We start from the raw sequence: 57,176 nt of genomic DNA, 5'->3' as shown, positions 1-57,176 counted from the left end.
AATACGCGATCAAGCACCGGATCATCGGAATAGTAGCTGGGGCAAACCGTCAATGTATCCGCACGGCTTCTGTCAGCCACCCAGTGAAGAATGTCTGCCTGGCGCGCCGCCAAATCGGGCGTGTCGCTGGTCATATCGTCAAACAGAATGGCCAGGTTGGACACACCCAGCTCGTCAAACGCTGCCAGCTTGCTCGCCAGCGCCGTTTTCGCCGAGTCATCGAAGTTGTTGAAGACTTCGAAGGGGCTCAGGCCAATCCCGAAACTGACCCCATGTTCTGCGCAGAAGCGCGCAAAACCTGCCAGTTCATCCGCCAATTCCGCCGGATGGGGTTCGCTCCATTTACGACGCAGGAAAGCGTCACCTTTGGGCGCGTACCAGTAATTCCGATACCCACTAGGGGCCAGTGATTGGACGACTTGTCGGCGCTCTTCCCAGCTCCAGAGCGGGCCGTAGAAACCTTCGATAATTCCCAGCGGGGGTTGATCTGACATAAGAAAATTCACTCTGCCTATGACGCTTGCTACTGGCTCGATTCAGACCGAGGTTATCCCATCCAATGCTTCGGGTCACCGGACAAACCACCGAATGCCCGGGTTACGGATGTCTGTTGTCTTTCACAGTAACGCTGAAACGGCTCTGGCAATCTGGCGGCATCCAAGATACTGTATGCATAAACAGTATTTCGGACACCCGTATGAAAACTCGCGCGACGCCGCTTAACCCTCACAATCGTTTCCAGACCATCGTCAGTGACCGACAGTGCGACGATGGTTGGTATCAGGACCCAGCGGATCAAGTCTGCCCGGATTCAGTGGCAACGGAAGTGACGGACGAACGGGTCAAGACGATTATCAGCCGGAACCAGTCGCCGGATGTACCGTTTGATCAGTCCATCAATCCCTATCGCGGCTGCGAGCACGCGTGTGTGTACTGTTTCGCCAGGCCGACACACGCCTACTGGGATATGTCGCCGGGGCTGGACTTCGAGACCCGGCTGATCGCCAAACCAAACGCCGCCCAGAAGCTTCGCGAGGAACTGGACAAACCCGGCTACCAGCCCAAACCCATCGCACTGGGCGTCAATACCGATGCCTATCAGCCGGTGGAAAAGCAGCGCCGCATTACCCGGGAGATTCTAGAGGTACTGGCCGAGTACCGGCATCCGGTGTCTATCATCACCAAAGGCGCACTGATTCTGCGGGACCTGGATCTGCTGAAAGACCTCGCGCAACAGGGGCTGTGCTCGGTGCGGGTCAGCCTCACGACGCTGGACAACACCCTGAAAGGCCAGATGGAACCCCGCACGGCCGCCCCGGCCACACGGCTGAAAATCATCCGCGAGTTATCCTCCGCGGGCGTTCCTACGGGCATCATCCTGGGGCCAGTGATCCCTTTCATTAACGACCACGAGCTGGAACGCATTCTGGAAGCCGCCACAGAGGCCGGCGCCACCCGCGCCAGCTGGATCATGCTGCGGTTGCCTCTGGAACTGGACGAACTGTTTAACGACTGGCTGAAACGCCATTACCCGGATCGCGCGGACAGGGTCATGAGCCGTATTCGTGATTTGCGGGGCGGCAAGAGTTACGATGCCGCCTTCGGGCGCAGAATGACCGGCACCGGCCCTTATTCAGACCTGATCCGCCAGCGATTCACCCGACGAGCCAAACAGCTCGGCCTGGGACTGCATGAAGCCGAACCACTGCGCACCGACCAGTTCCGTCGACCGGGCGGCGAGCAGATCAGCCTGTTTTAAACACCGATTCCGGCGGAAGAAATGGTCGCCAGAAAACAGGGACTTCCACGGAGGGCGTTTCTATCAGCACAGCCATAGCAATCAATGACCAGCAGCTGACACTGCAGGATGGACGAACGCTGGCTTTCACGGATCACGGAGCCCCGGACGGATACCCACTGATCTTCGGTCATGGAATGCCCGGCAGCCGTCTTGAGGGACGGTTCCTCCACGAGCAGGCGGCGCATCACGGTTTCCGACTGATCACGCCGGATCGACCGGGAATCGGGAATTCTGACTATCAGCCGGGGCGCACACTTCTGGACTATCCCGAGGACATCCGCCAGCTGCTGGATAGGCTCGAGTTAAACCGGTTTACGCACATTGGCTGGTCCAGTGGCGCTTCCCGCACCCTGGCCTGTGGCTATCGGCTGAGCGATCGCATGGACCTGGGGGTATGCCTGTCTGGTTATACCCACTTTGCCGAATATCAGGGCACCCACTACCTGATCGAAGGCACCCGTTGGCCAGGTCCCAGACTGGCCTGGTACAGCCCCGCCCTTGTTCGGCTGGTTGTGCATCTGGTGACCTGGCTGTCCCAGAGGTATCCGGGGCTTTACCTGCGAGAAGCCCGTCACCTGGTCCATGAAGGCGACCGGCAACTGCTGCTCGAGCTCAACAAACAGAACGCATTCCGAAACGATCAGGTCGCCTGCCTGAACAGCGGCGGCAAGGCCATTGCGACCGACCTGCTGACAGAACTGGGGCATTGGCAGTTTCAGCTAGCCGATGTGCAGGTGCCAATCTGGATCTATCAGGGTGAAGAAGACGCGTTTATCCCCATCGACTACGCGCAGCACCTGGCGGACAAGCTGCCGTCTCCTACTCTGACGCTGATGCCCGATTACGGGCATCTCTACCCCCTGTCTCCTGATTTCCAGGCCCAATTGTTCCGGCGGCTCCAGCGGCATCTGGCGTAAGACCTAGGTCTTAAAGACACCGGTTTTTCATTTCGTCCGCTACCGGATATTGGTACCTTGGCCTAGAGTAAGTAAAACGAACAACACAACAACGACAAAGAGGCTAGAAGAGCAATGAAGATTCGTTCTGTTCTGTCCGCGGCGGTACTGACGGTTGCAACCACCTTCGCAACCACCTCAGCCCTCGCGCAAGAAACCTTCACCCTGCGTCTGGCGGAAACCTGGGGCCCCAACTTCCCAATTTTCGGTGACGCCACCAAAGACATGGCCCGCATGGCCGAAGAAATGTCCGACGGCCGCCTGAGAATCCGCATCGACTCCTCCAATAAGCACAAAGCTCCGTTTGGCGTCTTTGATATGGTCAAGGCCGGCCAATACGATATGGGCCACTCCGCCTCCTACTACTGGAAAGGCAAGGTTCCCAACACGCTGTTCTTCACCAGCATGCCCTTTGGTATGACCGCTCAGGAACAATACGCCTGGTTCTACTATGGCGAAGGCATGGACCTGATGCAGGAAGTGTATGAGCCACACAACATGCTCTCCTTCCCCGGCGGTAACACCGGTATTCAGATGGGCGGCTGGTTCCGCAAGGAAATCAAATCCCTGGAAGATCTGCAGGGTCTGAAAATGCGCATCCCCGGTTTTGCCGGTGAAGTCTTTGCTGAAGTGGGCGTAAACCCCACCAACATCCCGCCCGGCGAGTTGTACACCGCGCTGGAACGCAACACCATCGACGCGGTCGAGTGGGTTGGCCCGGCACTGGACCTGCGCCTTGGCTTCCAGCAAATCGCCGATTACTACTACACCGGTTGGCATGAGCCGGCGACCGAACTGCAGTTCCTGGTGAATCAGGAAACCTGGGACGAACTGCCAGAAGATCTGCAGGAAATCCTGCGTGTGGCAATGCGCACAGCCGCCTACGACATGCTGATTCACTCCATGCATGCGAACGCAGAAGCCTGGGACACCATTCGGGACAAGCACCCGAACATCGAAATCAAGAACTTCCCCGAGGACGTTCTGCAGGCGATGTACGACGCCAACAAGAAGCTTCTCAAGGAAGCGGCTCAGCGGGATGACCTCGCCAAGAAGATTGTCGACTCCCAGGCCGAGTACCTCAGAAAGGCGCGTGCCTACACAGACATTGCTGACCGCGCTTATCTGAACACCATGGGCGAAATCGAGTAATCGATTGAACCCATGAACCGGGGTCGTTCACTGGGCGGCCCCGGTTTTGTCGTTTATAACTATTGAAAAAGCTGTTTCAAAGCCGACCGGGGAAACATAATGCGCTGGCTAATAAAACTGGACAACGGCCTGGCCAAACTGTCCTACTTCTGCGGGTGGATCGCCTGCCTGGCACTCATTCTCATGCTGTTCAACGTGTTCTACGACGTGGTTGCCCGCTACGCGTTCAATAACGTCTCCATCGGCATGCAGGAATTGGAATGGCATCTGTATTCGGCCGTTTTTCTGTTAGGCATTCCCTTCGCATTGCGCACAGACGGCCACGTTCGGGTTGACGTCATCTACGCGGCACTGAGCAAGAAGAAACAAGCCTGGATCAATCTGGTTGGCGCGATCATCTTCGTCATCCCCTTTTCCTACCTGATCTGGCATTACGGCCACGACTATGCCGTCGAGGCCTACAGCATGGGCGAAGGCAGCGGCGACCCGGGCGGTCTTCCCCACCGCTGGATCGTAAAATCGCTCATCCCCTTCTCGGCTATTTTCACCGCCACCAGCGGCTTGGGCATGGCAACGTTTGCCATCCGGGTACTCAAAGGTGAAAGCACCTACGAAGAAACCAACAGCAAGGAGGGTCTCGCATGATTGGTATGATCATGTTCGGAGTGGCCCTGCTGATGCTGATGTGGGGCTTTCCGGTAGCCTTTACCTTCGGCGGTGTGGCGCTGTTTTTTGGTATTTATGCCGAGGGCATGGATCTGTTTGCCTTTATGCCGTTCCGCATCATGAGCGTGATGCAGAACACCGTGTTGATGGCCATTCCGTTGTTTATCTTCATGGGCGTGGTGCTTCAGCGTACTCGACTGGCTGAGCAACTGTTGACGTCCATGGGTCGGCTGTTTGGTGGTCTGCCGGGCGGCATCGCGATCTCTACCATTCTGGTCGGCGCGCTATTGGCGGCCTCCACCGGCGTGGTCGGCGCCAGCGTGGTAGCCATGGGCTTGATTTCCCTGCCGGTCATGCTGGCACACAAATACGACAAGCGCCTGAGCTGCGGCACCATTTGCGCCTCCGGCACCCTGGGACAGATCGTACCGCCCTCCATCATTCTGATCATTCTGGGGGATGTGATTGGCATCCCCGTGGGTGACCTGTTCAAGGCCGCCGTGATACCGGGCGTTGTCCTGGTCGGCCTGTACATCGCCTACATTCTGATTCTCACCAAATTGAAGCCGGAAACAGCACCGGCCATGCCGTCGGAAGAAGGCGTCAGCCGCAAGAAAGAAATCCTGAATGCGCTGTTGGCCATCATCCCGCCGCTGGCGTTGATCGTGATCGTGCTGGGCTCCATTTTTGCCGGTATCGCCACCCCCACCGAATCCTCGGCACTGGGCGGCATGGGCGCACTGATACTGGCCATCATCTACCGTCAGTTTTCCTTCAAGATGATGTGGGAGGCCTCGCGAGACACCGTGAAGGTCACCGCGATGGTCTTCGCGATTCTGATCGGCGCGACGGCCTTCTCTATGGTGTTCAGCTACACCGGCGGCGATTACCTGCTCGAAGACTGGATGATGCAGCTACCGGGCGAGAAATGGGGCTTCCTGATTCTGTCCATGCTGGTGATTCTGGTGCTGGGCTTCTTCATCGACTTCGTCGAGATTTCGTTCATCATCGTGCCGATTCTGGCGCCGGTGGCGCAGGCTATGGGCATTGATATGCTCTGGTTCGCGATCCTGATTGCGATGAACCTGCAAACCAGCTTCCTGACGCCCCCGTTCGGGTTCAGTCTGTTCTACTTGAAAGGCGTGTCGCCCCCGGAAATAAAAACCACCGACATTTATCGGGGCGTCATGCCATTTATAGCACTTCAGGTACTTGTTTTGATTATGATCTTTATCGTGCCTGAATGGTTTGGAATGAGCTCCGGTTTCTGATCGCCAAAATCCCCCCTCTGTTCGGCCTGACAAATGCCGAACGTTCTCTATACTAAAGTCTAGAGGGATACAGCCAGAGGGGGACACGGCTCTATGAGTGACAGCACGGCGCGCGAGACAATCCAATACCAAGACCAGGACGGCAAACAGCAGTCTCACCTGCTCACGCTACCCATGGAGGCAGCCCAGGCAGACCGGGAGCCCCACAGCTACGAACGCTGGCTGATCAGTAAACTGCTGCGAATGGCCGGCTCGCCGCCAGTTCGCTTTCAACTCTGGAACGGCGAGTTTGTGGAGCCTGAACGGGTCCAGGCGGAATTCACGATTCGCCTGAACGATCATAAGGCCCTGCTCAGCCTGGTCACCAACCCCAATCTCGCCTTTGGCGACCTGTTCAGTTCGGGTCGGTTGCAGGTGGACGGTGACCTGGCAGAACTGATGGCAACCCTCTATCGGCATGTCCATAACGCCCGCCAGCGATGGCCCAGATGGCTGGAGGCCCTGTGGCGCAACCACGCGCCACGCTCCACCGGGGAGTCCGAGGCTAAAGAAAACATCCATCACCACTACGACCTGGGCAACGAGTTTTACCAGCTCTGGCTGGATAACGCCGAAATGCAGTATACCTGCGCCTACTACGAATCGCCCGACATCACCCTGGAGCAGGCCCAACTGGCCAAACTGGAGCACGTCTGCCGCAAGCTGCGTCTGAAACCCGGCATGACCGTGGCCGAGGCTGGCTGCGGTTGGGGCGGCCTGGGCCGCTACATGGCGCGCGAATACGGCGTCAAAGTCCACGCCTACAACATCTCCAAAGAACAACTAGCTTATGCGCGGGCGGAAGCCAAGCGGCAGAACCTCGACCACCTCGTCGAATACATAGAGGACGATTACCGCAACATCGCCGGCCGGTACGACGCGTTCGTATCCATCGGTATGCTGGAACATGTGGGCAAGGAAAACTTCCCGGCGATGTCTGAGCTGATTCGCAGGGTCCTCAAACCCAACGGCCTGGCCCTGCTACACAGCATCGGCAGGAACCGCCCCATGCTGATGAACGCCTGGATCGAGAAGCGCATTTTCCCCGGCGCCTATCCACCGAGCATTTCCGAGTTCATGAGTATTTGTGAAAACGGCGAATTCTCTGTGCTGGATGTGGAAAATCTGCGCCTGCACTATGCGCAGACCCTCACCCACTGGATGGAACGTTTCCAGGATCACCGCCAGCAGGTCATCGACATGTACGATGAGCACTTTGCCCGCGCCTGGGAAATGTATCTGGCCGGCTCCACGGCGGCCTTCCGGGCCGGATCTCTTCAGTTGTTCCAGGTGGTGTTCACTCACGGCGCCAATAACGATTTGCCACAGAATCGCCGGGATCTTTATGAAAGCCCGGCAGCGCCGGAGGCCCGTTAATGGAATACTACGACGTCATCATCGTTGGCGCCGGCCCTTCCGGATCAACACTGGCCAATGCCCTGCGCAACAGTGGCAAACGCATTCTGGTACTGGACAAGCAAACCTTTCCACGAGATAAAACCTGCGCTGGCTGGGTCACACCCGCCGTGATGGACAGCCTGGGCATCGATCTCGAAGAGTACGGCAGCAGCCACACCCTTCAACCCATCAGCCAGTTCCGCATCGGCATGATGGGGCAAAAAGCCGTCGAGAACGACCACGGCGAGGTGGTCAGCTACGGCATCCGGCGTTGCGAATTTGATAATTACCTTCTGGATCGGGTGACCTCACCCAAGGAATTGGGTACGCCGGTTAAAAGCCTGACGCAGGAGGGAGGCAACTGGGTGGTCAACAACACCTGGCAGGCGCCGCTGGTTGTGGGCGCCGGGGGTCACTTCTGCCCAGTAGCCAAACTGCTCGGGAACGGCCCCGGCAGCCATGAAACCGTGGTTGCCGCCAAGGAAATCGAATTTGAAATGACACCGGAGCAGGCGGAACGCTGCCAAGCCAGGGGCGATACTCCCGAGCTCTGGTTCTGCAAAGACCTGAAAGGCTACGCCTGGGTGTTCCGCAAAGGTAACTACCTGAACATTGGGCTCGGCCGCGAGGATAACCACAAGCTTACCGAACACCTGAACGCGTTTGTGGACGACATGAAAGCCACCGGCCGAATTCCAGAAGACGTACCGGGGCGTTTTAAAGGCCATGCCTACCTGCTGTACGACCACGCCGAACGCCCGCTGGTAGACGACGGTCTGATTCTGATTGGAGATGCCGCCGGCCTGGCTTACACGCAGAGCGGCGAAGGCATTCGTCCGGCCATCGAATCCGCACTGATGGCCGCTGACTTGATCTGGGACCTGGAAGACTTCTCGGCACAGGCGCTGCAACCCTACGGTGAAGCCATTGCCAAGCGTTTTGGCAACCGCAGCGAGAACCAGCAGTCCGGGCTACAGATACCAGACTGGGTGAAAGCCCCATTGGCGAGCACCTTGATGAAATCCCACTGGTTCACCCGCAAAGTGGTCACCGAAAAGTGGTTCCTGCATCAGGAAGTGCCACCGCTGGAGATGGCCCAGATATAACCTTTGGGCCGTACTGATTCGAAGTACTTAGCGTCTATACCTTCTCTGACGCGTAGTCGTACACCCGGAAAGCAAATATCGTGTAGGCCACCATCACCACGGATTCTGCAACCCGCAGCAGCGACCCAACCAGGCTTGGATAGAAGCCACTTTCACTGACCAGATGGTTGATAGACCATATTGGCAGATAGATGATGCCGGTGATCACCAGACCACCTGTCAGCAACATCCAGAAATACTCGGTTGTGTCCTGCCAACTGGCTTGCAAGCTGTCGAGCGGGTTTTTGCGTTGCAACAGCAACTCGAATTCCGAGAATGCCAGCTTTGCCATCAGCAGAATGCCGGGCAGAATCAAAAACGCAAACCCAATACCCACAACAACGACCAGAATCAGTGTCAGCATCAGGTAGGACCCCCAATTCTGCACACCCAGATTCCACGCCTCGTTCACTGACAATCGCTGCCCCTTGAGAACAGAGGCCATGTAAAACACCACTGCCGCGCCAAAGACCGGGTAGATCGCGATGTACAGAAACTCCGGCAATGCCGCCAGTAGAAAGGAGTCGCCGTAATCAAAAGTCTGGTGATAAACCGTCGACAAAATCTCAAGTGGAATGGAAAACGGCAGGATGATCCACGCGAAGACTAAAATATGAGTGCGGAAAAACTTCCAGGTATCCAGCAGAAACTCGATGGTCAAGTAATACTCCTTAGTGAAAAACGCACACTGCTTTCAACCTTAACCCACGTGAGTGGTCATCGGCTATGGACATCCCTGAAAGCCAGCATGCCCAGAACCTGCTCTTCCCTGTCTTTCGTAAAACCGCACTGCTCGCATGGTGTCTTTGGGTTCTCGTACGTGCCAAACAACATGTCCCACCAGACAATATCGCTGTAGTTGGTATCGTGCTTACCAAATTTATGATGTCGCCGGTGCATTTGAGGGGTCTGAATCACGTACCCGATCCAGTGGGGGACGCGAATATTGGCGTGGATAAAATAACTCATGCAGCTCAGGTAAAGGCTGTACCAGGCGACACCCTCAACCCCCAGGCCGAGCAACGCACTACAGATAAAAGAGCCCAAAATCAGCCCGCTGGCAGTGTCCAGCGGGTGAAGGTAGTTAGCGGCCAACACTTCTATTCTGCGAGGACTGTGGTGGAGCTGGTGGAAGAGTCGCCACAACAGGTTGCTGCTGTGTTTCCAGCGATGCCACCAATAGAATAGGAAGGTGAAAACGAAGTAGGCCAGAAAACCGCCTATCCAGGCCGGAACAGAGTCTTTCAGCGCAAATATCGAGGCGCTTTCAAACCAGCGATTCCAGGTGAACACACCAACAACCAGAACCGCCAACTGAAGCAGATTGATCAGGAGCGCACGAACGTACCATCCAACGCTGCTCTCAACCTGGCTGCCCGGCTTGAGCCGCTCGAACACAAACAGCACTGCGGCCAGAGCCAACGAATACTCAATCAAGTCTTTGAGCCTCCTCTGCTCTACTCCAATTACCGTGATTCCTTCAGATGTAAAAAGATGCTACCCCACCAAAAAGTCGAATCAAGCACCGTTTCCTCGTAAAGTGACGGTGTTAAAAAGTTAAAAGAGTTAAAAGAGTTAAAAGAGTTACGCTTTCAGGAAGCAACCTCGATAAAGGGAATCTGGATATGAAGGTGCTCGTCACCGGCGCTAACGGCCATATTGGCGCCCACGTTTGTCGTCAACTGTTGGAACAGGGCCACACTGTGAATGCCATGGTGCGCCCCAACGCCGATCTGCAAGGCCTGGAAGGTGTGGGCGTCACGCTCTGCCGCGGCGACGTAATGAATCCGCAGGACGTGATGGCAGCGGCCAAAGGCAACGAAGCCATCATTCACCTGGCGGCAGTGTATAAGACCATCGCCAAGACCGCCGAAGAGATCGTAGAGCCAGCCGTACAAGGCGCCAAAAACGTCTTCGCAGCGGCGGCAGCCAATGGCATCAAACGGGTGGTGTATACCAGTTCCGTCGCCTCGGTCGGGTTCTCATACGACCCCAACGAGTTACGCACCGGGGACGACTGGAACAACGACGCCCACAACCCCTATTACGTGGCAAAGACTCAGAGCGAAAAAACGGCACAGGCACTGGCCAAAGAACATGGCATTCACCTGGTGGTAATCTGCCCGGCCATCGTACTGGGGCCACTGGACTACCGCATAACGCCGTCCAATCAGTTGGTGAAAGACTGGCTGAACGGCATAGGCCAGACCTACAAAGGCGGACTGAATCTTGTCGACGTCAGGGACGTGGCCGCCGCCCATGTTGCCGCACTGACCCACGGCGAGAACGGGCGCCGATACATCATCGGTGGTGAAAACATCGAAGTGGGCGAGATCGGTCGCCGCCTGAAGGCCATGACCGGCATAAAGCCGATGCACCTGCCAACCGGCCGTGGCCTGACCCTTTGGACCGCCAAATGGGTTGAACGCCTTTGCAAGCTGATTGGCGTAAAGCCGCCGTTCACCTATGACCTGGTATACGAGGTTGCCGAGCGTTATGCCTACTTCAATACCGACGAAACCAACACGACCTTTGGTCTTCAGCCACGCAAGGCAGATGAGGCCTTGAAGGGTGCGATCGACTGGTTGGCCGAGCGAAATGAGTTGAAGCCAAAGGTCGCTTCGCGGGTAAAAGGTTAACTGGCAGCTGATTCGTCCTTACTGAATCGGCTGACACCCCCGAACGGCCAGAGTCAGGTTGGTCGCGCCTTTTACCTGCGGATAGTAATCTGCGGCCGTTTTCACGCCCATATTGGCGTATTCCGCGGCGGCGGGACTGAGCACCTCGCTCAGTTGCGCCCACGCCTGGGCGGACTGACGATCCTGGCTGAAGGCATTAAACGCCTGATAGACCTCATTGCAGGTAATGCCATCGCCATCGGTCGCAGCGGAGGACATGAAAGAGGACGTCTGGCAACCGGTCAGAACGGAAGCCGCCAGCATCAATAACAGCGTGTGTAATTTCAAAATCGGTAACTCCTGAATGAAACGATGATACTGGACAAACTACCCTACTATCTTTGTTTCAACCACTACCTTTGCTTCAACCAGTGCTTCATGTCCTCACCCAGAAATACCTGCGGATAGGAATAGGCCTCTTCGTCCATACCAATCTCTTCTTCCCAGGCACGGATCTGGCTTTTAACCGCCTCAAAGGTCTCATTCGGGTTATCAAACGCCAGCCCCACTTCTTGATAGAGCGCTTTGGTAAACCAGGTCATTTCTGAATCATCGCCACAGCCGAAAGACGTTCGATCTTTGCGGGCAGACGTCAGAATCCAGCTGCCGCTGTCTTTCAGCGCATCGATCCACTGCCCCGAAAAACAGGCCGAGACCACCAGCAATTTGCGCCTTGCCTTCAGGGGCTCCAGCATCTGTGCAAAATCCGACGGCGATAAATCAGGCAGTTCCATGCCCGGTTGTTGCAGCAGAAGATTTCCGTTTCTGTGGCCATGGCTGACCAGATGTACGACCAGCAGATCCTCCGTCGGATTCATCCTCTGGTCCAGTGCTTTCAGCGCGGTGTTGATTGAAGGTCGGGTTGCCAGTGGAAACGAGTCATAATCCCGGTGGTTCAGCAGCGTAATGGCGCGATTCTGAATATCAAATGCTTGCTGAAGCCCCCGGCGGGCCACCTGGATGTCCCGTTTAAACACCGACTCAGTGCCGTCACCACCGACGGCGAGGAAGTACACATCAACTTGACCGGCCCTTTCAGCCACCAGGTCGGAAATCTGGGCGTCCAGACGGTTGCGGTCCTCCGCCAGGATTCGTTCAGTGAGAGGCTCTGGTTCGGTCGGTTCTTGCCGTCCGGTATCGTCCCCTTCAACCAGCTCACCTTGTTCCCAGATCCCAGACATCCGGCCTATGCCTTCGTATTCATTGATGTAAGCAAAGGTGCCTTCACCGTGGTACAGCCAGTTCTTAAATTCGCCCTGGTAAGTGCCGTAATCGGTTATGTGGCGGCCCTCCAACGGTTTACCCTTTTCAAACGTGCCGATGTATACGTCTGAATCCGTCTCGAAGCGGCCTTCACCGTGAAATGCCCCCTTTTGGAAATCGCCCTCGTAACGCCAGCTGTCTGGCAACACCAATACACCTTCACCGTGCCAGTAGCCTTCGCTAAAACGACCTCGATAAACCATTCCGTCAACAAATTCCTGGACGCCCTCCCCGTGGAAGTAACCCTCTTTGGTTTCGCCGGAGTAGGTGCTGCCATCAGGAAGGCGGGCATCAGGAGGCAGCAGCGTGGCCGCGTCGCAACCCACCAACCCCAAAAAGCTGATCAGCAGAAGCGTCAGGGTTCGTATTCTCGGGGCATTCGATGCAACAACCATGAAATCAACGTCCAAACCGTATGGAAAGGCGTATTGTATAGCACTCACATCGATTGAAAGGCCAACACATGTCACAGCCGAAACCGACGACTACCGCCGATTCCTCTCATCGCCTTCCCTGCCGGGGCTGCATGAAGGATTGTCCCAATTTTGCAACGTGCAATGGAACACCCTGGAGGGGTATTCCTCGGCCTGCTCCCCACTGAAAAAGTGGTCGAGCATCAAAATAATTCAAATGAAATACACTTTTTTGATTAGTTTCCCTAATAGGGAAACCCTTCATGGCTGCTATAGTTAGGGAGTGCGCATCGAAAAAGGAGTTTTTCATGTCTAAGAAACAAGCTTCCGTAATTATCGCCTGTGACGGTTCAGGGCATTCAGAAAACGTTGCCAAAACAGCGGCCACTCTGGCCAAGGCTCTGGATTTACCACTCAAGTTGTTGACTGTCTTTCCCGGCTCAAGAGCAGAAAGGCTGATCATCAGTGGCGTTTGGCCAAGCGACCTGGAGGAAGAAAAGAAGGAATTTGGCGAAAGTGCCTTTGAAGCCGCCAGTAAAGCTCTGAAGGGGCAGACACAACCTGACGAGAAAATTCTGCTGCAGGGTGAACCTGCCCACGAAATCATTGAATACCTCGATGAGCACCCGGCCGCTCACCTGGTCATGGGACGACGTGGTCACTCACTGGTCAAAAGCCTGACTCTGGGCAGTATTTGCGAGAAAGTTGTTCGGCACGCCAGCAATCCGGTGACCGTTGTCAGCGAATAGCTTTATTGCACAGCGAGAGCGGTAACGCTTCCTTGCATTCAAACGCGGGTCCGGCGGGACCCGCGTGTCGTTAGGCCGCCTACTGAGGCGGAATCAGCACAAAATTCCCTACGTGACCTTTCTTCAAGAATTCCGCCTGGGCGTGGGCAATGTCTTTCAGTTCAAACGTCCGGGCTACCAACGGCCGTATTTCGCCACGCTCAATGTATCGAATCAAATTCGGGAAGACCGGCTCATCCCAGGCTGTGCTGCCAAACAGGGTGAGATCCTTCAGGTATAAATCCCGCATATCGAGCCTGGTGATCGGGCCGGCAATGGCTCCCGAGGACGCATAGCGACCACCCGGCGCCAGCAACTTCAACAATTGCGGAAACTGCTCGCCCGCCACGTTATCAATGACCACGTTCACCGACTGCTCAGGGATGTCGTCCAACAGATTGTCACTACGCGGCAATACCACGTCTGCACCCAGATCCCGAACCGCCTCCATCTTTGCAGCACCACAAATCGCCGTCACATGAGCACCACGACGTTTGGCCAGCTGCACCACCGCAGAGCCCACGCCGCCAGAGGCTCCGGGTACCAGCACCCGATCACCGGCAACAACCCCTGCCCGATGTAGCATGTTTTCAGCCGTGCCGTAGGCGCAGGGAATGGTGGCCAGCTCTTCATTGGTCCAGTCACAGTCAACCTCGAAGACCTCACTGGCCGGGACCTTTACGTACTGTGCGAAGGCGCCGTCAAAATCCGAGGCCATCCAGATGTTGTCCATCGAACCAAAGCCCTCAACCCGCATGCAGGCCCGAACCAGCACACGCTTCCCGGTTTCGGGAAGCGATACACCCTCTCCTTTCTCAACCACTTCGCCGCAGCAATCCGTGCCCTGAATAAACGGAAACGGCGTTGCGCCATTCCAGCCACCATCTTCCCTGTCTCCACCATCGGAGGCGTCAGACGATTGCTCGGTACCATCCTCAACCGACGAGGAATACCAGCCAATACGGGTATTGATTTCCGTGTTGTTCACCCCGGCGGCCAACACTTTGAGCAACACCTCTCCTGGCCCCGGGGTGGGTACGGGAACCTCCGTATACTGAAGCTTGTCGTAGCCCCCATTACCAACCGTAAGTACCGCTTTCATGGTGGGCTTGTCATCAGAAAGCTGGAATCGATGTGGATGATTCTGTCGAAGGTAACCGAGGTCAGACATAACCGTTTCCTTTTCGCTTGGCGATTTCCTATTGAGGATACAGACATGCCAGAAATTGCCAAACATCGATCCGGCACCCTCTGCGCCCCCCCTTGTCACACAAACACACTGCGTTAGGCTGGTCATAATTCACCCATTGGAGGTTTGATATGGGACAGGCATTAGAGAAGTTTCGCGACACAACCCCCAACATTCCCTCGCTGGATCCGGAACGGGTCGCGCTGATCGAAAGCGAAGGCCTGGAAGTGAAGCAACTGGAACCGCTGGGCTTTGAGGTTTATGGAGCCGATGTTCGCAAAAAGCTCCCCGAACCCGTCATAGAGGCACTGTCGGTGGAAATGGCCAACCGGGGATTTCTGGTCTTCAAGCAGCAGACTGACCTGTCGTCATCAGAGCTGGTCAAGGCCAGTGAATGGTGGGGCGCGCGCGAAGTTCACTCGACCCACGGCGTGCATCCGGCAACGCCTGACATGAACCGGCACATCTTCCGCTGCTCGAACGACGGACAGCAAGGTATCCTGGGCGTCGGCCCTCAATGGCATAACGATGGCAGTTTTGAGGCCGCCACTTTCTCCCACAGCGCTTACTACATGGCGCGAGCACCGGAGGGCGGGGGCGGCACCCATTTCGCCCATCAGGGCGCTGCCTTTGATGTCCTACCCAAAGAGAAACAGGAATACTGGCAACGCCTTGTGTCAGTAAATGCCACTACGGGTGTCACCCATCCGCTGGTGCACACGCACCCGATCTCTGGCCGAAAAAGTGTCTGGCTTCATCTGGGTATGACGGGCGCGGTAATCGAACGGTTGCCGGAAGACGGCGTACCCATTGAAGAGCTGCAAAAACAGGATGCCACCCGAAACCAGCTTCGGTTGCTCACTCCTGATGAAATGAGGGAACTGTTCAACGATTACAACGATCTGCTCAATGGCTCTTTCGAGATGGGCTTTGGCATCCGGTACGAATACAACACCGGTGATCTGCTGTTCATCGATAACTGGGCTCTGGCCCATCGGGCATCGCCAGAGGCCCACAAGCCGCCACACCTGCAAGGGCTGAGGATCATGGACCGGGTGACCATTAAATCACCGCGGAACCTGGCGCCTCATTTCGGCATACCGCAGCATATGCAGATCTATAGCCCGAATCCATTCAACCAGGATGGTGTCTGGCAATTTGGGGGAATCGGTTTTCGCTGGAAGGAAGGCATTCCGATGCAGAACTGAAACCGGTTTGATGCGACGGGGAGGCGCTTTCCCTCCCCGTCGCATCAAGCGCCCGATCAGTGCCAATATCACAGTCGATTATTGGCGATACACCGTCGATCTGGCGCGCTCGATCGCTTCATTGATGTTAAGTGAAGCAGCTTCCTGCCTAGGCGGGAATTCCTTGAACGTCTCGACATGCTTGGTCAGCATCGCAATGATCGGCTGAACCACCCAGCTTTTGCGCATAATCTGGTGGAATCCAGTAACACCGTCATAGTGCTCGGTCGGGTCCTTACGCAGATTGAACAATTTGGGCATCGTGTGGAAAATCAGATCCTCGTAGTAACGCCCACCAGGCTTGGTTGCGAAATGCATCTTCCAGGGACCAACACGCACCGCGGTCAGGCTCGACTCGTAGTAGTAGAAGAAATGATTTCGGGCTGATTTCTCCGCTTTCCCGGTCCAGTAATCGAGGTTGTTTACGCCATCGATATAAACCTTGTCTGATTTCTTCAGTTCTTCGGCGATGTTTGGCCGGCCTACCGCTGCCGCGATGGTTGGCAAGACGTCTTCGTGAGCCGAAATACCATTCAACTTAAGCCCGGCAGGGATTTTTTCCGGCCAGCGAACAAGGAACGGTGACCTGACACCCCCTTCCCAGGTGGTCATCTTTTCGCCACGGAACCAGGTTGTCCCTGCATCTGGCCAAGAGCTGGATTCGGGTCCGTTGTCAGTGGTGTAAATCACGATAGTGTTATCTGCGATACCCAAGTCATCAAGAGTATCCAGCAGCTTGCCCACGTGCCCATCGTGCTCCATCAGACCCGAGCCGAAGACATCTTCCGCGGAACTGATTGGCGTAGCCAGGTTCCGGCTCTCTTCCTTCAGGTGCGTGTACACGTGCATACGGCTGGTTGCATGCCAGACAAAAAACGGCTTACCCGCTTCGTTTGCTCGTTTCATGAAATCAATACTGCGATCCAGGATCTCCTCATCGAAGGTTTTCATGCGCTCAATGGTGAGTTGGCCTGTATCTGTGATCTTCTGCTTTCCAGGGCCGGTGGCGTAGGACTCGATCACACCCCGTGGAAAGAATTTTTCGCGAAACTTCTCGCTCTTGGGATAATCCGCCTGCTCAGGCTCCTCGGAAACATTCAGGTGATACAGATTGCCGAGGAACTCGTCGAAGCCGTGAAGGGTCGGCAGATGCTGGTCGAGATCGCCCAGATGGTTCTTGCCAAACTGGGCCGTCATGTAGCCCTCTTCTTTCAGAATCTCGGCAAGGGTCGGGTCCTCTTCACGAATACCCAACGGATTGCCCGGCTGGCCGACCGTGGTTAATCCCGTACGGATCGGCAACTGCCCCATCAGGAAAGCGGCGCGCCCGGCGGTACAACTGGGCTGGGCGTAATGGTCGGTGAACAATGCCCCTTCGTGGGCAATTCGATCGATATTGGGCGTTGGATACTGCATTCCGTGGCTGTAGGCACCCAAGGAATTGGGGGCAACATCATCCACCATAATGGCAAGCACATTCGGTTTCGCCGAATGGGCTGACGAACTTCCTACTGCTGCAACAAGCAGCAAGACAAAGCTGCTCAGGGACAGCTTCCATCGAGAAGTTTTCATAGCAAATCTCCCTTTTCTGTTTTTTTTATGCCGTAACAACGCCAGCAATGCTGACGCTCTGAAACAACGGAAGGACTTGCTCTGTACAACCAGCTCAGAACATGGATCCGGACAGAAATCGTCCAGCCCTACAGGTCTCGATGAGTGGCGGCTGTTACTTGCTTGGAAGGCGTCCCCTTGAGGCCTACTCCCAACGCATGAACGACTCGTCGTCCATCTCCCCCTGCAATTCCCTCTGCATCAACAGTGTTTGTTCGCAATACTTGGCTCTAATGCTTGAGCGCAATTTTGCAACCCACTTGATCTACGATAGTCGATCAAAAACGGGTCACTCTTCTTTTTTTTGAAATTTCACCAATGCAGACAACATGTCGCGGTGCCCCGGAAATTGCTCCAGCCCGCGCTCCAGAACAGAGATGGCTTCCAAGGCATTACCATGGCTTTCAAGAGCAACAGCGTAGACATAAATGTAACGATCAGTCGCATCATCAGCCTCTGCAGCACTTTGCAGGTACGGTAAAGCCTCGCCAAGCCTGCCGTCACGGACCAGCAACAGCCCGAGTGAATGCTCAATGGGCCCGGGTTCCCTGACCACCTCAAGCCCTTCTTCGAGAACCAGGCGGCCCTCACTGTCCCTGCCAACGGCACGCAAAAAATCAGCAAGATTCACGTAGGCGGGCGTGTAATACGGCGCCTGCTCAATGGCTCTTCGATAGTAGGTTTCTGCTTTTTCAGGCTTGCCCGCACTACGCAAATGCTCCGCCAGGTTGAGCAGTGATTCTGGTCGGTCGGCGTTATTGAGCTGTGACTCCACATAATCCGCCTTTGCCCGCTTGTGCATCTCGCGTAGCTCTGGCGGCCGCTTCGGCAACTCTGCTTCCGACAAATGGCTGGCGGCAAGACTGCTGATCACGCGATGCTCATCATAAAGAGCCGGAATACCGAACATAGGGCGCAACTGGCCTGGCACCGAACTCAGTGCTCGCGCTGCTCCCAATGCAATCAAAGGGTCTTCTGAACGACTCGCCTGCTGAAGCACTGGCGCGGATTGCCGCGAAAAATATCTTGGCAACAAAGTGACGGCGGTGGCCCTGGCAATGGATGGTTGACTGGTATCCAGAATCAGCTTCGTCAGCAGCGACTCGGCCTGCGGGCTGCCGTAACGTCCCGCATAAAGAGCCGTCGCGAAATGATCTTCCTCCGGCGCACCATGCAGGGTTTTCAGTGCATCCGCCGCCCACTCTGAGGATTTGTCGGTATGACATTGCTGGCAGGCGTTTGGGGTACCCAGCGACGCGCTAAGGTCAGGCCGGGGTATCCGAAAACTGTGGTCCCGCCTTGCATCCACACCCATGTAGACCTTGTCCGGCATATGGCAGTTCACGCACTGGGCACCGGCACTGTCTTGCGGATGGCCGTGATGTTCCGTGACGTCGAATGTCGTTGGCAAATGACACTGTCCACACATAGCGTTGCCCGGCGCTTTCAGTTCAAGACTGTGGGGGTTGTGGCAATCGGAACAGGTCACGCCAGCGTGGTACATCGCGCTCTGCACGAATGACCCATAAACAAAGACTTCGCCGTCGATCTGACCGTCCACGTGGTACAGACCCTCATCAAGCAACGCCGGCATAAAATGATCAAACAGGCCGTCCTGTGGGCGGGCGCCGTGAAATTGCGTCACCCTGCGGGAATGGCATTGTGCACAGACTTCGAATTCAGGCTGGGACGCAAGGCCGGGCTTGCCCGGCGTCGGGCTTCCGGTTTCGGGATTGGCAAACCAGTCCTTCGGTTCAGCGCGCGCGAGACTCAGGGCAAAGCCCGCGAACGGCATGTCACGCTCGCCCTTCTTCATCGCCCTCACGTGGCGATCCCCCGGACCGTGGCAGGCCTCGCAGCCCACATCCAACTCGCTCCAGGTCGTGTTGTAACGGTTGCTCCGAAGATCGTAATCCTTGTGCAGGTTGGTGGAATGGCAATCGGCGCACATGAAATTCCAGTTCTGGTTCGGGCCCGTCCAGTGCAACTCATCTCCTGCGAGAATGGGTTCGTCCGGGTAAAGGTGATACCAGCGCTGCCCTCCCTCAGCTGCGGGACGGGTATCCCAGACAATGCTAAGCGCCTGAAGGCGGCCATCGGGCATCTCGATCAGATATTGCTGAAGTGGATAAACGCCAAAGGTGTAGGAAACGGGGTAATCAGCCAGTGTGCCGTCTGGCCCGTCGGTTCGAACGTAGTATTTGCCAGATTTGGTGTAAAATACTGTTTTAACGCCGAAATAGCTGAAGGTTGCGTTGTCAAAATAGCCTAGCACAGTCTCTGGGGTGGCAGGCTGCATGGCCTTGTCATGGTGGGAGTTTTGCCAAAGCGCATGCTCAGACTGGTGACAATCGGCGCAGACTGACGCCCCCAGATACCCGTCAGCGGCGGAGGACGCAAATTCGTCTTCCTCAGCGCCAGTTGCCATTCCAGCGGCAAACAGGAAACTGAGACACAGGACTCGGATCATAGGCAATCCCTTGCAATTTCCGTCAATAATGGCACAGAAAATCAGATCAGGACATTTTTGCTATCTCGACAAATCCTACTTTTCAGACCAGTATAAGTTCGAAAAGGACGCATCCCGGCTATCTCAAAGACGAGGAAAGAACATGAAATCCTGCCTGCCAACATTACTCTGCGGAGCTTTGGCCTTTACCCTCAGCGCGTGCGCCACCGATTCATCGCTGAGCCTCGGAGTTGAGGATACCTGTGGCAGCTTGAAATCAATCGTCGCCGATTACGACTCCGGATTCGAAGCCTATCGCGGTGCAGGCAGTAACTATCGCGCCATCGCTGTCTATCGCGCCAAAACCGAACTGGTGCGTGGCCACTGCGAAATCTGGGCCTGGGCGCAAGGCGACCATGCCTATGTCTGTTCGGCTAACGCACCCAGTGCCGAGGTCGCTCAGGTCCGGTACGACAAGAGCCTCTCATTCCTTCAGCAATGCCTGAGTGATGGTTGGGAGCAGACTGCGGTCGGCAAATCCAAAAACGGAGAACCAACGGGCGTGGCTACAAGGTTTACTTCAAACGCCAACCCGGGCCTCGTTGTTTCGGTGCAGAAGCTCATTGCGCCAAACGCCTACCGGACCATTCACAGCAATTATTTATTCATTGGCACCGCCGAGCGGGGAAATACGGCGAACTAACAATAAGCAAGTATTTAAGGACATCAGGGGAACACAATGACAAGGATTATTGCCGCGGTACTGATACTGGCCGCCAGTCTGGGATGCGTCTCACAAACCACGAACGTTGAACAGATATCTGCGGTGCCCGAGGCTCCGCGGGAATATCGATCTATCATGGTCTTCGCTGCCACCGACAATACCGACATTCGCGAGGCTTTAGAGGCCCAGCTGGTCAGCTCCCTGAATGATCAGGGATTTGTTGCCAGGCACTTCGACCGCCCCAATAAATCCCTGCCCTGGGGTGACCCGACCAGCCTGCATGCGATGATAGCCGATGCCGCCAGAGAAGGTCAGTTTGATGGGGTATTGGTAACCTCACTGATCAAGAAGCAGAGTGCATCGACCCATATTCCTGGCCAGGTCATGCAGCAGCCTGTCTCTGTCTCATTGGGCGCCACGGCTTCAGCCACCTACATGCAAACAACCTCAACTCCAGACTACTACCAAACCTCTATTAACTATGTCGTCAAAACCACGTTGTTTGACACAGAATCGAGCCAACCTGTCTGGCAGTTATATTCCAAAACGGTAAACCCGGACTCCCTGAGCGAAGCGGCCAAGGATTTTGGACAGGTGCTGTCTCAGGCATTGAAGAAGACAATTCCTCACCAAAAGCGTTAGCGACAATCACCCGTCGAAAAGGGAAAACAGCATGAACAGGAAATGCGCATCGAGAATCCAGATCGCCTGTCTGTTGTGTCTGTCCAACATCGCCATGAACGCCGATGCCCAGGAGGGCAGCGCCGACCTTGCCAAACAGCTCGCCAACCCCGTGGCCGCTCTGGTGAGCGTACCTTTGCAGCTCAATTACGACGAGAACATTGGCCCCGGTGATAAGGGCAAGCGCTGGACAATGAATGTGCAACCAGTGATTCCTGTCGATCTTTCGCCAGAGTGGAATCTCATCTCGCGGACCATCCTGCCGCTCACCGCACAAGATGACGTAATTCCCGGTGAGAGCCAGTCTGGTATCGGTGACATCGTACAAAGCTTCTTTTTCTCACCAAAGGACCCCACGGCATCCGGTTGGATCTGGGGCGTCGGGCCGGCCGCATTGCTGCCCACCGGCAGCGACAAGGCGCTAACAGCCGACAAATGGGGTGGCGGACCAACTGCGGTGGCCCTGAAACAGGACAGCGGATGGACCTACGGCGGCTTGATCAATCACATCTGGTCCGTAGCCGGAGACGACGACCGCGCCGACATCAGCACCAGTTTTGTTCAGCCTTTCATCTCCTTTACAACCCCCAGCGCCGTCACCTACTCGCTAAATACCGAGAGCACCTACGACTGGAAAGGCAATCAATGGAATGTTCCGCTGAATGCGAATGTCTCCGCCGTCACCCAGCTTGGAACTCAACTCATCAGTTTCGGTGGGGGCATCCGTTACTGGGCCAAAGCCAGTGATGGTGGTCCGGAAGACGTCGGACTCAGAGCTGTCGTTACTCTGCTCTTCCCAAAGTGAATACAAGTTTTGTTGGCCTGGTCCTGGAGGACCAGGCCTGTTGATTCGTCAATCGAAAAGTGTCTAGCCAGCGCTGCCAGACTTGCGCACCAGCTCTTTGTAGATATCGTCTTTCAGCTCAAGCCGCTCCTGCTTGAGCTGATGAAGGCTGTCGTCACCAATGGGCGAGTCCCGCAGTTCCAGCCCTTCAATTTCCTGGTCGAGCTTGGCGTAATGTGCAAACCGTTCCCGGAAGGCAGGGTCGTCCTTTCTCAGTTGATCAATCAGCTGGTTAAACTGCGGAAATTCCTCGTGCAGCTCGTGCTTGGAAATGCCCATAAACATGCCTCCTTTGATCTGTGACATACCCGGACAGCATGCCATCCATACCGGAAGTTCGTGAAGCGTTCTCCACGAAGAAAAATAAAAGTACGCAGACTCACCCGTCCAACAAACACGTGTGATCGCTATGAACGTTGCTGGTTCAGGCGAATAATAACCATAGCCGAAATGGCCAGAATCAGTATGGCGATGGCTTCGAACAGAATGTTTTCGGGCGCCATGTCCTTGCCCTGCAGAATGATCAAACGGGCCAGGGCGGTGATCGCAATGAAAATGGGGAAGACAAAGGCGGTTTGCTTGTCGGTATAGAACACCGCGACCATGCCGATCACTTCGAGGTAAAGGAACATCAGCAGGATGTCCGCCAAGCTGATCGATCGTGCAACGTAAAGCGAATGAAGCTCGAATACCACACCACCCAACGTCATCAGCACGACAATGATCAGCAACAACCGCTCAATAAAATTGAAGATTGCGAGGGCAACACTCTTCTCGGACGGGTCCATCTGATCTGCTCCAGGGCGAATTCATCCCTGACAGCTTAGCAGCTTGCGGTGAATCAGCCTCTTACTGTCGGAACAGAGCTTCTAACGGCGCGACTTCCAAAGTCCCCGAATGCCGACGCCAACCAGAACAAAGCTGCCAAGAATCGCAAACCACCAGAGATTGATACTCATAGACTGGTGTTCCAGCATCGCTGCCGATGCATCCTCAACAGGTACCGAAGCACCAATCAGCCCCAGAGCGCTGAAGCAGGCTGCCAGCAACCCGAAAATGATGAAGAAGATATTTTGTGTTCGCATACGGTACCAATTGTTCGAGTGTCAGTGGACGAGAGCAAGACCTGTGAAGGATTATCCCCCGACCGCCATGTGGCCCAGCATACCCAGCAGGAAACCAGCAACAGCACCGAGCGGCGGCGCCCAGTGATTCTTCAGGATTGCCTGCGGGGCAATGTCCTGAAATACGATATACAAGATACCGCCAGCGGCAAACAGCATGATGCCAGACACAACCTGCGGCGATTCAGCCAGAAAAAAATGGCCTATTGCCCCGGCTATCGGCCCCAGAAGCGCCATAAAAAGGAACGCACAAATGATTCGCTGGCGGCTGTATTCCCTGGTTAAACGAATTTCCCGATAAGAGTTAAAGCCTTCCGGCATATTCTGCAGTGCAATGATGCCTGCCAGAAGCAGCCCGGCCTCTTTTGACGCAGTGAACGTAGCCCCGAGCGCCAGCGCTTCCGGAACAAAGTCGGATAACATCGCGGTCAGCTGGCTGAACGGTGTGTTGTTGGCGGCCAAACGTATATCGAGCGCCATGAACATTACGCCACCGCCAGCGAAACAGGCAATCACCCAATACCAGGCTAAATTACTCACGCCCTCAGGAACGAGCACCAGAGCAACAGCTGATAACAGTGCGCCGCCGCCAAAAGCAATCACACTGTGACGCACCTCGGTTTCCAACCAGCGTGGACCGATATTCTCAATGGCGGCAAACGAGGCGCCGACCGGCATGGCCAGCCCGGCGATCAGGGTTAATCCGAGTAGTTGAACCAGTTCATGCATCAGAAATCAGTTTACCAGCCCAACAAGTCATTCACCGCCTTCAAACTGTTCTGATCCTTGGAAAGCTCTTTTGTCGCAAACGCTTCGATCGCCTTTTCATGGGCGTAAACGTAGGAAAAAAACGTCTTATCCGCTTCGCTCGCATTTTTCTTCAATCGCAAAAACTTTTCCTGGAACGGCTGGGTGGCATCGCGTACAAACTTCATCGCCATTCGCCAGGGCATTAAACCCAGCGCGGCACCCTCACCACGACCTTTCAGGGCCCAGCCTTTGGGATCTTTAACGGTTTGTCCCGATGCCTGCATGTAATCCAGGTAGCGATTCAGGGTCTGTTCTTCCAGCGCCTTTAACGCCAGCCATTTCTGCTTGCGCTCTTTATTGCGTGTCAGCTGGGCTGCGGTATCAAACACCGCATACCCGTAAACTTCCGATTCATGGATGTGCTGCAAATCGCTTTTGTATTCAGGATACGTCATGGGCTGCTCCCGGCTATGTCTTTCAACGCCTGCCTGAGTGCATCGAAACAGGCGTCGGAATCCTCTATGAACGGCATGTGCCCGACTTGCTGAAACTCCACCCATCGCGCTCCCGGAATTTCACTCGCCAACACACGTGATTGTTCCGTGGGAACCACCGGGTCATGCGTACCGGAAAAGACGTAGCAAGGCATGTCGATCCGGTGCAACTGATCGGCGATTTCCAAGCGCGCGATCCCGTTAAACAGCTTAAATAGCGCTGTCGGATCTTGCACCAGCGTGTCCTGCTCGATATTTTCGAGCATCCGCTGGCTTAACGGATTCGCCCTATACGCCTGACGATCGTGGGCCAGCAGACTGGCGAACGTGCGCCGCACGAAACCACTCCACTGCGAGACTACAATATTGGACACGAATAACGCCTTGGCCCATTTGCCGAACCCTGCCAGCCGCAAAAGCATGCCTTCCGCACCACCCCATTCACCACGGTGAAAGCCCGCGATGCTGATAATACCCAGCAGGTTCGGCGCCTGATGAATGGCAAGATTCAGAACACAGAATCCGCCCGTGGAATGCCCCACCACAATCGCTTTCCGCTCGCCCAGGAGTTGCTGCAATGCCCCGTTCACGATGTCGAAAAACCATGCTTCGTCGACATCACCGGTCGAGAAATTCTCTGGAACGGTGGATGGATGATGGGCAGGCAGGCTCAGCGAGTACCAGGCCCTGCCCTCTTTGAATTCCGGCGGAACACAATCGCGCCAGAAGTTGACCGACGCCAGCACGCCGTGGATAAATACAATCGCTGGCTCTTCACCACTGGCCAGGTGTTCGTTAACGGCCAGATAAGCCAGCTGGTGACCTGATGACTCAACGAAACCTTCCCTGACTTCCATCACTCACTCTCCTTCAAACTGACCGTTACCGGCGTTACTTGTTGTCCTTTAACGGCGAACCTGACCGGTAGGGCACCTTTCCCGACGGAGTGTACTTCGCTGCGGATTCCAGATGCACGTCCTGATCGTCGAAAAAAATATGCGCCTTGAACGCCTTGATGATCTTCGACTTATCCAGCCCCCCCAGGAAAAAAATTTCATCCACATACACCCCCCAGTGGCGGAGGGTTTTGATCACACGCATCTCGGCGGGGCTATTGCGGGCGGTGATGATGGCGATTCGCACAGGGGAAAAATCTACCTTATGGGGGAGCCTGTCCTGAAGCCGGGAGAGTTTGCGCAGAAGGGTCGCATAGGGGCCGTCGTTCAGGGGATTATCCTGTTCTGAATTCTCCACCGTGTGGAAGTCTTCCAGCCCCCGGGTTTTGAAAACAAGTTCGCTGTCCTCACTGAACAGCACTGCATCCCCATCAAAGGCGATACGTACCTGGCCATCGGGAATGGTCTCCATATTGGCAGGTGGCTCTTTAACCAACGCCACCGCTGAACTGTCGCTGTCGATCACCCGCTGAGCGTCTGTGGTGTTAGTGGTCAGAAACAGGTCCACATCAAAAGCGTCCAGATAGTCCACCACTGATTCGCCACCAGTAAACGCAGACCGCGTAATGTTCAGCCCGTACTCGCGAATGTTATGAAACACACGAACCCCGGTCTCCGGGCTGTTGCGGGACATCACCACAACTTCCACCAGTGGGGCCTGATCGCTGGGCTGAAACTGATTCAGTGACAGCAACGCCTTGACCAGATGAAAACCGGTGCCCGGCTTCAACGGTTCGGATTCCCTTGCCGCCATGTAGTCGCGGTATTCTTCAATCGCCGCTTCACGGTCCGTTTCCAATTGCTTTCGGAACACAGCATCCGCCTCGCTCAAATCAAACAGAGCGGTGGCAGAAATGCCAACAACAAGGGTATCCGAGAGGTCGTAAGGCATGAGGCTCCTGTCTGTCCATACTCAATATGGTACCCAGTCTAGTACTGATCAGGAGCAACCGTGAGCCGATCGGTGGTAAGCTGATCAGAATTCAAGCAAAAGGATGATGCTCATGCCCTCTGGTCAACTGCCTGCCTGGCAGAGACATACCAGTGCCATTGTCAGTGGCTTTTTCGGAGACTGGCTAGAATCCCGTAAGAACCCGCTGGCGGTGTCCATGCAGGTGCTCGACAACGGCGACCTGCTGGATGCGAACGCGCCGCAACCGACACGACCCTGCGCCACACTTTGCCTGTCGATTCATGGGCTGATGGAGCTGGAGAGCGTCTGGCACATTCCCGGCTCGGATGGTGACACCTACGGGTCGCGGCTGTCAGATCGTATTCATGGCGGTGTGTCCAATCTGACGCTTCGATATAACACTGGCCGCCCGATCTATCGCAACGGCGAAGACCTGGCAGACCTGCTGGAACGTTTGGTGGCAAGCTGGCCAGTGCCGGTCACCCGGCTGATTCTGATGGGCCATAGTATGGGCGGGTTGTTGGTTCGAAGCGCCTGCCATGTTGGCCAGGATCGTGGCCAGGCATGGGTCAATGCGCTCACAGACTGCGTTTACGTCGGCTCGCCCCACGATGGCTCCTGGCTAGCGCGGGGCGCCCATGCCGTCGCAGAATTGATGAGCGACATGCCCCGGGATTATCTGCGAGTCATCGGTGAAGTGGTGGACCTGCGAAGCGAAGGTATTCGCAACCTGTCTCGCGGTGAAATTGTGGCCGAAAGCGAGTCGTCGCCGCCGTTGTTGCCCGGCGTCAAACACTTTGCGGTATGCGGCTTGTTGGCCCGCGCGCGGCAAAACCCGCTGAACGCGCTGTTTGGTGATGCACTGGTCCACGAGTCCAGCGCACGGGGTGAGCAGAAGTCGGGCTGGTGCCTGGCCGGCATGGCAACCTTTCCCGGCGTCGATCATCTGACACTGGCACACCATGCGGGCGTAGCGAAACAACTTGAGGAATGGCTGGCATGAACGAGCAGAACAATCCGGAAAACAGAGACTGGCACGATCAGCGGGACTGGTGGCTTGGGGTCGCCGATTTGCTGGCCACGGGTTCCGGCCACGGAGTCGAAAAAATTCAACGGATTCACCTGGCCATCGCCGACGAATCGTTTCAGGCACTGGATGCCTTTGTGGTCACCCGGCCCTGGGCAAGGGTCGTCAAACGATCGCACGACGGCATCAGCAGCCTGTGTTACGGCGCGGTACGGTTGGGTATTCAGAGTATCGGCGCATTCCGTCGACTGCCTACCGCTCAATCATCTCAACAATCTCGTGGGAGCTCTGGGCCATTGGCTCAAAGTGCGCCTGCTCGCCAGCGGTGAGTACAGAGACATGCCGAACCTGGTAAATGGCGTACACTGCCAACACTGCCAGTACCGTCGCCATATAAAATGGCATGCCCTGGAGCCCCACCAGATTCATGATCGCGCCCACCAGCAGCGGCGCGACTGCAGCCCCTGCCCCGTGAAGCACCAGCATGTCTGTAGAACCAGAAACCACTTCGTCCGGATGCAGCTGATCCAGCAATTGCGCCACGCCCAGCGGATAGAGCGAAAACGCCAGACCGCCCCACAGGAAGAACACCGCCATCAACGAACCATTGCTCCAGGCGAAAGGCATCACCACGCAAAGCCCGGCAGCCAGTGCGGCTACCACAATCAATACTTTGCGACGATCCTGAGTGTCCGAGAAACGCCCGATCGGAATCTGCAGCAGGGCACCACCGACAATGGTCAGGCTCATCAGCAGGCCGACGTCCGATAAATCAAACCCAAGCCGGGTCGCATACAAAGGCGCCATGCCCCAGAAAGCGCCCATCGCCAGGCCTGACAGCAGCGAGGTCGCCACCGCCAGCGGCGCAAACCCGATGATTTTTTTCAGGCTGCTTTTGGCCCGCTCAGGAATGTGCGGCTGGCTGCGGCTGGAAATAGTGATGGGCAGCAACGCCCAACAGCTCAGGATCGCGGAAATAGAAAACAGCAGAAACAATTCATCCGGGCTCAGGTGCAGCAGCTGCTGGGCCAACGCGATGCCGCCCAGGTTCACCACCATATAAGTCGCAAACACCCGCCCCCGTTCGTGCTTCTCAGCGCGGGTATTCAGCCAGCTTTCGGTAACCGTCATCAGGGTGACCAATGCCAGCCCGTACAGGAAGCGCAGCAGCATCCACGCCCACGGATTGACCCACAGCGAATGCAACAACGCGATGGAGGCGCATACGGCAGCACAGAAGGCAAAGGTGCGGATGTGTCCCATGCGGCGGATCAACCGACCGCTGATAAAGATGCCGCAGGCAAACCCGATGAAAAAGCCGGACATGATGAGGCCGATCCGCGCCGTGGAGAAACCTTCCTCATTGGCCGTCACGGACAACAGCGTATTCAGTAACCCGCTACCGAGCTGTAATAGCGCGACACTGCCAAGAATTGCACCAATAGGGCGCACTAAAGTCCAGATACCCACCTCCTTGCCCCAATTCAAAAGGGCCGATACCCACTGCCCTGCAATCGCTGCGCCATAGAGATCGGCTTTTTGGCGGATTCCGGTACGAATGCTGCAAAGCAAGAGTTATCCGAGCAAAAGTTTCGATAGGAGCAGACTATGTTACTGGCCACCGATCTCGATGGTACTTTTCTCGCAGGTGATCCCGACAACCGCCTCAAACTCTACCGGCTTATTGCGGCCCATCCCGAAATTGATCTGGTGTTTGTGACCGGTCGCGGACTGGAATCCGTCCTACCCTTATTGTCCGACCCCACGATTCCACAACCGGACTACATCATCTGCGACGTCGGCTGCACGGTGGTCCACGGGAGCTCGCAGCAGGCCATTCAGCCCCTGCAGGGAGAAATCGACGATCTCTGGCCGGGCGAACAGATGATTGAAGATGCGCTGGCATCGTTTGAAGGTCTTCAACGCCAGGAAGTACCGCAGGAACGCCGCGTGTCCTATTTCTGCGAAGGCGACGTGGTCACCGATGAGATGGTCACCCGCATCGAGGCGCTGTCCTGCCATGCACTCTTCTCCAACCACAAATACCTCGACATCCTGCCCCAGGGCGTGAACAAAGGCCGTACCTTGTCACGGCTGGTGGCGCATCTGGAGGTGGACCCGGAATCTGTGCTGGTGGCAGGCGACACGCTGAACGACCTGTCGATGTATGAACACGGCTTCAAGGGCGTGTGCGTGGGTGAGTCCGAGCCCGGTTTGCTGGAAGCGACCATGCACAAGGCCCGCGTTCTTCACGCCGGGGCGGCCGGTTGTGGTGGCATTCTGGAAGCCTTCGAGCATTTCGGTTTCCTCGGCCATCTGGGCATTGAAGCTGAAGCGCCGGATTACCTGAATCGAGGCAAGTCCGACCTGGTGATTGTTTACCACCGCCTGCCTTATGAAGAAGTGGTGGAAAACGGCGAGCTGATCCGCCGCCGCCCGAAATCCCCCAACGGCATCATCCCCACCCTGCTGAGCTTCTTTGCCGACGGCAAGGCCGGCTCCTGGGTGGCGTGGTCTGTTGATGATCCGGATCTCGGCCCCTTCCAGACCCACACCGACGTGGACACCGAACGATACGAAAAACTGGTGGCGGCGCGCGTGCCCTTGAGCAAAGACGACGTCGAGATCTTCTACAAGCGGTTCTCCAAGGAGGCCTTCTGGCCCACCCTGCACACCTTCTGGGAACGGGCCACTTTCCACGACGATCACTGGCAGGTGTACCTGGACGTGAACAAGCGATTTGCAGAGCGCACCGCCGAGGAAGCCGCCGAAAACGCCGTGGTGTGGATCCACGATTACAATCTCTGGATGGTGCCCGCCTACCTGCGCGAGATGCGCCCGGACCTGACCATCGCGTTTTTCCACCACACCTATTTTCCATCGGCAGACGTGTTCAACGTGCTGCCCTGGCGCCGTGAGATCATCGGCAGCCTGTTGCAATGCGACCACATCGGCTTCCACATTCCCAAACAGGCCGAAAACTTTGTGGACGTGGCCCGCGGTGTCACACCACTGGAAGTCACCCGGAAGGCCGGCTGCGCGCCCCGGTTCCTGACCTATGGCTGCGCCGTGGGGCTGGACGAAATGAGCACCGAAATCAAAGTGAACGATCGCAAGATTGGCCTGGGCGCGCATCCGGTGGGCCTGGACCTCAACCGGGTTCGCAACGCCCTGGCGGATCAGAACGTCATCGACCGAATGGAAACCCTGCGGGAAGAGCTAATGGACGTAAGGCTGATCCTGTCCGTCGAGCGCCTGGACTTCACCAAGGGCATCATCGAAAAACTGGATGCCTACGAGCGCATGCTCAACGAACACCCGGAGCTGGCCAAAAAAGTCACCCTGATGATGGTGTGCGTCCCCGCCGCCGCAGGCATGACCATCTACGAGGAACTGCTGTCGCAAATCGAGCAGACCGTCGGCCGCATCAACGGCCAGTTCGCCCAGGTGGGCTGGACCCCGGTGCAGTTCTTCTTCCGCGCGCTGCCGTTCGAGGAACTGGTGAGTTACTACACCATGGCGGACGTGATGTGGATTACCCCGCTGCGGGACGGCCTGAACCTGGTGGCCAAGGAATACATCGCCACCCAGGGCCTGACCCAGGGCAGCGGCCGGCTGGTGCTGTCGGAGTTCGCCGGGGCCGCCGCTGAACTGCGCGGGGCCATCCTGGCCAACCCCCACCACCCGCAAGACCTCGCCGACACCTGCTACTACGCCCTGGCCATGAGCCGCAGCGAAGCGCAGAACCGGCTCAGCGAAGCCTTCGAAGTGGTCAGCCGTTACGACATTGACTACTGGGGACGGGAATTCATCGACACCGCCGAGCAGCGCCGCGCCACCAAGCTGGACGCCATTCTGCCCATCGGCCACTGCGCCTGAACGGAGGAAGCCATACCATGCTGCTTAAAAACGCGGTGCAGCTGATCTGCTACCCGGACCGGATCGGCAAAGACCTGAAAGACCTTTACAAAGTCGTCGACACCCACCTGTCGGAAGCCATCGGCGGGCTACACATTCTGCCGTTCTTCCCCTCCAACGCGGACGGGGGCTTTTCGCCGCTAACCCACAAGGAAGTGGACCCGGCCTTCGGCACCTGGGACGACATCGAAGCCTTCACAGCCAAGTACGATCTGTGCGTGGACCTGACCGTGAACCACATCTCGGACGAATCCCCCGAGTTCCGCGATTTCATCGCCAACGGCTTCGATTCGGACTACGCGGACCTATTCGTGCACGTGGACAAATTCGGCGAGATCACACCGGATGACATGGCCAAGATTCACATCCGCAAGGAGAAAGAACCCTTCCGCGAAGTAACCCTGTCCGACGGCACCAAAACCCGGGTGTGGTGTACCTTCACCGAACAGCAGATCGACCTGAACTACGAATCCGACCAGGCCTACCAATTGATGGAAAGCTACATCGGATTCCTGACCTCGAAAGGGGTCAATCTGCTTCGGCTGGACGCCTTCGGCTACACCACCAAACGGATCGGCACCAGCTGCTTCCTGGTGGAGCCAGAGGTGTACCAGATCCTCGACTGGATCAACGAAGTCGCCCTGAAACACGGCGCGGAATGCCTGCCGGAAGTGCACGACCACTCCAGCTACCAGTACGCCATCAGCCGCCGGAACATGCACCCCTACGGCTTCGCCCTGCCGCCGCTGCTGCTGTATTCGTTGCTCGACGCCAACAGCACCTATCTGAAGAACTGGCTGCGCATGTGCCCGCGCAACATGGTGACCGTGCTGGATACCCACGACGGCATCTGCATACCGGATGTGGAAGGCGTGCTGCCGGACGACAAGATCCGGGTGCTGATCGACAACATCGACGCCCGCAGCGCCGACCCCATCATGCGGCGCTCGGCCGCCAACATTCACAGCGTGGGGGCCATCTACCAGCTCACCTGCACCTTCTACGACGCGCTGATGCAGAACGACGACGCCTACATCGCCGCCCGCGCCATCCAGTTCTTCACGCCGGGCATACCACAGGTGTACTACGTGGGCCTGCTGGCCGGCTGCAACGATCACGAACTGATGGAAGAAAGCGGCGAGCTGCGGGACATCAACCGGCACTACTACACGCTGGACGAAGTGGAGCAGGACATTCAGAAACCGGTGGTACAGCGCTTGCTAAGCCTGATGGAATTCCGCAGCAACTACCCGGCTTTCGACGGCCATTTCGAGCTGAACTACTCCAACAGCTCCAGCGTCGCCATGGCCTGGCGCCACGGCGAGTATTACTGCCACCTGTTCGTGGACCTGAACTTTAAAACGGTGAAAGTGGATTACGTGGATGTGGAGACGGGGAAGACCAAGCACCTGGCCTGTTAAAACAGCCAGGGCCGGTTCGGTGGTTAAAAACAACCCGACTAGACCAGTTTATTGATGCTTTTTGTGTAGTTTAAGTGTCCGTTTATGCTATTTGCTTGATTCTTTAAGGGAATGCAATAACTTTACGTACCAGGTGCCGTCATTTCGGCCTTTCGGCCTTTCGGCCTTTCGGCCAAAGACATCCAAAACCAAGAAAATCTGCGAGTCTGACGTCAGTCACAGGCCGCAATCCCAGTGGAGTGTTATCAATGAGTTTCATAAAGTCTCTGGCGGCCATACTCGTGGCCATTCTTCTTAGCGGCTGTTTGCCTGAATCCGATGATGACGTCATCTGTGAAGACAAAAAATTTATAACTTTTGCCGGCAGCACGACCGGTATAACCGATGGCTCTGGCTGGGGAACGACATCGGGGAGAGCCGATGCCATTGGCACGGAAGCACGGTTCGACGAGCCATGGGAGATCGTTACCGATGGAACCGACCTCTATGTTCTCGACGGGGAAAACCTCGCCGTCCGAAAGATTGACGCTGCCACCCAAGAGGTGACCACCGTCTACGACTTCGAAGTCCAGCCAACAGCGATGGCGAGCGATGGAACCTATCTCTACGTGGCCAGAGACGAGCCATCAGCGGGCGCTAGCATCCTCCAGATTAGGATTGCCACCGGGGTGACTAGAACGATGTGGTTGGGCTTATCAGCCCCATTGAAAAACATTAGTGCGATGTCGACAGACGGCACCCACCTCTACCTGAGTGACTCGAATGCGAAGCTAGCGACACAAGAATTTATCAAGCAAGTAAATATTGCGACAGAAGAGGTAACCACTCTTGCAGGGGGACAGATTGGATTTGCAAACGGTGTAGGGGCGCAGGCCCAATTCAATAATGTGCAAGGTATCGAGTTCTACGATGGCAACCTCTTCTTGACCGACAACAACAATCACCGCATCAGAAAGCTCGTGATTTCTACCGGTGAGGTGACGACCCTGGCTGGAACCGGGGAGGACGGACTCAACGACAGCAAAAACACTGAGCCAAGTTTTTCTAGTCCAAGCAAGCTTGTGCGAGACGGGCGAGCGCTGTATGTCACCGACGGATATTCTGGCGGTGGCCAAAGTACGAATTACTACCGAATTCGGCACGTTAACATTGATACCGGTGAGGTGAAGACGCTGGTCAAGTTCGAGGGGGGAAAGGAAAAGGGACAGCGCGTTGACGGAATTACCAAGTTGGGCTCAGCGAAAAACGCTGATGGGGTTGATATCTTTACGACCAATTCAGAGTATGACCGCATCAATAAGATCACCTACAGCACGAGCACTGGGGGCTGCGAAAGCCAGTTATCCCAGCAGGTTTCCGTTGGTGGGAGCGTCACTAACCTGAAGGCTAAATTGGTACTGCAGAACGGCAGCGCCGAGAACACCGTCTTCGGCGGCAATACATTCAAATTCACCGTCGATTCCGGCAACAGCTACAACGTGACCGTAAAAACCCAGCCTAACGGGCAGGTCTGCACCGTGACCAACGGCAGTGGCACCGCCAACTCGAGCGTTGAGAACGTGGCTGTGAGCTGTGAGGCCAGCGCCACGCCGCCGAGCGACCCGACCCCACCAGAAACGCCGACCATCACCGACCTCACCACCACGAATCAGCAGCCGACGCTAACTGGCACCTACGATTCCGGAGAAGTCGGGGGCGAGTTCTTCGTGACGGTAAACGGGCAGACCTTCACGCTGGGCAGGCACGACGAGCTGAGTAACGCCGGTGATGACTGGACCCTCAACATCCCGACTGAGCTTGCTATCAACAACTATGAAATCAGAGCCGTGGCGTCCGATGCCGCCGGCAATACCAGCACGGCGGCTGGCGGATTGTTTGTTGTGCCAGCACCTGCGGTTCCGACAGTGGCATCCGTCATCACCAAAGACACAACCCCAACACTCTCCGGTACCTTTGATGACGCCAACACAACGGATTTTACCGTTCAGGTGGACGGGGTGACCTACACCCGAGGCACCGACAGTGCGCTTCGCACCAATGGCAATTCGTGGTATCTGACCATTCCGGACGCCAATGCGTTGTCCGTTGGCACATACGACGTTGCCGTGACGGCAACCGATAGCTTGAGTAACAATACATCGGACGCCACCAGCAACGAACTGGAAATCGCCAGCGCCACCGGCCCCTCCAACTGGTCACTTGAGGACGTCTACACCAACGACCCTACGCCCACCGTTCGAGGGACGTTCCCGACCGATGCAACCGGATTCTCGGTTGGACCCCTCAAGGAATATCTGATTGATGATAATGGGTCCGTAATTATATCGTACTGGACGTTTGCCGTGACAAAAAACGATCCGACGCAAGGCAATATTTTGGTCGACGACCTTACTCAAGAAGCCGAAGGCAGCTTTGATCGGTCGACCGGCGAGTGGCAGCTGACCCTCAGTGTTGGGTTTGACTTCCAACCGACCGATGGGTTTGTCGAAGGAGAGTACCTTTTGCGGGTCATAGACCACCCAATCAGTCGTTCTGGGGAGCTCGGCGACCAGGCGGCCGCTGCTGCCAAACTGGTGGTCGACTTCACCGCACCGACGGCGCCGACGGTCACGTCGCAGACCACAACCGATTACACGCCCACCATTACCGGCAGCTTCGATGCCTCCGATACCAATGTGCTGACCGTGTCGGTCAATGGCATGACCTATACCCTCGGCACCGACGCCGCCCTGACGGCATCCGGCGACATCTGGAACCTGGCCATTTCCGACGCATTGAGCGTGGGGACTTACGAGGTTGCGGCCACGGCCCAGGACAGGGCGACAAACAGCGCCACCGACAGCACCAGCGGTGAGCTTGTCGTAACGGCTGCTGCCCCCTCAGTTGCACCCACCGGCGTCTCGACGCTGGCCGGTGACACGCAGGTGGCGTTGAGCTGGTCGGCGGTGGACGGCGCCACCAGCTACAACATTTACTACGGCACCAGCCCTGACGTCACCACGGCAAACACCCAGATTACCGGGGCAACCAGTGGCGATGCGGTTACCGGATTGACCAACGGCACGATTTACTACTTCATCGTCACGGCGGCAAACTCTGCCGGTGAAGGCCCGGCCTCCAGCGAGGTCAGTGCCACGCCGGTGGATCAGCGGGCACCGACGGTCTCGGCCTCTCCGACGGGCACCAGTTTTGTGACCACTCAAGACGTCACTCTGTCGTGCAGCGATACCGGCGGCTCTGGCTGCGCGGGTATCTTCTACACGCTGGACGGTTCGGCCCCCACCACCGGGTCCACCACCTACAGCGCACCGATTACCCTCAGCAGTACAACCACCGTGAAGTTCCTGGCGTTGGATGGCGCGAGTAACCAGTCTGCGGTTGGCACTGAAACCTACACGCTCTCGCTGCCCGTAGCACCGACGGGCGTGTCAGCAACAGCCGGCAGCAATCAGGTGAGCCTGACCTGGTCCGCCGTCACCGGCGCCACAAGCTACAACGCCTATTACAGCACCAGCAGTGACGTCACCACAGAGACGGGCACCAAGGTTGAGGCTGTAACCAGCGGCGATGCGATTACCGGGCTAGTTGACGGGCAGACCTACTACTTCATCGTCACCGCCGAAAACGCCTCGGGCGAAAGTTCTGCCTCCAGTCAAGTCAGTGCCGTACCGGACACCCCGGACACCACGGCACCGACCGTCGACAGCGGCAGCCTCAGCCCGGCGGATGGCACCACCGGCGTCGCGCGCGATACCGATGTGTCCGCAGGCTTCGACGAGGACATCTTTGCCACCACGGTCGACGCCAACAGCTTTACCCTTGAGGGCAATGGCGCGGTCAGCAGCACCGTGACCTTTGATGGCAATACCAACGTTGCCACCCTGACCCCGGACAGCAAACTGGCGGTGTTGACCGACCACACCGCCACCCTGACCACCGGCATCACCGACCTGGCGGGCAACCCGCTGGCGGCCAACCAGACCTGGACCTTCACCACCGCCGATGGCGCCTGGCAGACGACGCCAGACACCGCTGACACCAGCGCGGCAGACAACAACAGCGGCCGGGTGGTGGTCGACGAGCAAGGCGTGGCAACCGCGGTTTGGCTGGAGTTTGACGGCTCCACCAATAAGGTTGTGAGCAATCGCTACGTGCCCGGTGTCGGTTGGGGGAACTCCCCGGTTGAACTTCAGACCGGCAGCAACGATGCCGCGGCTGTCGAGCTCGCGGTGGATGGCGACGGCAATGTCTTCGCGGTGTGGCAGGAGCTCGCCGGTGTCGATCCTTTTGCGGATCCTTATCATATCTGGGCGGCCCGCTATAACGCCGTTGCAGAATCCTGGGACTCGGCCGTACAGCTCGACGACGGGACCAACAGTTCCGGAGAAGCTCAGATCGCCGTGGACGGCAGCGGTAACGCCATCGCGGTGTGGAATCAGTTTGACGGCACCCGCAACAACCTCTGGGCCAGCCGCTATTCAGCCGACACCTGGAGCACTGCTGAGCTGATCGAGAACGAGGACGGCAACGAGGCCCTCTTCCCGTCCATCGCCATGGATACCGCTGGCAACGCCACCGTGGTCTGGATTCTGGGCGACGGTTTCTTAACGGGTGATGTCAAGGCGACCCGTTTCAGCGATGGGTCCTGGAATACCACGCCCGTCGATCTGGAAGCCCGCGCCAGCACCGACATCGGATTCGATGCTCATGTGGCCATGGACAACAGTGGCAACGCCATCGCCGTGTGGGGACAGGCGGACGACAGCGGCACCTTCAACATCTGGGCCAACCGCTACGACAGTGGCGCCGGCACCTGGGGCGGCGCGGTGGCGATTGCCGATGGCAATGGCAATGGCCGCGTACCCAAGGTGGCTGTGGACGAGAATGGCAACGCCCTGGCGGTCTGGATACAGGACAACGGCAACGACGTCTGGAGCAATCGCTACAGCGCTTCGGGAACCAGCTGGGGCACCACCCCGGAGATTCTCGACAATCTGGCGGGCGCGGCCAACGCACCACAGGTTGCCATGGATGCCACCGGCCACGGCCTTGCGGTCTGGTTCCAGAACGACGGCCTGGGCTTGTCCAGCACCTTTGCCAACCGCTATGTGGCGGGCATTGGCTGGAGCGGTGTCATCACCCTCGAGAGTGATGACACCGAAGAAAACAACCTGAACCAGCCATCACTGGGCATGAACAGCAAAGGCGAGGCCATGACGGTGTGGCATCAGCGGCAGGGCAACGGCATCTTCGATCTGTTGTCGAACAGCTTTGACTGACGCATCCCTCTGAACTGTGCGCTGTACAACAAGCACTCTAGCGGCCGTGTCACCGGCCGCTAGAGTGCTTTCGGCGTCACTACCCCTAGCGCCCAGTCACTGGGTAGCCTGATCAATCCGCTCCTGCTGGCGGGCCGCTTCGTCTTCCATGAACTTGTTCATGTCATCCTCGAACTGCGGCACGTCTTCAGGATTCTGGGGCACCTTTGGCACCTCGCCCACGCCCATTTCGGAGGCTTGCTGAGCAGTGGTGCCCTCACCCTTGTTCAGTTGCTGAGTCACCAACAGGCCGATAACCGCCAGAGCGGCCAATAACAGGATAAGTTTCATATTCGGGCTCTCATTAATCCTCGCGCATCTCACGCTGTCGCATGGGCATGGCGTCGATGCGCTGGAAAATTGCCTCAAGGTTGAGACTGGCTTCGCGGCTTTTGATGCCGCCGTCTTTCCCGATGAGCAGCACGCGCTCATCCGGGCGGGCATTCTCAAGCAGCGTTTTGACGTCTCGTTCAACACCAATGGGCACGATTGACTGGTTAGACAACAAGCCAGACTCAGCGTTCACGAACCAGAGAATGTCACGATCCTCGATACCGACGTTCGAGCCCCAAAGTGTTTCAACGGCATCTTTGGTCTCTGGCGCTGCCTGCACCAGAATCAGCCGATGTTTCCACTGGTAATCGCTCAGTTTGTCCATATCCGCTCCAAGGGCCGAAAGCGAAAAAAGCATACAAACAACCGCCACAATGCGCCTGCCTCCAGTGATAAGAATCTCATACCCCATAAACTTCCCTCAAACCCCAGAAAGGTTCCACCAAGCGTAGCCCAGAACCAACGAACAGCTTGCCATTACCATATTGGCGAACGCCAAGAATTCCGGATCAATGCTAAGCTGATAGACTAGGCATCTCTCAATCAATTCATGCCTTCACCGCACGGGACACCGGGGCCAAGTGAGCGATCTTTCAGAGACATCTCTAAAGCATAGCCGGCGCTCTGCGATCGACGTCCAGCGCCGGGCTTTGCTGCACTGGCTGCTGATGCTGACGGCCATCTTCTGTTTCGGCTTCGCCGTGCTGAATCTTACACGGGGCGTCTACCACCTCGCCGCGTTTGAACTGGCCGTATCGGTTTTCGCGGTGGTGCTGATCGTCATTCTTCCGCGCAGCCGAAACATTCAGCCCTGGAGCCTGATTTACGTTCTTTTGCTGTATTCGATGCTGATTGCGGCATTGCTGACCCCAGGCCTTTCCGACAAGGTGTTCGTCTGGTTTTTCCTGATCCCCGTGATCGCCCATTTTCTTCACGGTCGCCAGTTAGGAATGCCGCTGTCTCTGATACTGCTGACGATCGCCTGGTTTCTTTACTATCGATACCACTTCAATACGCCCGGGCTCATGGATATGGTGGGCATGACGAATGTCGTGGCCTGCAGCCTGGTTTTGACAGGCGGCGTCTACGCTTACGAAACCGTTCGAGAGAATGCCGCAGAACGTCTGCATCGTATTGCCTCGACCGACTCACTGACGGGCCTGTCCAATCGAAAACATCTGCGCGAGCTGCTGGACGACACCCTTGCGCACGCCAAATACGCCGGCACCGGTTTCAGCCTTCTGACCCTGGACCTGGACCACTTCAAAACCATTAACGACCAATACGGACACGATGTCGGCGACCAGGTACTGATCGCCGTGGCCGATGTGATGCAGCAACGGTTAAGAGCCGCTGACACACCGGCGCGCTGGGGCGGGGAAGAATTCCTGATTCTGCTTCCGGAAACCGACAAACCGGGATCCGAGAAGGTGGCCGAAAACATCCGACAGGCGGTCGACTCGCTGGAGGTGAAAGCAGGCGAAAGCAGGGTTCAGATAACCACGAGCATTGGCAGCGCGCAATTTCCGCAGGATGGGCAAACCATTCGGGAACTGCTGGAGGCGGCCGATCACCGGCTTTATCAGGCAAAGCACAAAGGACGCAATCAAGTGGTTGCTGGTGCGGCACTGCCATAATTTTCAGCTTCTAAAACAGGACGTTTATGGAAAATCGCCCGGGCTGGGTCTTTTATATCTCGCTACTTTTACTAACCGCTTTCGTGGGCCTTGGGGTAATGCTACCCGCAAGTCTGGAGGCCTGGACACAACAGGCCCTGATATTTACCACCGAACATTTCGGTTGGCTCTATCTGTTTGCGACAACGGGTTTCCTGGTGTTTTGCCTGAGCGTTGCCCTGAGCAATTACGGCAGCATCCGACTCGGGGCCGATGGGGAAACCCCGGAATTCGCCTACCCGACATGGCTGGGGATGATCTTCTCTGCCGGCATGGGTGTTGGCTTGGTCTTCTGGGGCGTGGCCGAGCCCATGAGCCACTACGTTGCGCCGCCTCTTGGTCTGGCTGAAGCTCGCACGCCTGAGGCTGCAGGACTGGCCATGCGTTATTCCCTCTTTCACTGGGGGTTCCACCAATGGGGCAACTTCGCGGTCGTGGGGCTGGCCATCGCCTACGTTCGGTTCCGCCAGGAACGGCCAGGCCTGATCAGCGAGACGTTTCGCATTACCCTCGGAGATCGCGTTGACGGCGGCATCGGCCACGCCATCAACATACTGGCCGTGGTGTCGACGGTCTTCGGTGTCGCTACCACACTGGGCCTGGGCATCATTCAAATAAACAGCGGCCTGACAACGGTTGCTGGCTTACCCTTTGGCCTGCAACCGCAGATGGCCATCCTCGCCGGTGTTGCGATCGTCTTCCTGCTGTGCGCCCTGACGCCATTGGAAAAAGGCGTTCGATACGTCAGTGACCTGAATATGTGGCTGGCTGCCATCCTGCTGCTGTTCGTGTTCTTTGTCGGCCCCACCGATTTCATTACCTCGGTGATGACCACCGCTGTGGGCGACTATTTCGATAACGTGATCGGCATGAGCCTGCTGATGACGCCCTACAGTGGCACGGAAGACTGGGTGGAACGCTGGACGATATTCTACTGGGCCTGGGGCGTCTCCTGGGCCCCGTTTGTCGGTAGTTTCATTGCACGGATATCACGGGGGCGTACCATTCGGGAGTTCGTGCTGGGCGTGATGGGCGTGCCTGTATTGCTGAGCACCATCTGGATTACCACCTTCGGCGGAACCGCTTTGCACATCGAGCTGTTTGGCGCAGGCGGTATTGGTGATGCGGTTGTGCAGGAAGTCAGCTCAGCGCTGTTCGTGACATTGGAACACCTCACCTCCGCTGAAAGCCTTGGCTGGTTGATGCTGTTGCTCATTGTTCTGTTCGTGATTACCTCCGCCAACTCGGCCACCTTTGTGCTCGGCATGTTTACCAGCAGAGGCGTGCTGAACCCCAGCCGCCTCATTCGCGTTATCTGGGGCGTCGTCCCTGTGTTTGTCGCGGGTGTGTTGCTGTTTTCCGGTGGCCTGTCGGCATTGCAGACACTGTCCATCGTGGCTGCCTTCCCTTTCATTGTACTGATGCTGTTCATGGCCGGGGCGCTGCTGCGATCTCTGCGCAACGAAAAGCGCCAGATTGAACTGCACGAGGCCATCATGAGGGAGCGCATTGAGCGGCTGCTTGACCAGCAGGATCTCTGAAACCGGGGCGACCCGGGAGTACAGAAGAGCCGCTGCAACCAGGTGCAACGCCCTCATGATGAAATCGCGAGCCGTGCGAGTGTCTGTACTGACGATTAGGCCGATGCCCGGTTTGCCTGGTCGCGCAACCTCAACTGGATGTCGGCCACGTCGCGCCTTGCCGGTTGGTATTCGTTGACCGGATGCGCCGCCGGGTAACCGATGGAGACACCGCACAGCAATTTGTAGTCTGCCTCTATCTCAAACCGTTCGCGAACGGGGCCGCCCCAGATGGCGAGCGCAGCCTGGGTACAGGTACCCAGGCCTTCGTCCACGGCCGCCAGCATCAACGACTGCAGGAAAATCCCCGCATCCAGGGCGCTGTACCGGCCCAGCTTGTCGTGCACGTAGACAAAAATCACCGTGGGCGCGCCGAAGAACTCAAAGTTACGCCGCATCTGACGGTCCCGCGCTGCATAGTCCTCCCGGTCGATGCCAAGGGTTTCATACAGGCCCATGCCGCACTCGAATTTGCGTTGGTGCAGCTCCTTCGGATACTTCACGTTCGGATTGTAGTCACCGTCCGGTAACACTTTACCGGTCACGCCATGCCACAGTTTCAGGGGCAAAGGCATGCGGCTGACACTGCTCGCCCGGTCATAGCGTTCGCACAGTTCGTCGCTGATGGCCCGGCGCACGTCGCCGCTGGCCACGGCCAGGCGATAGGGCTGCACATTGGAGCTACTGGGCGCTTTCAGGGCCTGCTTCAGCAACCGGCTCATCACGCCTGAAGGGATCGGAATATTGTGGTAGTGCCGGATGCTACGGCGATGATTCAAGGCATTGATCAGTTCCATGGGGCCTGCCTCCGTCTGGCTCTTCGGGGCCGAGCGAACTCGGACGATGAGCGGGCAGTATAGAAATCCCCTAAATGGCAATAAAGAGCCATTCAGGTAATATACTGTTGTTAAATCAGCAACAATTAGGGATTTCATGTCAGCCGTGACAGAGCAGGCGTTGTTTCTGGCCCTTGTGGAGGCTGGGAGTTTCAAAGGCGCCGCCGATCAACTGAAAATGAGTACGTCGGTGGTCAGCCGCCAACTGAAGCAGACCGAACAGGCCCTGGGCGTTCGGCTGCTGAATCGCACCACCCGCAGCCTGTCGCTGACCCAGGCTGGCCGGGTATACCTCGACTCCTGCCGACGGATTGAAGAAGAAAGGCGAACCACCCAACGCATGCTGCAAAACCTGACCGCCAAACCGGTCGGACGACTGCGCATTACCGCAACGCCCACGTTTGCGCACGCCCAGCTGTTGCCCGCATTGGCCGACTTCTCGCAAGACTACCCCGACATCCAATTCGACCTGACCGTCAGCGACCGACACGAAGATCTGGTCGAATCCGATCTGGATCTCGCCATACGCATCGGAGATCTGAAGGATTCGCGCCTGAAATCACGACGGCTACTCGCTTCCCGAATGGTGATGTGCGCCGCGCCGAATTACCTGCGGGAACGCGGATACCCGCAATCGCTGGAGGAACTGGGCCGGCACCGAATCATCTACAGCAGCCATTTGCCCGACATCGAAAAACGCCATCGGAACAGCCTGCCAGGCCTGGCGCTGCCTGAATCCCACAAAGTGCTGGTGGTGAACGACGTATTGTCCATATACCAGGCGGCCAAGTTGGGGATGGGGATTACCCTGTTACCGGACTACCTGATCCACAAAGACCTGGCCAATCACGCTCTGGAAGAGCTGTTCCCGAATCAGGCAAAGCCACCGCACGAAGTGTTCGCCCTATTCCAGGAAACCGACTTCATGCCCCACAAACTAAGGGTGTTTATCGATTTCCTGGCGGCTCGTTTTTAGGATCGGACACGTCGCTGCCGCCCCAAACCTCAGGCGACACCCGGGCCACATAGTCCGCAAAACTCCGCGCCGGCCGCCCCAGAACCTTCTGGACCGTGTTCGTGGTGTGTTCATTGCGGCCATCCAGCACGTTCACGAACAGCTCGTTGATCAGCCAGGCGATGTCGTCCGGTAAGCCCTCGGCTTTGGCGCCTTCAAGATACGCATCCACCGGCACCGGGGTGAAGCCGATCTCGCGGCCGCTGGCGTTGGCGATGGCCTGCACGCACTGGTCAAAGGTGAGCAATTCCGGCCCGGTGACTTCCAGTAACTGGTTGCGCAACGCGGGGTTGGTCAGCGCTGCCACGGCCACACTGGCGATGTCGTCCACATCGATGAACGGTTCACTGGCGTTGGGCTGCGGCAGCACCAGCTCGCCTGCCTGCAGGCCGTCCAGCATGAAACTCTCGCTGAAGTTCTGCATAAACCAACTGGCACGCACCACGTTCCAGGCCAGGCCGCTGGTTTCCACCACCTGCTCCGCCCGCCGGGCGCCTTCCTCGCCACGGCCTGACATCAGCACCAGATGCTCCACGCCCTGCTGCTTGGCCACCGCGACAAACTCGCGAATATCCGCTTCCGCCTGCGGCACGGCCAGGTCCGGGTAGTAGGTCACGTAGACGGCGCGCACGCCTTCCAGCGCCGCTGGCCAGGTGACGCGGTTTTCCCAATCGAACGGCACCTGCGAATTTCGGGACAGCCCGCGCGCACCAATGCCCATAGAATTCAGCTGCGCCAATACCCGCGCACCGGTTTTTCCGGTGGAGCCAACAACGGCGATCAATTCGGTTTTCATGCTCTGTATCCTCATAACAATGGTTTGGTTGATGCGGGCGTTAAGTCACCCGATGAACACCAGTTTACGAGGGCTTTTCTTGATGATTAATGCTTCTCAATCCATACTATTTTGCAGAACGTCCAAACATGGCCACCGCGGACACAACCTATGACCACCGACTTACAGCGAGACATTCCCACCACGTCCGACCCGCTCGGCGAGACTCTGTGCTCGCTGCGCATGGACGGCTCGGTGTACGCCACCGCCGAACTGATTGCTCCCTGGGGTATGGAGATGCCACCGATGGGCGGCAAGATGATGTTCCACATCGTCACCCAGGGCAGTTGCTGGCTGCGCTTCCACAATCAGGAAAGCCTGTACCTGCAAACCGGCGACCTGGCGCTGGTACCCAAAGGCGAAGGCCACTGCATTGCCCACAGTGAAGACCAGCCCTGCGAGCCGTTTTTCGACATCCCTGTGACCCGGCTGACGGAGCGTTTTGAAACCATGCGCTACGGCGGTAACCAGACAGACGGAGAAGAGAGCAACGGCGAGGAAACCCGCCTGACCTGCGGTGTGCTGGGGTTCGACCAGGTTGCGGCGCAAAAGCTGATTCGCGAACTGCCGCAGATCATCCACATCAAAGCCAGCGAAGGCGCCCTGCCCGCCCAGCTACAACCCATGATTCAGCTGATGGAACAGGAAGCCCGCGCGCTATCCCCCGGCGGCGTGACGGTGATGGCGCACCTGGCCGACATCGTGGTGATTCAGGCCATCCGACACTGGATTACCCACAGCCCGGAAGCCCGCACCGGCTGGCTGGGCGCCCTGAAAGACCCGAAACTGGGCAAGGCCCTGGCCGCCATCCACGCCCGCCCCGAAACCGACTGGACCGTCGACCGCCTGGCCGCCCACGCCGGCATGTCCCGCTCCGGCTTCTCCGCCCGCTTTACCGAGGTGATCGGCACCTCCGTGAAACACTACCTGACCGAATGGCGCATGAATCTGGCAAGGCTGCGAATCGGGCAGTCACCGGTCACGCTGACCGAACTGGCCGAGGAGCTGGGGTATCAGTCGGAAGCAGCGTTTTCGCGGGCGTACAAACGGGTGTTTGGGGTGCCACCGTTAAGGCAGAGGCAGATTCACACAGACGTGATGCAAGCTTCGTAAAATCGCTATCGCTTGAAACCAGGGCGAAAGCGTCGTACTTCTTCGAGTAACGAAGGTTCATAGCGTCAATGATCATTGACGCATCGGGAAGCTCTATTGGAGGGAATCGTCTCTCTCAATCGGTCTTTGCTGGGTCAGAAAATCTTCACGGTAATGCCGCCGGAACGACTCATGGACGACCGTCGGCAGCCAGCGCTCAATCGCTTCCCGATAGGCCTCGGTCTTGCGAATTCGAGCCAACGCCTTGTCGATTTCGACAATCAGTTGGCGTCCGGTGGCGGTCTTTGAGCAGCCGATATAGGAGTAGGAGAATTCACTGGATTCCCTGATGGGGAGAAACGCGATATCACGCCCGAGTTCTCGTGTCGCTTCCACATAACTGAATTCCATCGGAAAACCCAGCACATAGTCGACTCGCTTGTGCGTGAGCATTCGGATCAGCCCGGAATAGGCCGGGCTTGAAAATCGCTGATACACAGAGTCAGAGCCCTTGTGTAATGCCAGCAATTGGTCGATGTCTCGCCCATAAGCACGACCAAACTCAACACCCAAAACCAGGTCCGGATTACTCATCAGTCTTTCCAGGGCTACCGGCGGTTCCCCGAAACGATTCCTATCCTTGACGCGGATGGCGATGCCGTTGGAGGGCGCGATAATGCTGGGGCGCCGGGAAAAAACAATGTACTCCTGGCGCTCCGGGGTGATTTTCATCGCTGGATTACAAACATTCTGCCCCTCTTCCAAAGAACGCAGGACCCGTGATGTTGGCACGATGGTGCGTTTGTGGGTGTATTCGGGAAGGGCCTCGGTAAGGAGATCCAGTAAGCGGTCGGTTATGCCTGTCTGGGCCTCTTGGGCTTCCGGGGAAGGGTTTTGATCCTCGGCTTCAATGTGGTGATACGGCGGAATTGTAACGTCAACCCAGTGAATCACTTCCTTGGCGAAAGCCAAACCGGACTTCGAAACGGCACCCAACAATACAATTGCTATAACGGCCCATCGAAGTGTGTTCATGGATAGTGACCTGTCCCATCGAAACCAATTAGAAAAATCGTTTAGCCGAATTGATACTAACACCCTAACCGCGGCATGGCTTGGTCACGTTTCGTTTTCAGGTAATTCCGGTTGCCTCTCACTGCGCCAGACTCGAATGAGCACAACGTTTCAAACTCTCTCAATTCTGGAGTAACTGGAACACCGGCAAGTCCGTAATAGTGCCGGCAGCGCCCCATTGATAATCGATACGAACGAACCTCAGTGCCTCCTCGCAAGCTTGAAATTCCTTTCGTAATTCTTGCCAGCTCAACATGAAGCCATTTCCATTTAACGCCTTCATGACCAGAGGCCAGCGCGGAGCGGCTTTTTCGCATATGCAAATAGTACCAGAACCAATATTAGAAATAGCAACCACCCGAATGGTTGCAAAAGCATGTTTGAATTTAATGGATCAAAAATCAAAAACAATATAATTAAGCAAGATACATATAGGTCAATTCGTCCGAAACTTGGCTTATCTGAACCGTAAATTTCTGAATTGAACGCGCCTCAATTAAACTGGGAGCAGTCCTTTTTCTCTCACTTCAATAAGTGCATCCAGCACTACCTGCACACGCTTGGGGACGAATCTCTTACTCGGATACAAAGCATGCACAGGAAGTAGCATCGGGCTAAATTCAGGTATACACAGGATCAGTTCACCTGAGGCAACATATTTTTCCGCAACATATTCGGGTAACCCAGCAACACCCAATCCTGCAAGTGCTAAATCCAGAACTGAAAACACATCGTTCAGAGCAAATCGTACATTTGAACTAAGCCTTTGCGCCTGTTCAGTTGGCCGAAGCAACCCCGGTTTCGATACAAGTATAATCTCATGCTGCGAGAGGTCATCAATTGTCACAAGAGGACTACGTTCGCTAATATATGCAGGTGATGCATATAGCCTCACCGATCCTTCGCGCAGCAAGACAGAGTATGCACTGGAATCCTCCAATTTACCTTCTCGAATAGCGATGTCGATTTCGTCTTCGACAAAATCGTGAATCTTGTCGCTCAACTTAAGATCAAATCGCAACTTTGGGTGTTTTCGGCTTAGCTGCGCCAAGATTGGTACAACATGAATTCGACCAAACGCGGGAGTGGCAGAAATCCGAACGGTTCCTTCTACCTGAGCTGTCTCATCAGATATCGAACTGATAGCGGCAGCAAGTTCATCAAGAAGTGGCCGCGCAAGTTCATATATTTTCGTCCCGGCCTCAGTCGGGCGAACACTCCGGGTGCTTCGTTGAAGTAAGCGAACGCCTATATCCTCTTCCAAGCGATTGATCTGCTTGCTTATCGCCGAGGCTGTGATCCCTATATGCTCTGCGGCCCCTGTAATTGATCCGCGCTCAATAACCACGGCCAAAGTACGTAATCCATTAAGTCGAACACCAATTATTGCGTCCTTAATGGACATAATTATTTTCCTTTTTCGTTATTGCGGACAATACAGACTAGGCATAGGGTATGCCAATCATCAATGAAACGGGAATAGATATGATTCAATTAAGGTATCCTTTTACGCGAAACTGGCTTTTCTATCTGCTGGTTTTCGCTTATGCAATCTTAATCGGCAGAATGACTTTTGCACTGTGGTTAGGGGATGGAATAAACGTCTTTGCGAGCTATAGCAGCGCAGTTTCTGCTGCACCTTTGGTCGTCGATGCAAACTACGTCTATTGGTCAAAGACCTGTTTTCTTTTCCTGACAATGCTTCTTGTTTCTCTAAATATTGACTATCGTTTCGCAGTCGGGTCAGGGTGTTTTTTCTGGGCAACTAGCCTCATATTGATGTTTGGGACTAGCCCAGTATTGTTGACATCCGCTATTCTTGGTCTTTTGATCGCGGGCATTCAAGTCAAACGCAGGGAGGTTCTTGATGCGAGATAGCGAAGTCTATCTTGAGTCGATGGCGGACTCTCACTTGCACCATAACGCCCGGCTCACGCGCCGGTTTGGAGCCGCGAAGCGGCGTAAAAGCGGTCGCCATGATGCCGCTTGTTATGGTTAGTGAAGATGTCAAATATTCGAAACCGCATACAGCAATATCACCACACAACATGCTAAAGCGATAACTCCGCCCAAGATCACTGGAATACAACAGAACGCACTTCGCATTAACGAAGAATTCTGCTTTTCACACACTCCTGCCAACCTAGTAGGCACCTCCCAGCCACCCAAAACCCGAATTTAAGGCACACAAAAAAACCGGAGCTGGTGCCGGTGGTGATGGCTTCGGGTTCCGGGCCTTTGTGGTCGGAGCGGTTGTCGAAGCTGTTTTCGTCGTTGTTGCCGTTGAAGTTGTCCGGGATCAGGCTGGCGGTGATGCGTTCAAACTCGCTGCCACTGTCGAATACGCGCTGACCGCCATCCACGCCCGCCCCGAAACTGATTGCCTTCGCCGCTATATTCCTGGAAGACAATGCCCCAGAGGTCGCAGGAAACGAGCACAACGCCGAGGAAGTTGAACGCCTCCGACGTTGGCCCACGGTGTCGCAAAGCTCGCTATGTGCTTTTAGCAGATAGTAGGTTCGACAAGCGCTGGTTACCGAGTCTATTTGCGAGGTCGATGGCACTTTCTCCTGATGAATTCTTTAGAAATGGGTCCGCACCATTCTCCAACAAGAAACGAACGAACTGTTCGTCATCACGTGAAATGGCTACAAATAATGGCGACAGATTGCCATTGATTGCAAAGCCATTCGGATTTGCACCGTTGCCAATCAACGCCGCAGCTGCGTCAAAATTTCGATCGTAAACAGCATAAATCAGTGCATTCATTCCATCAGGCGCTTCAGCATCCAGACTCACACCTTTTTGATCCAGACGATTCAGAACGCCGACGCCTGCCGAATAAGACGAGAGAGCGTAATAAACTCTCGCCAAATTGGGCGTTGTCGCCTTTGCTTGCAACAGAGATGACTGACTTGCCTGATTACCCATCGCTGCCCATTGGTGAAACCGTGCCTCTGACAAAATCAGGTTGGCCGAGCAACCTCCATTGTTTGCCTTCACCGAGTAGCGAATCGCTCTGTCGTAATCATTGGTATAGCGCACCAACACACGAGCATGCTGACGATACAAACAATAAAATGGATCATTGCTCAATACTTGATGGTGCGTTTCCAGTGTCTCATCAGCCTCAGACACCCGGTTGGCTCTCAGGTAAAGGTTGGACAAATCCAGAATCGAGTTTCTGTACGCATACCGATTAACGTCAGGGACGCGCCTTTGCCCTCTTACTTTTTCCAGTAAGCGTATTGCCTCTTCAGTGAGGCCTTGTTTATCTTTTTGTAGCGCCCAATTGTGCCAAACCCACCAATTGTCGGTACCTAACGATGCAATTTTACGGTGCAGAGCTTCAGCGTCGTCGAACCGCTCTTGAACTGTAAAAACATAACCCAGGAGCACCATGACATCGATATTGTCTGGCGCAATCTCCAGAGCTTTCAAGAGGACATCAGAAACATACTTCCCGGTTGCCGACGGTGCACGCTCACTGAAGTCTTCTCGGGTTTTCATTAAATAGCGGGCAAGCTCAACATAGGCTTTCGGCTGATTCGGATCTAAGTTCATCGCCTCATCAATATAACCTTTCGCCAACTCCATTCTTTGGCCAGTGTCCAGCAGGGTTTTTGCTTTGGCGACCAGTTGCTCCGCTTTTTCCTCTTTATCCAGCCAGGGGATGCCGGCAATCCGGTAAAACTCCTCAGTGCTTAACTCTTCAGTCGCCAATCTATCTAGCGTTGTGTTCGATATAGAGTCTCCAGTCGATAGGCCTGTGCCGATCTCAAGGTGCCCACTGATCGCTTCGTCGCCGACGTCGAAAAATTCAATGGCTGAGTCGAAGGCCATTAACTTAGTGGTCAACGGACGTAAATCTGCAACCGGAATTCTGTCATTCAATACTAAGTGGACGTTTTGCCCTGACCCAATTACGTTCTTAACCGATATATCGTCAGGCGACATTCCTTTCTCAACTAACCAGTTGATTAGCTCGACCCTATGAGGCACTCGCTCGCTGATCGTTACTGATTTCAAAACCTCAAAACCATGTCCATTTTTTTTGTGGTCGTTCTCTGCAGACGAAAGCGATGGCCAGTCGATTCTTACTTCATACCTCGCGACTGAGTTGAGAACCTCTCGGCCATCCATATCCCAAACTTCAAAATCTATAACATTGGTTGAAAACCCTGATTTCGGATAAATCGTTCTCGGAATATAAACGGTTACACGTCGCCCTTCCTTGGCTGTCTTACTCAGGAAAACCCAATGCTTTTTGGGTAATGAAAGACCCTCTTCCAGAGTGATGCCCAGCTTCTCATATTTCTTTTTTGTTGGTTGGAAATATGTAAATGCTATGGTTGATCCCCAGTAATTAGACTCAATGATTTCTGGGTCAGAGAACTTTAACTCTCCTGTATAGTAGTAGCTCTGACCACTCGTCTCGGACGGGCCCAAGAGCATGTTCTTAGCATGATAGTAAATATTATTTTTCTCTCCTAAGTATGCGAAAACGGCTATGAGAGAAACCAATAATAGATACTTCTTTTTCATGCTTATCCCCTTTCCCTGGATGGATTATTTGCTCTTTTTCACTGACAAATACGGATGTGAAACGCACGATAGCCGAATTCACCGCCGTGATCGACTCAAAATACCAAGCCCGAGTTTGGGTTGATTCATTTTTTGACTAACACCTGCACCTACACAGCTTTGGCGTTTCGCCGTTTTCGATCTTGGACATCCAAGCCCAGACACACCCGTTATCCATTTCCCACAAATCAGAATGGCGAGAATGACTAACAGCGAGATGGCTGTCTTTTCATGGAAGATCACTCGGACGAGTTAAAACATACCTGCAGATTTCATTGCACTTGCCGCCCAAAGGATTGCTGCAATTCCAATAAGCTGAACCGCCACCCAGGATGCCAGTGCGAAAAAAGGGGTCGTGCCCTTGTCGACCAACCGATACACGAAAACCTGGTAGAGCACACCGGTAACGAACAGACCAACAACGACCGCCAGCAACCACATCAATGGGTCCAAACGAGACGCGATGACCGCGACAACGAAATAGAGCGGCAGGGAGGTGATCCCTGAAACCCACCACTTTCTTTCTATACTCATCACTATTGGAACCTGTTAACGCCTAGGTTAAGCAGCCGGACTGGCGCGCGAAGCGCGGCGGGACGGTCGGCTTGAACCGTTTGTTAGGTGACAGACTCACGATCGATGACCCATCGTGAATGCTCCTTCTCACCCACTATCCGTAGGCGCTCAAGCAGTGAATGTCGATCCTCGTATGTCATGCCAGTGGTTGGTATCGGGGCCAAATACCTCATGATGATTTTTCCCGGGCGGATTTTCCAGGCTCCGGGCGGCATACATTGTCGGCTGCCCGCCATATAAACTGGGAATATCGGGACCTGGGCACTGATTGCCATGACAACTGGCCCTTTCTTGTAGGGGCTCAGGCTGCCGTCGACACTGCGTTTTCCTTCAGCAGACAAGTAGACTAGGCCGCCATTTGCAGCGTACTTCGCCGCCTTCTCAATCTGGCGTTTTGATTGAGAAGGATTCTGGCGAACAATGACCCAGCCGAGAATAAACGAGACCCAGCCGAAAAATGGAATTAGCGCGTACTCGATGTTCCAGATTGCATTGACCGGCTTGTCCCAGGCCGCGAACCCTACCGTGGGGTCAATAATGCTCTGTTGTGTCAGCCCGACGATTATCCCGCCCTGTTCCAGTTGCTCGGGCCCGATGTCGTACTGCACTTCGAACGATATGCCAAATGTGGACAGAAACGCCTGGTTCCAAGCCCGCACCATGCGCCTGCCTAGACGGTCGGAAAAAGGGGCAATAACCAATGCGCCTCCCAAAAGAGGCGCCATCAGCGCAAGTACCAGTGCGTACCGAGCAATTTGTGAGGCCGTATCCATGATTGTCACCTAACGGTGCCAGCATGGGCGAGTGAAACGAGTCCAGCCCACGTTTCTTTGTGGGCGAGCATGACTGGCCTTGTTAGGTGGACGATTAATTGGCTTGTTTACATTGAGCATGTTCAACCTCTGCTACCACTCGAAGCTTCTCTAGCAAAGAATTTCGATCGTCATAGGTGAGCCCCTTCGTTGGAATAGGCTCTAAGTAATGAAGAACAATTGTTCCAGGCCGAATCCTCCATTCACCTACCGGAAGGCAATGCCTAGCGCCAGCAATGTAAAGAGGATGAATAAGAGCCTGCGACTCAATAGGCAGAACCGCCGCACCTTTTTTATAAGGCATCAGTTCTCCATCAATACTCCGCATTCCCTCTGCCGATATCAGAATTAAACCACCGTTTTTTGCGTAAAGAGCAGCCTTGCGTAATTGTCTCTTTGATTGTTTGGGCCATTGCCGAACAATGACCCACCCCATCAAGCTTGGCGCCCAACCTAAGAATGGAATAAGCGCGTATTCGATATTCCAAATACTCATCAGCCGCTTATCACATCTTGAGGAAATAGCCGTTGGGACAATTAAGCTTTGTTGATTGAGGACAACTATAACTCCACCTTCCTCGAGCTGAGACTGACCGTTCTCAAATTTAACTTCGACTACGACCCCAAATATCTTCATCGTTGTTTGACTCCAGCTACGAATAATTCGCCAACTGCGATCTAAGGAAATTGGGGCGACAACTACCGCGGCTCCCAGCATAGGAACCATCAGACTTATCGATAATACATAACGAATTAGTTGATTAATAATATCCACAATTTACCTAACGCCAAGCTAAGCGGCGGCCTGACAAGGCCGTCCGATGGAGGCCGAAGGCCGAAAAAACTTAAGCGCCTTGTTAGGTGTCACTTTCGAGCTTCTCGATACATGAGGTATATTTTTGGAGATTCGCCTGCTTGTATGGTTCCAGTTGCCTCGAAACCGTGTCGTTGGTAGAGCGTTATATTTGCCGGGTTCGTTGATTCAAGATATGCGGGCATTCCCGCAGAATCTACACGCTCGAGGAATGCATGCATCATTGTTGCCCCGTGTCCGCAGCCATACTTTGTAGGATCAACCCCTATCATCGCCAAGTGCCAAACTGGCTCATCTGGATGATGTTCGCCCATCAATTTGAGCACACTAAAAACATCTTCTAGCTTTTCCGGGGAAACAGTACGTTGAATGATGTCTGCGATTCTGTCTTCATCGGGGTAGGATCCGGGCTCAAGCCATAGGGCAGCTCCGAAATATCCCGTTGTACATTGAGCACTGCCATTCACGATCGCGCCACCACCGAAAGCCTCTGCAAATGCGGGCATGTTGCTTAAATAACTGTGAGGCTCAGGCCAGACCCATCTAAATATAGGGTCGTGAATAAATGCAGCCGTAATTGCGCTGAGTACCTTATATCGCTCTTCTTCAGACGCTATGTGGGCAGCTGCAGAGTTCATTATTTTTTCTCACTAATTAAGACACCTAACAGCAAATAGACCGAATTCTTCGTTAATGCACAAATCTGACTTCTACATTTGTGCGCGGCATTATTCCGCAAAAACACTGAACTCGATCAAAATTAATCACACATAATCAATAACCTACAATTTTTTTTGCTCTAATATAAAAGAACGCTCTTCGCATTAATGGAGAATTCTTTTTTTTCACACACTCTTGCCAACTTAGTAGACGCACCACTTGCCAGCCACACAAAACCCAAATCAAAGGCATAAAAAAGCGGCCCTTCCGATGGAAAGGGCCGCCTGCTCTCATCACGCTTTTCAGCGCTCTCTTATATGCCACGGGATCAGTGCCCGAGGTAGCTGCGGTACATCCACACCGTCTTCTCTTGCTGGGAGATGTAATCGCTCATCAGCGCCACCGTGCCTTCGTCGTTGGCTTCGCCTGCCAAGTTCAGCAGTTCGCGCTGTTTGCCAATCAGTTTGGCAAAGCTTTCCACGATGTTTTCCATCGCTTCTTTACCATCAGACACGTCTTTACGCTCCTGCACCTCGGACTTCTCGATATAGGTGCTGTAAGCGTGGGCGGGGCGATGGCCCAGAGTCAGTACCCGCTCTGCAATCTCGTCGATTTTCAGAAGCAGGTCGTCGTACAGTTCCTCAAACTTCACGTGAAGTTCAAAGAAGTTGTCGCCCTTGATGTTCCAATGGTAGCCGCGCACGTTCATGTAGAAGATCTGGTAGTTGGACAGCAGATCGTTCAGGTGGTCGGCTAGCTTGGCTGTTTTTTCAGTATCCAATCCAATGAAGTTAGTACTCATGCGTGTCTCCTTGAACGCGAGTGAATTATTTACGTTCAAGGTATGGTGAATGCAGCTTTTCGTACAGTTTAGATCTCCAATATCCTCAATAGCATTCAGTTATCAATCTTTTTAGAGCTAATAGCTACTGCCTAATTATTAAACGGGTGATCACACCCCGGGGCCGCAATCCAGGCAGCCCTCTTCCGGCGCCGGGCCAATGCTCAGGTTTTTATTGAGGTCTTTCAGCGCTGACCGCAGCCCTTCTTCGATCACGGGGTGGTAATAAGGCATTTCCAGCATGTCGCTGACCGTCATTCGCTGCTGGGCAGACCAGGCCAGCAGGTGGCCGATGTGCTCCGCCGCCGGGCCGAACATTTCTGCCCCCATGAACAGGCCGGTGCCGTGCTCGCCATAGACGCGTAGCAGCCCTTTGTTCTTGCCAATCACTCGGCTTCGGCCCTGGTTCTCAAACGACACTTCCCCCACCGCAAAGCAACCACGACACCGCTCGTTTACCTGCTGCTTGGTCAGGCCGACGGTGGCTATCTGCGGGTCGGTGAACACCACCGCCAGGGGTGTTTTGCGCAACCCGGTTCGCACCTGTGGATAGGCAGCGGCATTGTCGCCAGCGATTCGGCCTTCGTCGGCGGCTTCGTGCAGTAGAGGCAGGCTGTTATTGGCGTCGCCCGCAATAAAGATGTGGCTGTCGCCGCAGCGTAGGGTATAGGCGTCGAACAGGGGTGTGCCACGGTCATCCAGTTCGATGTCGGCGTTTTGCAGGTCCAGATCGTCCACGTTCGGGATACGCCCGGTGGCGGCCAACAGGTAGTCGAAGGTTTCGGTGGTTTCCCGGCCATCATCCACGAACGTCACGGCCACGCCGTCGTCTACCCGGGCGACCTTTTTGACGTCGGCATTCGGGTGCAGGGGGAATTCCTCGTTGAAGGCCTCCAGCGCCAGTTGCCGGATGGCGTCATCCTGTATCGGGCCCACCGAGCCGCCCCTGCCGAACATGCGTACCCGCACCCCCAGCCGCGCCAGCGCCTGGCCCAGTTCAAGCCCAATCACACCGGGCCCGAACACGGCGACGGATTCGGGCAGGTCCTGCCATTCGAAAATGTTGTCGTTCAGTACCAGCCGGTCTTTGGCGTCTTTCAGAACACCCGGAACCGTGGAGCGAGAGCCGGTGGCAAGGATGATGCGCTCGGCTTCTACTTCAACGTCTTCACCCACCATCAACCGATGGGGGCTAACGAACCGGGCGTGGCCTTTCAGGCGATGCGCTTCCGGGAAATTCTCAACGGAACGGATCACACCGCCTACGAACCGGTCGCGTTCTGACCGCACCCGTTCCATCACCCGCTTGCCGTCGATGTTTACTTTGCCGGCGGACACGCCAAACAGGTCGCCGTGGCGCATGTTGTGGGCGCTTTCTGCGGCGGCGATCAGCAGTTTGCTGGGCATGCAGCCCACGCGCGCGCAGGTGGTACCATAGGGGCCGCCTTCGATCAGCACCACGTTGTCGGTGACTTTGCGCACCCGCTGGTACGCCACCATGCCGGCCGTGCCTGCGCCAATAATGGCAACCTCTACCTTGCGCTTCTCCACTGCGATACTCCTTGCCTGATGAATCTTCGTGTCATGAGTATAGGGGTGATTTTTCGGCCGGAGGAATCTATTCTCCGAGCCTGTGTTTTAAAACCATCAACCGGATAGCCACCAATGCAAACCTACTGGGCAGAGTTCCTGACCGTTGCGCTGATTCATTTTCTGGCCGTCGCCAGCCCGGGGCCGGATTTTGCGGTGATGCTGCGCCAGGCACTGTGCCAGAGCCGTCGCAATGCCCTGCTGACAGCCACCGGGGTGGGCACGGGCATTCTGGTGCACGTGAGCTATTCGCTGTTGGGGATCGGGCTGATCATTCAGCAGTCGTTGGTGCTGTTCAACATTCTGAAGGTGATCGGCGCGTTGTATCTGACATGGATTGCCGTGCAGTGTTTGCGGGCCAAAGCCGGTGGTGTGCATGTGGACACCCGCAATGCCAAACCGCAAACCGGCGCGGCGGCCTATCGGCTGGGTTTTCTGACCAACACGTTGAACCCGAAAGCCACGCTGTTTTTTGTGTCGCTGTTTTCCGTGGTGATCAGCCCGGGCACACCGGCGCTGGTTCAGGGGGCTTACGGCCTGTATATGGCGGTAGCGACTGGCCTGTGGTTCATGCTGGTGGCGGTGTTTTTTACGCTGCCGCAGATTCGCCGGGGCTTTAACC

Annotated in this window: 55 protein-coding genes and 2 pseudogenes (2 of these 57 running past the window's edge); 25 read left to right on the top strand and 32 right to left on the bottom strand. The window is 55.7% G+C overall.

Annotated features, from left to right (window positions below; all coding sequences use genetic code 11):
* On the bottom strand, nt 1-494 hold the 5' end (the start) of the coding sequence (locus QLQ17_RS03430) for a beta-N-acetylglucosaminidase domain-containing protein (RefSeq protein WP_283208134.1). The gene continues 580 nt to the left of window position 1, outside the view; 494 of the gene's 1,074 nt are visible here — the first part of the coding sequence; it begins with the start codon at nt 492-494; its stop codon lies off the left edge, out of view.
* Between the two features lie 203 nt (nt 495-697).
* Here QLQ17_RS03430 and QLQ17_RS03425 point away from each other — a divergent pair, with 203 nt between their 5' ends.
* On the top strand, nt 698-1,759 hold the full coding sequence (locus tag QLQ17_RS03425; RefSeq protein ID WP_283208133.1) for a PA0069 family radical SAM protein: 1,062 nt from the start codon (nt 698-700) through the stop codon (nt 1,757-1,759).
* On the opposite strand, the gene QLQ17_RS03420 is transcribed toward QLQ17_RS03425, so the two are convergent.
* Nucleotides 1,756-1,932: a hypothetical protein gene (locus QLQ17_RS03420; RefSeq protein WP_283208132.1), complete on the bottom strand. Its 177-nt coding sequence runs from the start codon at nt 1,930-1,932 to the stop codon at nt 1,756-1,758. The two genes, QLQ17_RS03425 and QLQ17_RS03420, sit on opposite strands and share 4 nt — an antisense overlap.
* A gap of 3 nt (nt 1,933-1,935) precedes the next feature.
* Here QLQ17_RS03420 and QLQ17_RS03415 point away from each other — a divergent pair, with 3 nt between their 5' ends.
* The 6 genes from QLQ17_RS03415 to QLQ17_RS03390 all read left to right on the top strand — a co-directional run bounded on the left by QLQ17_RS03415 (nt 1,936) and on the right by QLQ17_RS03390 (nt 8,389).
* Nucleotides 1,936-2,718 carry an alpha/beta fold hydrolase gene (locus tag QLQ17_RS03415; protein WP_283208131.1) on the top strand — a complete coding sequence of 261 codons (783 nt, stop codon included), beginning with the start codon at nt 1,936-1,938 and terminating at the stop codon, nt 2,716-2,718.
* 114 nt (nt 2,719-2,832) lie between these two features.
* A complete protein-coding gene (locus QLQ17_RS03410; protein WP_283208130.1) occupies nt 2,833-3,909 on the top strand; it encodes a TRAP transporter substrate-binding protein in 1,077 nt (358 codons plus the stop codon).
* Between the two features lie 99 nt (nt 3,910-4,008).
* Complete coding sequence (locus QLQ17_RS03405) at nt 4,009-4,554, top strand: TRAP transporter small permease subunit (protein ID WP_283208129.1); 546 nt, start codon at nt 4,009-4,011, stop codon at nt 4,552-4,554.
* The gene (locus QLQ17_RS03400) at nt 4,551-5,846 is read left to right on the top strand and encodes a TRAP transporter large permease (RefSeq protein ID WP_283208128.1); all 1,296 of its coding nucleotides are present in this window, start codon (nt 4,551-4,553) and stop codon (nt 5,844-5,846) included. The genes QLQ17_RS03405 and QLQ17_RS03400 overlap by 4 nt, the downstream gene beginning before the upstream one ends.
* Nucleotides 5,847-5,939: 93 nt before the next feature.
* Nucleotides 5,940-7,262 carry an SAM-dependent methyltransferase gene (locus QLQ17_RS03395; protein WP_283208127.1) on the top strand — a complete coding sequence of 441 codons (1,323 nt, stop codon included), beginning with the start codon at nt 5,940-5,942 and terminating at the stop codon, nt 7,260-7,262.
* Nucleotides 7,262-8,389, top strand: coding sequence for an NAD(P)/FAD-dependent oxidoreductase (locus QLQ17_RS03390; protein ID WP_283208126.1), 1,128 nt, complete (start codon nt 7,262-7,264; stop codon nt 8,387-8,389). The genes QLQ17_RS03395 and QLQ17_RS03390 overlap by 1 nt, the downstream gene beginning before the upstream one ends.
* A 34-nt stretch (nt 8,390-8,423) precedes the next feature.
* Here QLQ17_RS03390 and QLQ17_RS03385 read toward each other — a convergent pair whose 3' ends face one another.
* Together QLQ17_RS03385 and QLQ17_RS03380 are read right to left on the bottom strand one after the other, a co-directional pair.
* On the bottom strand, nt 8,424-9,089 hold the full coding sequence (locus tag QLQ17_RS03385) for a hypothetical protein (RefSeq protein ID WP_283208125.1): 666 nt from the start codon (nt 9,087-9,089) through the stop codon (nt 8,424-8,426).
* 56 nt (nt 9,090-9,145) lie between these two features.
* Nucleotides 9,146-9,865, bottom strand: coding sequence for a sterol desaturase family protein (locus QLQ17_RS03380; protein ID WP_283208124.1), 720 nt, complete (start codon nt 9,863-9,865; stop codon nt 9,146-9,148).
* Nucleotides 9,866-10,053: 188 nt separating this feature from the next.
* On the opposite strand from QLQ17_RS03380, the gene QLQ17_RS03375 reads away from it, so the two are divergent.
* Nucleotides 10,054-11,067: an NAD-dependent epimerase/dehydratase family protein gene (locus tag QLQ17_RS03375; protein WP_283208123.1), complete on the top strand. Its 1,014-nt coding sequence runs from the start codon at nt 10,054-10,056 to the stop codon at nt 11,065-11,067.
* Between the two features lie 18 nt (nt 11,068-11,085).
* On the opposite strand, the gene QLQ17_RS03370 is transcribed toward QLQ17_RS03375, so the two are convergent.
* Both QLQ17_RS03370 and QLQ17_RS03365 read right to left on the bottom strand, forming a co-directional pair.
* Nucleotides 11,086-11,394, bottom strand: a complete 309-nt coding sequence (locus tag QLQ17_RS03370) for a hypothetical protein (protein WP_283208122.1) — start codon at nt 11,392-11,394, stop codon at nt 11,086-11,088.
* Between the two features lie 65 nt (nt 11,395-11,459).
* Entirely contained in the window at nt 11,460-12,764 is a 1,305-nt protein-coding gene (locus QLQ17_RS03365) for a C13 family peptidase (protein ID WP_283208121.1), read from the bottom strand.
* A gap of 326 nt (nt 12,765-13,090) precedes the next feature.
* Between QLQ17_RS03365 and QLQ17_RS03360 the strand changes: the two genes are divergently transcribed.
* Nucleotides 13,091-13,531, top strand: a complete 441-nt coding sequence (locus QLQ17_RS03360; RefSeq protein ID WP_283208120.1) for a universal stress protein — start codon at nt 13,091-13,093, stop codon at nt 13,529-13,531.
* A gap of 79 nt (nt 13,532-13,610) precedes the next feature.
* On the opposite strand, the gene QLQ17_RS03355 is transcribed toward QLQ17_RS03360, so the two are convergent.
* Entirely contained in the window at nt 13,611-14,741 is a 1,131-nt protein-coding gene (locus tag QLQ17_RS03355) for an alcohol dehydrogenase family protein (RefSeq protein WP_283208119.1), read from the bottom strand.
* Between the two features lie 149 nt (nt 14,742-14,890).
* On the opposite strand from QLQ17_RS03355, the gene QLQ17_RS03350 reads away from it, so the two are divergent.
* Nucleotides 14,891-15,967 (top strand): TauD/TfdA dioxygenase family protein, encoded by a 1,077-nt coding sequence (locus QLQ17_RS03350; protein ID WP_283208118.1) that lies wholly within the window; start codon nt 14,891-14,893, stop codon nt 15,965-15,967.
* Between the two features lie 78 nt (nt 15,968-16,045).
* Here QLQ17_RS03350 and QLQ17_RS03345 read toward each other — a convergent pair whose 3' ends face one another.
* Both QLQ17_RS03345 and QLQ17_RS03340 read right to left on the bottom strand, forming a co-directional pair.
* Nucleotides 16,046-17,578, bottom strand: a complete 1,533-nt coding sequence (locus QLQ17_RS03345) for an arylsulfatase (RefSeq protein WP_283208117.1) — start codon at nt 17,576-17,578, stop codon at nt 16,046-16,048.
* 328 nt (nt 17,579-17,906) lie between these two features.
* A complete protein-coding gene (locus tag QLQ17_RS03340) occupies nt 17,907-20,087 on the bottom strand; it encodes a tetratricopeptide repeat protein (protein ID WP_283208116.1) in 2,181 nt (726 codons plus the stop codon).
* A 142-nt stretch (nt 20,088-20,229) separates the two neighbouring features.
* Between QLQ17_RS03340 and QLQ17_RS03335 the strand changes: the two genes are divergently transcribed.
* From QLQ17_RS03335 to QLQ17_RS03325, 3 genes are read left to right on the top strand one after another with little or no spacing between them, the layout of a single operon-like run.
* The gene (locus tag QLQ17_RS03335; RefSeq protein WP_283208115.1) at nt 20,230-20,769 is read left to right on the top strand and encodes a hypothetical protein; all 540 of its coding nucleotides are present in this window, start codon (nt 20,230-20,232) and stop codon (nt 20,767-20,769) included.
* A gap of 36 nt (nt 20,770-20,805) precedes the next feature.
* Nucleotides 20,806-21,432 (top strand): hypothetical protein, encoded by a 627-nt coding sequence (locus QLQ17_RS03330; RefSeq protein WP_283208114.1) that lies wholly within the window; start codon nt 20,806-20,808, stop codon nt 21,430-21,432.
* Nucleotides 21,433-21,463: 31 nt separating this feature from the next.
* The gene (locus QLQ17_RS03325) at nt 21,464-22,276 is read left to right on the top strand and encodes a transporter (RefSeq protein WP_283208113.1); all 813 of its coding nucleotides are present in this window, start codon (nt 21,464-21,466) and stop codon (nt 22,274-22,276) included.
* Between the two features lie 63 nt (nt 22,277-22,339).
* Here the strand turns inward: QLQ17_RS03325 and QLQ17_RS03320 are convergent, their stop codons facing one another.
* The 7 genes from QLQ17_RS03320 to QLQ17_RS03290 form a co-directional block, all read right to left on the bottom strand.
* Nucleotides 22,340-22,594 carry an HP1242/YdcH family protein gene (locus QLQ17_RS03320; RefSeq protein WP_283208112.1) on the bottom strand — a complete coding sequence of 85 codons (255 nt, stop codon included), beginning with the start codon at nt 22,592-22,594 and terminating at the stop codon, nt 22,340-22,342.
* 128 nt (nt 22,595-22,722) lie between these two features.
* On the bottom strand, nt 22,723-23,103 hold the full coding sequence (locus QLQ17_RS03315; RefSeq protein ID WP_283208111.1) for a phosphate-starvation-inducible PsiE family protein: 381 nt from the start codon (nt 23,101-23,103) through the stop codon (nt 22,723-22,725).
* An 81-nt stretch (nt 23,104-23,184) separates the two neighbouring features.
* Complete coding sequence (locus tag QLQ17_RS03310) at nt 23,185-23,400, bottom strand: hypothetical protein (protein WP_283208110.1); 216 nt, start codon at nt 23,398-23,400, stop codon at nt 23,185-23,187.
* Between the two features lie 51 nt (nt 23,401-23,451).
* Entirely contained in the window at nt 23,452-24,168 is a 717-nt protein-coding gene (locus QLQ17_RS03305) for a ZIP family metal transporter (protein WP_283208109.1), read from the bottom strand.
* An 11-nt stretch (nt 24,169-24,179) separates the two neighbouring features.
* Nucleotides 24,180-24,644, bottom strand: a complete 465-nt coding sequence (locus tag QLQ17_RS03300; RefSeq protein ID WP_283208108.1) for a hypothetical protein — start codon at nt 24,642-24,644, stop codon at nt 24,180-24,182.
* Nucleotides 24,641-25,540 (bottom strand): alpha/beta fold hydrolase, encoded by a 900-nt coding sequence (locus tag QLQ17_RS03295; RefSeq protein WP_283208107.1) that lies wholly within the window; start codon nt 25,538-25,540, stop codon nt 24,641-24,643. The genes QLQ17_RS03300 and QLQ17_RS03295 overlap by 4 nt, the downstream gene beginning before the upstream one ends.
* 34 nt (nt 25,541-25,574) lie before the next feature.
* Nucleotides 25,575-26,471, bottom strand: a complete 897-nt coding sequence (locus QLQ17_RS03290; RefSeq protein ID WP_502867349.1) for a 5'-nucleotidase — start codon at nt 26,469-26,471, stop codon at nt 25,575-25,577.
* On the opposite strand from QLQ17_RS03290, the pseudogene QLQ17_RS17155 reads away from it, so the two are divergent.
* From QLQ17_RS17155 to QLQ17_RS03280, 3 genes and pseudogenes are all read left to right on the top strand, one after another.
* Nucleotides 26,385-26,573 (top strand): annotated as a pseudogene (locus tag QLQ17_RS17155) (hypothetical protein); the annotation flags it as partial. The gene QLQ17_RS03290 and the pseudogene QLQ17_RS17155 sit on opposite strands and share 87 nt — an antisense overlap.
* A gap of 70 nt (nt 26,574-26,643) precedes the next feature.
* A complete protein-coding gene (locus QLQ17_RS03285) occupies nt 26,644-27,555 on the top strand; it encodes an esterase/lipase family protein (protein WP_283208105.1) in 912 nt (303 codons plus the stop codon).
* The gene (locus tag QLQ17_RS03280; RefSeq protein WP_283208104.1) at nt 27,552-27,908 is read left to right on the top strand and encodes a hypothetical protein; all 357 of its coding nucleotides are present in this window, start codon (nt 27,552-27,554) and stop codon (nt 27,906-27,908) included. The genes QLQ17_RS03285 and QLQ17_RS03280 overlap by 4 nt, the downstream gene beginning before the upstream one ends.
* On the opposite strand, the gene QLQ17_RS03275 is transcribed toward QLQ17_RS03280, so the two are convergent.
* Nucleotides 27,832-29,031, bottom strand: a complete 1,200-nt coding sequence (locus QLQ17_RS03275) for an MFS transporter (protein ID WP_283209042.1) — start codon at nt 29,029-29,031, stop codon at nt 27,832-27,834. The genes QLQ17_RS03280 and QLQ17_RS03275 overlap by 77 nt on opposite strands.
* 156 nt (nt 29,032-29,187) lie before the next feature.
* Here QLQ17_RS03275 and ggpS point away from each other — a divergent pair, with 156 nt between their 5' ends.
* The 3 genes from ggpS to QLQ17_RS03260 all read left to right on the top strand — a co-directional run bounded on the left by ggpS (nt 29,188) and on the right by QLQ17_RS03260 (nt 38,197).
* Complete coding sequence (gene ggpS, locus QLQ17_RS03270; protein ID WP_283208103.1) at nt 29,188-31,458, top strand: glucosylglycerol-phosphate synthase; 2,271 nt, start codon at nt 29,188-29,190, stop codon at nt 31,456-31,458.
* Nucleotides 31,459-31,475: 17 nt separating this feature from the next.
* Entirely contained in the window at nt 31,476-32,918 is a 1,443-nt protein-coding gene (gene gtfA, locus QLQ17_RS03265) for a sucrose phosphorylase (protein ID WP_283208102.1), read from the top strand.
* Nucleotides 32,919-33,166: 248 nt separating this feature from the next.
* Nucleotides 33,167-38,197, top strand: a complete 5,031-nt coding sequence (locus tag QLQ17_RS03260) for an Ig-like domain-containing protein (RefSeq protein WP_283208101.1) — start codon at nt 33,167-33,169, stop codon at nt 38,195-38,197.
* Between the two features lie 96 nt (nt 38,198-38,293).
* On the opposite strand, the gene QLQ17_RS03255 is transcribed toward QLQ17_RS03260, so the two are convergent.
* Nucleotides 38,294-38,527, bottom strand: a complete 234-nt coding sequence (locus tag QLQ17_RS03255) for a hypothetical protein (protein WP_283208100.1) — start codon at nt 38,525-38,527, stop codon at nt 38,294-38,296.
* A 13-nt stretch (nt 38,528-38,540) separates the two neighbouring features.
* Entirely contained in the window at nt 38,541-38,894 is a 354-nt protein-coding gene (locus QLQ17_RS03250) for a DUF4174 domain-containing protein (protein ID WP_283208099.1), read from the bottom strand.
* A gap of 256 nt (nt 38,895-39,150) precedes the next feature.
* Here QLQ17_RS03250 and QLQ17_RS03245 point away from each other — a divergent pair, with 256 nt between their 5' ends.
* Nucleotides 39,151-40,206, top strand: coding sequence for a GGDEF domain-containing protein (locus QLQ17_RS03245; RefSeq protein ID WP_283208098.1), 1,056 nt, complete (start codon nt 39,151-39,153; stop codon nt 40,204-40,206).
* A gap of 26 nt (nt 40,207-40,232) precedes the next feature.
* On the top strand, nt 40,233-41,786 hold the full coding sequence (locus QLQ17_RS03240) for a BCCT family transporter (protein ID WP_283208097.1): 1,554 nt from the start codon (nt 40,233-40,235) through the stop codon (nt 41,784-41,786).
* A gap of 95 nt (nt 41,787-41,881) precedes the next feature.
* Here the strand turns inward: QLQ17_RS03240 and QLQ17_RS03235 are convergent, their stop codons facing one another.
* Entirely contained in the window at nt 41,882-42,622 is a 741-nt protein-coding gene (locus tag QLQ17_RS03235; RefSeq protein WP_283208096.1) for a nitroreductase, read from the bottom strand.
* Between the two features lie 136 nt (nt 42,623-42,758).
* On the opposite strand from QLQ17_RS03235, the gene QLQ17_RS03230 reads away from it, so the two are divergent.
* Entirely contained in the window at nt 42,759-43,637 is an 879-nt protein-coding gene (locus QLQ17_RS03230; protein WP_283208095.1) for a LysR family transcriptional regulator, read from the top strand.
* Here QLQ17_RS03230 and QLQ17_RS03225 read toward each other — a convergent pair.
* On the bottom strand, nt 43,609-44,487 hold the full coding sequence (locus tag QLQ17_RS03225) for an NmrA family NAD(P)-binding protein (RefSeq protein ID WP_283208094.1): 879 nt from the start codon (nt 44,485-44,487) through the stop codon (nt 43,609-43,611). The two genes, QLQ17_RS03230 and QLQ17_RS03225, sit on opposite strands and share 29 nt — an antisense overlap.
* Nucleotides 44,488-44,622: 135 nt before the next feature.
* Between QLQ17_RS03225 and QLQ17_RS03220 the strand changes: the two genes are divergently transcribed.
* A complete protein-coding gene (locus QLQ17_RS03220) occupies nt 44,623-45,624 on the top strand; it encodes an AraC family transcriptional regulator (RefSeq protein WP_283208093.1) in 1,002 nt (333 codons plus the stop codon).
* Here the strand turns inward: QLQ17_RS03220 and QLQ17_RS03215 are convergent.
* The 3 genes and pseudogenes from QLQ17_RS03215 to QLQ17_RS03205 all read right to left on the bottom strand — a co-directional run.
* Nucleotides 45,596-45,709 (bottom strand): annotated as a pseudogene (locus tag QLQ17_RS03215) (NYN domain-containing protein); the annotation flags it as partial. The gene QLQ17_RS03220 and the pseudogene QLQ17_RS03215 sit on opposite strands and share 29 nt — an antisense overlap.
* A gap of 8 nt (nt 45,710-45,717) precedes the next feature.
* Entirely contained in the window at nt 45,718-46,638 is a 921-nt protein-coding gene (locus QLQ17_RS03210; protein WP_283208092.1) for a TIGR02285 family protein, read from the bottom strand.
* 535 nt (nt 46,639-47,173) lie between these two features.
* Nucleotides 47,174-48,082 (bottom strand): LysR family transcriptional regulator, encoded by a 909-nt coding sequence (locus QLQ17_RS03205; protein ID WP_283208091.1) that lies wholly within the window; start codon nt 48,080-48,082, stop codon nt 47,174-47,176.
* A gap of 50 nt (nt 48,083-48,132) precedes the next feature.
* Here QLQ17_RS03205 and QLQ17_RS03200 point away from each other — a divergent pair, with 50 nt between their 5' ends.
* Nucleotides 48,133-48,555: a hypothetical protein gene (locus QLQ17_RS03200; protein WP_283208090.1), complete on the top strand. Its 423-nt coding sequence runs from the start codon at nt 48,133-48,135 to the stop codon at nt 48,553-48,555.
* 227 nt (nt 48,556-48,782) lie between these two features.
* Here QLQ17_RS03200 and QLQ17_RS03195 read toward each other — a convergent pair whose 3' ends face one another.
* The 8 genes from QLQ17_RS03195 to QLQ17_RS03160 all read right to left on the bottom strand — a co-directional run bounded on the left by QLQ17_RS03195 (nt 48,783) and on the right by QLQ17_RS03160 (nt 56,515).
* Nucleotides 48,783-49,088: a choice-of-anchor I domain-containing protein gene (locus tag QLQ17_RS03195; RefSeq protein ID WP_283209065.1), complete on the bottom strand. Its 306-nt coding sequence runs from the start codon at nt 49,086-49,088 to the stop codon at nt 48,783-48,785.
* A gap of 82 nt (nt 49,089-49,170) precedes the next feature.
* Entirely contained in the window at nt 49,171-51,222 is a 2,052-nt protein-coding gene (locus QLQ17_RS03190; protein ID WP_283208089.1) for an ankyrin repeat domain-containing protein, read from the bottom strand.
* Nucleotides 51,223-51,513: 291 nt separating this feature from the next.
* Entirely contained in the window at nt 51,514-51,795 is a 282-nt protein-coding gene (locus tag QLQ17_RS03185; RefSeq protein ID WP_283208088.1) for a hypothetical protein, read from the bottom strand.
* An 83-nt stretch (nt 51,796-51,878) separates the two neighbouring features.
* Complete coding sequence (locus QLQ17_RS03180) at nt 51,879-52,610, bottom strand: lysophospholipid acyltransferase family protein (protein ID WP_283208087.1); 732 nt, start codon at nt 52,608-52,610, stop codon at nt 51,879-51,881.
* 94 nt (nt 52,611-52,704) lie between these two features.
* The gene (locus tag QLQ17_RS03175) at nt 52,705-53,424 is read right to left on the bottom strand and encodes a lysophospholipid acyltransferase family protein (protein WP_283208086.1); all 720 of its coding nucleotides are present in this window, start codon (nt 53,422-53,424) and stop codon (nt 52,705-52,707) included.
* Between the two features lie 89 nt (nt 53,425-53,513).
* Nucleotides 53,514-54,101 carry a GNAT family N-acetyltransferase gene (locus QLQ17_RS03170; protein ID WP_283208085.1) on the bottom strand — a complete coding sequence of 196 codons (588 nt, stop codon included), beginning with the start codon at nt 54,099-54,101 and terminating at the stop codon, nt 53,514-53,516.
* Between the two features lie 350 nt (nt 54,102-54,451).
* On the bottom strand, nt 54,452-54,925 hold the full coding sequence (locus QLQ17_RS03165) for a Dps family protein (RefSeq protein WP_283208084.1): 474 nt from the start codon (nt 54,923-54,925) through the stop codon (nt 54,452-54,454).
* 150 nt (nt 54,926-55,075) lie between these two features.
* Nucleotides 55,076-56,515, bottom strand: coding sequence for a dihydrolipoyl dehydrogenase (locus QLQ17_RS03160; RefSeq protein ID WP_283208083.1), 1,440 nt, complete (start codon nt 56,513-56,515; stop codon nt 55,076-55,078).
* Between the two features lie 114 nt (nt 56,516-56,629).
* Here QLQ17_RS03160 and QLQ17_RS03155 point away from each other — a divergent pair, with 114 nt between their 5' ends.
* On the top strand, nt 56,630-57,176 hold the 5' portion of the coding sequence (locus tag QLQ17_RS03155; protein ID WP_283208082.1) for a LysE family transporter. The gene runs 110 nt beyond the window's last position; only the first 547 of its 657 coding nucleotides appear in the window; the start codon lies at nt 56,630-56,632; its stop codon lies off the right edge, out of view.

It is taken from the genome of Marinobacter sp. CHS3-4 (genome assembly GCF_030053415.1).
In the GTDB taxonomy this organism is placed as follows: domain Bacteria; phylum Pseudomonadota; class Gammaproteobacteria; order Pseudomonadales; family Oleiphilaceae; genus Marinobacter.
This window is presented reverse-complemented; position numbering and strand designations above follow the sequence as displayed.

Excerpts from the sequence above, each read along its gene's own strand:
- QLQ17_RS03425 (WP_283208133.1), top strand. The coding sequence starts at position 698 with ATGAAAACTCGCGCGACGCCGCTTAACCCTCACAATCGTTTCCAGACC.
- QLQ17_RS03420 (WP_283208132.1), bottom strand. The coding sequence starts at position 1,932 with ATGACCGAAGATCAGTGGGTATCCGTCCGGGGCTCCGTGATCCGTGAA.
- QLQ17_RS03415 (WP_283208131.1), top strand. The coding sequence starts at position 1,936 with ATGCCCGGCAGCCGTCTTGAGGGACGGTTCCTCCACGAGCAGGCGGCG.
- QLQ17_RS03410 (WP_283208130.1), top strand. The coding sequence starts at position 2,833 with ATGAAGATTCGTTCTGTTCTGTCCGCGGCGGTACTGACGGTTGCAACC.
- QLQ17_RS03405 (WP_283208129.1), top strand. The coding sequence starts at position 4,009 with ATGCGCTGGCTAATAAAACTGGACAACGGCCTGGCCAAACTGTCCTAC.
- QLQ17_RS03400 (WP_283208128.1), top strand. The coding sequence starts at position 4,551 with ATGATTGGTATGATCATGTTCGGAGTGGCCCTGCTGATGCTGATGTGG.
- QLQ17_RS03395 (WP_283208127.1), top strand. The coding sequence starts at position 5,940 with ATGAGTGACAGCACGGCGCGCGAGACAATCCAATACCAAGACCAGGAC.
- QLQ17_RS03390 (WP_283208126.1), top strand. The coding sequence starts at position 7,262 with ATGGAATACTACGACGTCATCATCGTTGGCGCCGGCCCTTCCGGATCA.
- QLQ17_RS03375 (WP_283208123.1), top strand. The coding sequence starts at position 10,054 with ATGAAGGTGCTCGTCACCGGCGCTAACGGCCATATTGGCGCCCACGTT.
- QLQ17_RS03365 (WP_283208121.1), bottom strand. The coding sequence starts at position 12,764 with ATGGTTGTTGCATCGAATGCCCCGAGAATACGAACCCTGACGCTTCTG.
- QLQ17_RS03360 (WP_283208120.1), top strand. The coding sequence starts at position 13,091 with ATGTCTAAGAAACAAGCTTCCGTAATTATCGCCTGTGACGGTTCAGGG.
- QLQ17_RS03355 (WP_283208119.1), bottom strand. The coding sequence starts at position 14,741 with ATGTCTGACCTCGGTTACCTTCGACAGAATCATCCACATCGATTCCAG.
- QLQ17_RS03350 (WP_283208118.1), top strand. The coding sequence starts at position 14,891 with ATGGGACAGGCATTAGAGAAGTTTCGCGACACAACCCCCAACATTCCC.
- QLQ17_RS03345 (WP_283208117.1), bottom strand. The coding sequence starts at position 17,578 with ATGAAAACTTCTCGATGGAAGCTGTCCCTGAGCAGCTTTGTCTTGCTG.
- QLQ17_RS03340 (WP_283208116.1), bottom strand. The coding sequence starts at position 20,087 with ATGATCCGAGTCCTGTGTCTCAGTTTCCTGTTTGCCGCTGGAATGGCA.
- QLQ17_RS03335 (WP_283208115.1), top strand. The coding sequence starts at position 20,230 with ATGAAATCCTGCCTGCCAACATTACTCTGCGGAGCTTTGGCCTTTACC.
- QLQ17_RS03330 (WP_283208114.1), top strand. The coding sequence starts at position 20,806 with ATGACAAGGATTATTGCCGCGGTACTGATACTGGCCGCCAGTCTGGGA.
- QLQ17_RS03325 (WP_283208113.1), top strand. The coding sequence starts at position 21,464 with ATGAACAGGAAATGCGCATCGAGAATCCAGATCGCCTGTCTGTTGTGT.
- QLQ17_RS03320 (WP_283208112.1), bottom strand. The coding sequence starts at position 22,594 with ATGGGCATTTCCAAGCACGAGCTGCACGAGGAATTTCCGCAGTTTAAC.
- QLQ17_RS03315 (WP_283208111.1), bottom strand. The coding sequence starts at position 23,103 with ATGGACCCGTCCGAGAAGAGTGTTGCCCTCGCAATCTTCAATTTTATT.
- QLQ17_RS03310 (WP_283208110.1), bottom strand. The coding sequence starts at position 23,400 with ATGCGAACACAAAATATCTTCTTCATCATTTTCGGGTTGCTGGCAGCC.
- QLQ17_RS03305 (WP_283208109.1), bottom strand. The coding sequence starts at position 24,168 with ATGCATGAACTGGTTCAACTACTCGGATTAACCCTGATCGCCGGGCTG.
- QLQ17_RS03300 (WP_283208108.1), bottom strand. The coding sequence starts at position 24,644 with ATGACGTATCCTGAATACAAAAGCGATTTGCAGCACATCCATGAATCG.
- QLQ17_RS03295 (WP_283208107.1), bottom strand. The coding sequence starts at position 25,540 with ATGGAAGTCAGGGAAGGTTTCGTTGAGTCATCAGGTCACCAGCTGGCT.
- QLQ17_RS03285 (WP_283208105.1), top strand. The coding sequence starts at position 26,644 with ATGCCCTCTGGTCAACTGCCTGCCTGGCAGAGACATACCAGTGCCATT.
- QLQ17_RS03280 (WP_283208104.1), top strand. The coding sequence starts at position 27,552 with ATGAACGAGCAGAACAATCCGGAAAACAGAGACTGGCACGATCAGCGG.
- ggpS (WP_283208103.1), top strand. The coding sequence starts at position 29,188 with ATGTTACTGGCCACCGATCTCGATGGTACTTTTCTCGCAGGTGATCCC.
- gtfA (WP_283208102.1), top strand. The coding sequence starts at position 31,476 with ATGCTGCTTAAAAACGCGGTGCAGCTGATCTGCTACCCGGACCGGATC.
- QLQ17_RS03260 (WP_283208101.1), top strand. The coding sequence starts at position 33,167 with ATGAGTTTCATAAAGTCTCTGGCGGCCATACTCGTGGCCATTCTTCTT.
- QLQ17_RS03255 (WP_283208100.1), bottom strand. The coding sequence starts at position 38,527 with ATGAAACTTATCCTGTTATTGGCCGCTCTGGCGGTTATCGGCCTGTTG.
- QLQ17_RS03250 (WP_283208099.1), bottom strand. The coding sequence starts at position 38,894 with ATGGACAAACTGAGCGATTACCAGTGGAAACATCGGCTGATTCTGGTG.
- QLQ17_RS03240 (WP_283208097.1), top strand. The coding sequence starts at position 40,233 with ATGGAAAATCGCCCGGGCTGGGTCTTTTATATCTCGCTACTTTTACTA.
- QLQ17_RS03235 (WP_283208096.1), bottom strand. The coding sequence starts at position 42,622 with ATGGAACTGATCAATGCCTTGAATCATCGCCGTAGCATCCGGCACTAC.
- QLQ17_RS03230 (WP_283208095.1), top strand. The coding sequence starts at position 42,759 with ATGTCAGCCGTGACAGAGCAGGCGTTGTTTCTGGCCCTTGTGGAGGCT.
- QLQ17_RS03225 (WP_283208094.1), bottom strand. The coding sequence starts at position 44,487 with ATGAGGATACAGAGCATGAAAACCGAATTGATCGCCGTTGTTGGCTCC.
- QLQ17_RS03220 (WP_283208093.1), top strand. The coding sequence starts at position 44,623 with ATGACCACCGACTTACAGCGAGACATTCCCACCACGTCCGACCCGCTC.
- QLQ17_RS03210 (WP_283208092.1), bottom strand. The coding sequence starts at position 46,638 with ATGAACACACTTCGATGGGCCGTTATAGCAATTGTATTGTTGGGTGCC.
- QLQ17_RS03205 (WP_283208091.1), bottom strand. The coding sequence starts at position 48,082 with ATGTCCATTAAGGACGCAATAATTGGTGTTCGACTTAATGGATTACGT.
- QLQ17_RS03200 (WP_283208090.1), top strand. The coding sequence starts at position 48,133 with ATGCCAATCATCAATGAAACGGGAATAGATATGATTCAATTAAGGTAT.
- QLQ17_RS03190 (WP_283208089.1), bottom strand. The coding sequence starts at position 51,222 with ATGAAAAAGAAGTATCTATTATTGGTTTCTCTCATAGCCGTTTTCGCA.
- QLQ17_RS03185 (WP_283208088.1), bottom strand. The coding sequence starts at position 51,795 with ATGAGTATAGAAAGAAAGTGGTGGGTTTCAGGGATCACCTCCCTGCCG.
- QLQ17_RS03180 (WP_283208087.1), bottom strand. The coding sequence starts at position 52,610 with ATGGATACGGCCTCACAAATTGCTCGGTACGCACTGGTACTTGCGCTG.
- QLQ17_RS03170 (WP_283208085.1), bottom strand. The coding sequence starts at position 54,101 with ATGAACTCTGCAGCTGCCCACATAGCGTCTGAAGAAGAGCGATATAAG.
- QLQ17_RS03165 (WP_283208084.1), bottom strand. The coding sequence starts at position 54,925 with ATGAGTACTAACTTCATTGGATTGGATACTGAAAAAACAGCCAAGCTA.